Source organism: Paenibacillus sp. FW101-FHT12H11 (assembly GCF_058790355.1).
Genome location: NZ_JBYTCO010000003.1, coordinates 554518 through 612188, shown reverse-complemented (window position 1 = coordinate 612188; position 57671 = coordinate 554518). Strand labels below are relative to the sequence as shown.

Annotated in this window: 46 protein-coding genes and 1 pseudogene (2 of these 47 only partly in view); 2 read left to right on the top strand and 45 right to left on the bottom strand. The window is 45.3% G+C overall.

The features are described from left to right. The 6 genes from AC3WTJ_RS12845 to AC3WTJ_RS12820 all read right to left on the bottom strand — a co-directional run. Positions 1 to 395: the 5' portion of a sensor histidine kinase gene (locus AC3WTJ_RS12845; protein ID WP_492522073.1), read on the bottom strand. It extends 1267 nt beyond the left edge of the window; 395 of the gene's 1662 nt are visible here — the first part of the coding sequence; it begins with the start codon at positions 393 to 395; the stop codon falls past the left edge of the window. Positions 396 to 843: 448 nt separating this feature from the next. Beyond that, positions 844 to 1683 (bottom strand): carbohydrate ABC transporter permease, encoded by an 840-nt coding sequence (locus AC3WTJ_RS12840; RefSeq protein WP_492522072.1) that lies wholly within the window; start codon positions 1681 to 1683, stop codon positions 844 to 846. 14 nt (positions 1684 to 1697) lie between these two features. Next, a complete protein-coding gene (locus AC3WTJ_RS12835; protein WP_492522071.1) occupies positions 1698 to 2600 on the bottom strand; it encodes a carbohydrate ABC transporter permease in 903 nt (300 codons plus the stop codon). A 175-nt stretch (positions 2601 to 2775) separates the two neighbouring features. Further along, positions 2776 to 4095, bottom strand: a complete 1320-nt coding sequence (locus tag AC3WTJ_RS12830) for an ABC transporter substrate-binding protein (RefSeq protein ID WP_492522070.1) — start codon at positions 4093 to 4095, stop codon at positions 2776 to 2778. Positions 4096 to 4198: 103 nt separating this feature from the next. Then, complete coding sequence (locus AC3WTJ_RS12825) at positions 4199 to 5806, bottom strand: response regulator (protein ID WP_492522069.1); 1608 nt, start codon at positions 5804 to 5806, stop codon at positions 4199 to 4201. Further along, the gene (locus AC3WTJ_RS12820; protein WP_492522068.1) at positions 5799 to 7637 is read right to left on the bottom strand and encodes a cache domain-containing sensor histidine kinase; all 1839 of its coding nucleotides are present in this window, start codon (positions 7635 to 7637) and stop codon (positions 5799 to 5801) included. The genes AC3WTJ_RS12825 and AC3WTJ_RS12820 overlap by 8 nt, the downstream gene beginning before the upstream one ends. A 391-nt stretch (positions 7638 to 8028) precedes the next feature. Here AC3WTJ_RS12820 and AC3WTJ_RS12815 point away from each other — a divergent pair. Further along, positions 8029 to 8245, top strand: a pseudogene (locus AC3WTJ_RS12815) (S-Ena type endospore appendage); the annotation flags it as partial. A 177-nt stretch (positions 8246 to 8422) separates the two neighbouring features. Here the strand turns inward: AC3WTJ_RS12815 and AC3WTJ_RS12810 are convergent. The 23 genes from AC3WTJ_RS12810 to AC3WTJ_RS12700 all read right to left on the bottom strand — a co-directional run bounded on the left by AC3WTJ_RS12810 (position 8423) and on the right by AC3WTJ_RS12700 (position 34266). Beyond that, a complete protein-coding gene (locus AC3WTJ_RS12810; RefSeq protein ID WP_492522067.1) occupies positions 8423 to 9853 on the bottom strand; it encodes an aldehyde dehydrogenase family protein in 1431 nt (476 codons plus the stop codon). Between the two features lie 40 nt (positions 9854 to 9893). Continuing rightward, a complete protein-coding gene (locus AC3WTJ_RS12805) occupies positions 9894 to 11060 on the bottom strand; it encodes an MFS transporter (RefSeq protein ID WP_492522066.1) in 1167 nt (388 codons plus the stop codon). A gap of 54 nt (positions 11061 to 11114) precedes the next feature. Next, positions 11115 to 11996 (bottom strand): oxidoreductase, encoded by an 882-nt coding sequence (locus AC3WTJ_RS12800; protein ID WP_492522065.1) that lies wholly within the window; start codon positions 11994 to 11996, stop codon positions 11115 to 11117. Between the two features lie 322 nt (positions 11997 to 12318). After that, positions 12319 to 12882 (bottom strand): TetR/AcrR family transcriptional regulator, encoded by a 564-nt coding sequence (locus tag AC3WTJ_RS12795; RefSeq protein WP_492522064.1) that lies wholly within the window; start codon positions 12880 to 12882, stop codon positions 12319 to 12321. Between the two features lie 63 nt (positions 12883 to 12945). Continuing rightward, on the bottom strand, positions 12946 to 13275 hold the full coding sequence (locus tag AC3WTJ_RS12790; protein ID WP_492522063.1) for an antibiotic biosynthesis monooxygenase family protein: 330 nt from the start codon (positions 13273 to 13275) through the stop codon (positions 12946 to 12948). A 139-nt stretch (positions 13276 to 13414) separates the two neighbouring features. After that, positions 13415 to 13993, bottom strand: coding sequence for a dienelactone hydrolase family protein (locus AC3WTJ_RS12785; RefSeq protein WP_492522062.1), 579 nt, complete (start codon positions 13991 to 13993; stop codon positions 13415 to 13417). Between the two features lie 169 nt (positions 13994 to 14162). Beyond that, the gene (locus AC3WTJ_RS12780) at positions 14163 to 15137 is read right to left on the bottom strand and encodes an SDR family NAD(P)-dependent oxidoreductase (RefSeq protein WP_492522061.1); all 975 of its coding nucleotides are present in this window, start codon (positions 15135 to 15137) and stop codon (positions 14163 to 14165) included. Positions 15138 to 15308: 171 nt separating this feature from the next. Next, on the bottom strand, positions 15309 to 16214 hold the full coding sequence (locus tag AC3WTJ_RS12775) for an alpha/beta fold hydrolase (RefSeq protein WP_492522060.1): 906 nt from the start codon (positions 16212 to 16214) through the stop codon (positions 15309 to 15311). Positions 16215 to 16282: 68 nt separating this feature from the next. Next, a complete protein-coding gene (locus AC3WTJ_RS12770; RefSeq protein WP_492522059.1) occupies positions 16283 to 16903 on the bottom strand; it encodes a PadR family transcriptional regulator in 621 nt (206 codons plus the stop codon). A gap of 157 nt (positions 16904 to 17060) precedes the next feature. Further along, on the bottom strand, positions 17061 to 17399 hold the full coding sequence (locus tag AC3WTJ_RS12765) for a VOC family protein (RefSeq protein ID WP_492522058.1): 339 nt from the start codon (positions 17397 to 17399) through the stop codon (positions 17061 to 17063). A 26-nt stretch (positions 17400 to 17425) separates the two neighbouring features. Then, positions 17426 to 18397, bottom strand: a complete 972-nt coding sequence (locus AC3WTJ_RS12760) for an aldo/keto reductase (protein WP_492522057.1) — start codon at positions 18395 to 18397, stop codon at positions 17426 to 17428. Between the two features lie 36 nt (positions 18398 to 18433). Then, on the bottom strand, positions 18434 to 18595 hold the full coding sequence (locus tag AC3WTJ_RS12755; RefSeq protein ID WP_492522056.1) for a hypothetical protein: 162 nt from the start codon (positions 18593 to 18595) through the stop codon (positions 18434 to 18436). 57 nt (positions 18596 to 18652) lie between these two features. Continuing rightward, on the bottom strand, positions 18653 to 20461 hold the full coding sequence (locus tag AC3WTJ_RS12750; protein ID WP_492522055.1) for a sensor histidine kinase: 1809 nt from the start codon (positions 20459 to 20461) through the stop codon (positions 18653 to 18655). 24 nt (positions 20462 to 20485) lie between these two features. Then, positions 20486 to 21922 carry a response regulator transcription factor gene (locus AC3WTJ_RS12745; RefSeq protein ID WP_492522054.1) on the bottom strand — a complete coding sequence of 479 codons (1437 nt, stop codon included), beginning with the start codon at positions 21920 to 21922 and terminating at the stop codon, positions 20486 to 20488. A gap of 157 nt (positions 21923 to 22079) precedes the next feature. Continuing rightward, positions 22080 to 23654: an extracellular solute-binding protein gene (locus tag AC3WTJ_RS12740; RefSeq protein WP_492522053.1), complete on the bottom strand. Its 1575-nt coding sequence runs from the start codon at positions 23652 to 23654 to the stop codon at positions 22080 to 22082. A 51-nt stretch (positions 23655 to 23705) separates the two neighbouring features. Then, the gene (locus AC3WTJ_RS12735) at positions 23706 to 24536 is read right to left on the bottom strand and encodes a carbohydrate ABC transporter permease (RefSeq protein ID WP_157324439.1); all 831 of its coding nucleotides are present in this window, start codon (positions 24534 to 24536) and stop codon (positions 23706 to 23708) included. Positions 24537 to 24592: 56 nt separating this feature from the next. Then, positions 24593 to 25543 (bottom strand): ABC transporter permease, encoded by a 951-nt coding sequence (locus AC3WTJ_RS12730; RefSeq protein WP_309491778.1) that lies wholly within the window; start codon positions 25541 to 25543, stop codon positions 24593 to 24595. Between the two features lie 172 nt (positions 25544 to 25715). Continuing rightward, the gene (locus AC3WTJ_RS12725) at positions 25716 to 27239 is read right to left on the bottom strand and encodes a sulfatase family protein (RefSeq protein WP_492522052.1); all 1524 of its coding nucleotides are present in this window, start codon (positions 27237 to 27239) and stop codon (positions 25716 to 25718) included. A gap of 27 nt (positions 27240 to 27266) precedes the next feature. Next, a complete protein-coding gene (locus AC3WTJ_RS12720; RefSeq protein WP_492522051.1) occupies positions 27267 to 28166 on the bottom strand; it encodes a carbohydrate ABC transporter permease in 900 nt (299 codons plus the stop codon). Between the two features lie 12 nt (positions 28167 to 28178). Then, positions 28179 to 29126 carry an ABC transporter permease gene (locus tag AC3WTJ_RS12715; protein WP_492522050.1) on the bottom strand — a complete coding sequence of 316 codons (948 nt, stop codon included), beginning with the start codon at positions 29124 to 29126 and terminating at the stop codon, positions 28179 to 28181. An 87-nt stretch (positions 29127 to 29213) separates the two neighbouring features. Next, positions 29214 to 30806: an extracellular solute-binding protein gene (locus AC3WTJ_RS12710; RefSeq protein ID WP_492522049.1), complete on the bottom strand. Its 1593-nt coding sequence runs from the start codon at positions 30804 to 30806 to the stop codon at positions 29214 to 29216. A 114-nt stretch (positions 30807 to 30920) separates the two neighbouring features. Continuing rightward, positions 30921 to 32528 carry a response regulator transcription factor gene (locus AC3WTJ_RS12705; RefSeq protein ID WP_492522048.1) on the bottom strand — a complete coding sequence of 536 codons (1608 nt, stop codon included), beginning with the start codon at positions 32526 to 32528 and terminating at the stop codon, positions 30921 to 30923. Then, positions 32503 to 34266, bottom strand: a complete 1764-nt coding sequence (locus tag AC3WTJ_RS12700) for a sensor histidine kinase (protein ID WP_492522047.1) — start codon at positions 34264 to 34266, stop codon at positions 32503 to 32505. Before AC3WTJ_RS12700 ends, AC3WTJ_RS12705 begins: the two co-directional genes overlap by 26 nt. A gap of 214 nt (positions 34267 to 34480) precedes the next feature. Between AC3WTJ_RS12700 and AC3WTJ_RS12695 the strand changes: the two genes are divergently transcribed. Then, complete coding sequence (locus tag AC3WTJ_RS12695) at positions 34481 to 35824, top strand: S-layer homology domain-containing protein (RefSeq protein ID WP_492522046.1); 1344 nt, start codon at positions 34481 to 34483, stop codon at positions 35822 to 35824. A 35-nt stretch (positions 35825 to 35859) separates the two neighbouring features. Here AC3WTJ_RS12695 and AC3WTJ_RS12690 read toward each other — a convergent pair whose 3' ends face one another. The 16 genes from AC3WTJ_RS12690 to AC3WTJ_RS12615 form a co-directional block, all read right to left on the bottom strand. Next, complete coding sequence (locus AC3WTJ_RS12690; protein ID WP_492522045.1) at positions 35860 to 36717, bottom strand: serine/threonine-protein kinase; 858 nt, start codon at positions 36715 to 36717, stop codon at positions 35860 to 35862. 177 nt (positions 36718 to 36894) lie between these two features. Continuing rightward, complete coding sequence (locus AC3WTJ_RS12685) at positions 36895 to 39105, bottom strand: helix-turn-helix transcriptional regulator (RefSeq protein WP_492522044.1); 2211 nt, start codon at positions 39103 to 39105, stop codon at positions 36895 to 36897. A 171-nt stretch (positions 39106 to 39276) separates the two neighbouring features. Continuing rightward, entirely contained in the window at positions 39277 to 40959 is a 1683-nt protein-coding gene (locus AC3WTJ_RS12680) for an extracellular solute-binding protein (RefSeq protein ID WP_492522043.1), read from the bottom strand. A gap of 118 nt (positions 40960 to 41077) precedes the next feature. Next, on the bottom strand, positions 41078 to 41953 hold the full coding sequence (locus tag AC3WTJ_RS12675; RefSeq protein ID WP_492522042.1) for a carbohydrate ABC transporter permease: 876 nt from the start codon (positions 41951 to 41953) through the stop codon (positions 41078 to 41080). A gap of 12 nt (positions 41954 to 41965) precedes the next feature. After that, complete coding sequence (locus AC3WTJ_RS12670; protein WP_492522041.1) at positions 41966 to 42952, bottom strand: ABC transporter permease; 987 nt, start codon at positions 42950 to 42952, stop codon at positions 41966 to 41968. Positions 42953 to 43112: 160 nt separating this feature from the next. Continuing rightward, entirely contained in the window at positions 43113 to 44240 is a 1128-nt protein-coding gene (locus AC3WTJ_RS12665) for a glycoside hydrolase family 88 protein (protein ID WP_492522040.1), read from the bottom strand. A gap of 920 nt (positions 44241 to 45160) precedes the next feature. Further along, positions 45161 to 46624: a sulfatase gene (locus AC3WTJ_RS12660; RefSeq protein ID WP_492522039.1), complete on the bottom strand. Its 1464-nt coding sequence runs from the start codon at positions 46622 to 46624 to the stop codon at positions 45161 to 45163. Between the two features lie 48 nt (positions 46625 to 46672). Continuing rightward, a complete protein-coding gene (locus tag AC3WTJ_RS12655) occupies positions 46673 to 47539 on the bottom strand; it encodes a carbohydrate ABC transporter permease (protein WP_246239573.1) in 867 nt (288 codons plus the stop codon). Positions 47540 to 47562: 23 nt separating this feature from the next. Continuing rightward, positions 47563 to 48495 (bottom strand): carbohydrate ABC transporter permease, encoded by a 933-nt coding sequence (locus AC3WTJ_RS12650; protein ID WP_492522038.1) that lies wholly within the window; start codon positions 48493 to 48495, stop codon positions 47563 to 47565. Between the two features lie 83 nt (positions 48496 to 48578). Beyond that, positions 48579 to 49883: an ABC transporter substrate-binding protein gene (locus AC3WTJ_RS12645; protein WP_492522037.1), complete on the bottom strand. Its 1305-nt coding sequence runs from the start codon at positions 49881 to 49883 to the stop codon at positions 48579 to 48581. 233 nt (positions 49884 to 50116) lie between these two features. Beyond that, positions 50117 to 51721 carry a response regulator transcription factor gene (locus AC3WTJ_RS12640; protein WP_492522036.1) on the bottom strand — a complete coding sequence of 535 codons (1605 nt, stop codon included), beginning with the start codon at positions 51719 to 51721 and terminating at the stop codon, positions 50117 to 50119. Further along, positions 51721 to 53526: a cache domain-containing sensor histidine kinase gene (locus tag AC3WTJ_RS12635; RefSeq protein ID WP_492522035.1), complete on the bottom strand. Its 1806-nt coding sequence runs from the start codon at positions 53524 to 53526 to the stop codon at positions 51721 to 51723. The genes AC3WTJ_RS12640 and AC3WTJ_RS12635 overlap by 1 nt, the downstream gene beginning before the upstream one ends. 134 nt (positions 53527 to 53660) lie before the next feature. Then, complete coding sequence (locus AC3WTJ_RS12630) at positions 53661 to 54149, bottom strand: RNA polymerase sigma factor (RefSeq protein WP_492522034.1); 489 nt, start codon at positions 54147 to 54149, stop codon at positions 53661 to 53663. 775 nt (positions 54150 to 54924) lie between these two features. Beyond that, a complete protein-coding gene (locus AC3WTJ_RS12625) occupies positions 54925 to 55188 on the bottom strand; it encodes an HPr family phosphocarrier protein (protein ID WP_315948663.1) in 264 nt (87 codons plus the stop codon). Continuing rightward, the gene (ptsP, locus tag AC3WTJ_RS12620) at positions 55185 to 56912 is read right to left on the bottom strand and encodes a phosphoenolpyruvate--protein phosphotransferase (protein WP_492522232.1); all 1728 of its coding nucleotides are present in this window, start codon (positions 56910 to 56912) and stop codon (positions 55185 to 55187) included. Before ptsP ends, AC3WTJ_RS12625 begins: the two co-directional genes overlap by 4 nt. 29 nt (positions 56913 to 56941) lie before the next feature. Then, positions 56942 to 57671, bottom strand: partial view of a mannitol-1-phosphate 5-dehydrogenase gene (locus AC3WTJ_RS12615; RefSeq protein ID WP_492522231.1) — the 3' portion only. The gene runs 428 nt beyond the window's last position; 730 of the gene's 1158 nt are visible here — the last part of the coding sequence; its start codon lies beyond the right edge, outside the window; the stop codon is at positions 56942 to 56944.

The window sequence follows — 57671 nt, the reverse complement described above, 5'->3', positions numbered from 1 at the left end:
TTCGTAAAAAAATAGGAAAAAGCCGTAATAAACAAAAAGTAACTTAGCATCATGAACCAGCAATAGGCAGAGGAAAGATAGCTGGCAGCCATCCAAGCAGGGTTGAAAACACACCACAGAAACGGACTGTCCATACCGCCGCTTAGAAGATGGAGGACCATCATCCCCGTCATTTCCAAGCCTACGGTTATTTTAATTGTGCGAGAGGCTTTACCGCTTTGGGTGTACATGTCTGTAATCCATGTAGCAAAGATGAACAACACGAGGATGATGCCTATTTTGACACCTAACGGGGGACCACGATCCTCAATAGCGTAAACTAACGAAGTCCCAGCCAGCGAAATAAACCGGTACAAGTAAAAGACCCTACTCTCACCTGAGAACATCTTTCTCATCTGCGTAATCATCCTTTAACCGATATTTGTATTTGGCTCCTTCAACAATACCCATGTTTACCATAATCATAACAGCTAAATTCTTACAGTCAAAAGAGCACTACATGACTATATAATTCGCTATTTTTGTAGTTTTCTGTCTCTATTAAGGATAGAATATCCAATTTCAGGAGTTACGATCTATACGTTTGATCATTTAGACCTAACCAATTGTCGGAAAAAAATGTCAACCAGATTGGAATGACCAAATTAAAATTCATCCTTTTGTACCATAAAATTCCTTTAAAAATATTAAAAATACAAAAGAGTTAAGCCGTGTTAGCGCTTAACTCTCTGATATATGACCTAATGTCGATAACACACCTAAGAAATGGCTTGTTCTTCATCCAAAAGCGCCCCATTTTGTAGGAATATGCGGACCTTTTCGATATAATCTACCATTTAGGTGCTATCCTTTTACACCTGAGCTGGCAATCCCCTCAACAAACCATCGTTGGAAGAAAGCGACAAGGATAATAAGCGGAAGTAGTGACGAAACCGATGCCGCCATAATTGCTGTATAGTTCGTCGTGTTCTCATCGACGAAATTGGTTAGAGCAAGCGGCAGCGTATATAGCGAATTAGTCCGCAAGAAAATGAGCGGTCCCTCATATTCGTTCCAATGCCACGTGAAGCTAAGAATAAGAAGCGATACTAAAGCAGGCTTCGTTAAAGGAAGACAGATCTGCCAATAGGCTCGAAAAATACTCGCTCCATCGACTTTCGAAGCTTCCAACAATTCGTTCGGCAGCGTGCTGAAGAATTGTCTCATAATGAAAGTACCCAGCACCGAAAACAACCCCGGCAAAATGATTGCCGCATGGGTATTAACCAAATGCAATTTATCAAACAGAATAAACCGGGGCACAAGCAAAATCTGCGTAGGGATAATCATGGTTGACAAGTAAATAAGAAATAACGCTTCTTTTCCTTTAAAGTTCAGCTTTGCGAACGCGAAACCAGCCATGGAACTTGTCACCAGCGTGCCCAGCACGGTCAAACAAGTGATTTTAATCGAATTCCAATAATACTCATAGAAAGGATGTTTCCCAGCCCAAACTTCTTGATAGCTATCAAAATGAAACACGTGCGGAATCCATTCAATCGGCGCTTTAAAAATGTCGGACTGCAGCTTGAACGAAGCTGAAAGCATCCATAAGAACGGCGCAATCATCACAATTCCAAGCCCTGTGAAAATGACGGTTACTATCGACTTCGTCATGATTTTACGTATGGATAATGTTCCCATGATTTCTCCTCCTTTTAAAATTGATCCTGCCATTTTTTCTGACCCTTCCATTGAATCATCGTAATGATGAAAATAATAATGAACAGAATCCAAGACATCGCCGCTGCATAACCAACCTTATAATATTGGAAGGCTTGAACGTAAATGTAATAAGACAACACCATCGTAGAGTTCAATGGCCCACCTTTTGTCATAACAGAAACGGCAGCAAACACCTGGAACGTAGAAATAACGAGTGTCACGGCAATGAGGAAGCTCGTAGGCTTCAGCATTGGCATCGTAATATTGAAGAACTGCCTGAACTTTGTTGCGCCATCGATATCTGCTGCCTCGTACAAGTCCTTGGATATGCCTTGAATCCCAGCCATGTATAAGACCATCGTATACCCCGTATATGTCCAAATGACCATAATCATGATTGCCGGCAGTGCCCAATGCTGACTTGCAAGCCAGCCTGGAAGCTGCTGGACGCCTAACGATTTTAGAAATTGGTTAATTGGCCCTTGCGTCGGGTTATACAGCACGCTCCATACAATTGAGATTGCTACGATACTGCTCACATACGGTAAGAAAAAGAGTACGCGAAGGAAATTTTTAAGATACACAAATTGATTCAGAATGACCGCTATGATTAAGCCCAACAACATCGCCGCCGGCACCGTTACACCGGTGAAGATAACGTTATTCTCAAGCGACTTCCAGAATAGTTCATCATGAACAAGCTGAATGAAATTGTCTAACCAAACCCACTGAATGCCAGCCATTCCCTGCAAATAGTCCCAATCCATAAATACCATCATCAAACTGATGAGCAGCGGGACAAGAATAAACACAAGTACCCCTATAAAGTTGGGCAAAATAAATAAATATCCAGCCAAATTATCTCTATATCGATGTTTCTGAACTCCTTTTTTCACGGCTTGACCCACTCCTTTCTTAGTTGGTTTCATTGTAGTGAAAAGGGGAATCAAGCGGAATGGTCGAAACTTGGCGTTTTCTGTCTAATTCTGCGATGTCTATAAAGCCGAATGGAACAAAAAAAACCTGCAATCTCTTCAATAAAGAGCTTGCAGGTTTTTTATTAGAATAGCATTACTTCTTTTCGGCTTGTATCGCTTGGTCAGCCCGTTTTTGCATCGTTTCAAGCGTCTTTTCAATCGATTGTTGGTTCATGAAATACTTTTCCGCTTCTTCTTTCGTTATAGAAGTGATTTGCGGGAATGCGACCGCTCTTTCACGAACCGCAAAGGTATAGTTCGCTTTCAAAACGTTTGCCAGTGATTCTTGATCGATGATGTCTTTATTGTCTCCAACGATCATTTGTGTGACTTGCGTCATGTCCGCTTTTTTATTCGTCGGAATACGCCCGCCTGGAACCATATCCATGTTACCCTGAGTCAAGTACCACGAAATAAATTTAAAAGCGGCTTCCTTGTTGGCACTGTTTTTGTTAATGGACATGAAATCGTTCATACCGCCGTTGTTTACGTTCGTTCCTTTTTCATATTGAGGAGCCGGCGCGAACGCAACAGAGAAGTCTCTTGGCCATTTGATTTTATCTTTCAAGCTCCGCATCATCCATGCACCGCCATAAACCATAGAGGCTTTGCCGGTTAACAGCTCGTTAGCCGGATCCAGCTTATTTGCAAGTCCTTCGCCCCAACCCACCATATATCCTTTGTCGTAAAGAGCTTTTTGAATGTCTAGGCCTTTTTTCATGGCAGGATGATTAAAATTGGACAAACCATCCTGTTTATAGAAAGAATCTTTCGGTTGGGAGGAAACAAGCGTGAATTTCCCTATCAACAAGTCAGCCCCCGGCGTAATGAAGCTGCCTTTACGATCCCCTTTGTTCAACTTCCCAGCAAGCGTCAAAAAATCGTCCCAGGTCCAATCTGCCGGTACTTTTTCGCCGGCTTCGTCAAGTGCCTTCTTATTTAATACTACAAAATCCACATTCTTGTAAGCCGGAAGGTAATGATATTGATCTTTGTACTTCAGGACATTGTTGTTCCCAATCACGCCGTCCACGTCGAAGTTTTCCTTCTTGATCATCTCATCAAGCGGTACCGTCATCCCCGCATTTTCACGGCGGTACAAGTTGTTTTCACCGTAGCTGAAGAAGATGTCCGGCGCATCGCTTTGTGTCATCAACGCCGTGTCCAGCTTGGTATTACCTGAATCATCATTAATATAACGAACGTATTCCACTTGAATGTCAGGATGCTCTTTGTTCCACTTCTCAACTACAGTCTTTGGTCCCGTTTCTTCAGGAACCGCTCCCCAAACGACGAGTTTCACCGCTTTTTTATCTGTTTTTACAACGGCAGTATCATTCTTAGCCGCACAACCTGTCAATACCATGGATGCTGTTAGCATGACAGCAATTGACCCTTTATACCATTTATTCATGTCTATCCCCTCCTAAAGTTGTACAAGATCACTTGAACAGCTTCAGCGTAACAAATACCGATATGTGAGAACATGGTGATTTCCTGCTAAAAACCCGACTTTTCTACGAAGCAGATTTGCCTAAGTAAAGCTTCCGATACTCAAGCGGATAAACACCCTCCATTTTCTTAAACAGCTTGCTGAAATATGTGGAGTCCCCATAGCCTACCATCTCGGAAATTTCATAAATTTTATAGGCTTGGTCCTTCAGAAGCTCTCGGGCCCGGGCCATACGGATTCGGATCAGATAATCCATGATGGTTTCACTCGTTTCTTTTTTGAACAGCACACTTAAATAGTTCTCCGTGAAACCTGCCTTTTTTGCAAGCTCCGACACCTTCAACGGCTGATCAAACTGCTCCTTAATCGTGTTGATTACAGCTTGAATCTCAGGGCGATACTGCTGATTGGAATACAGCTTGATTTGGTCAAGATACACAGGCAGCCAACCGTGAAACCAAAGGTATATATCACGCATTCTCTCCAGACTGCGCACCGCGTGATACGGGTACATAGCCCCATGAAGCGGAACTGAATAGAGATCTCCCCCCAATTTCCGGGCAAAAGCTTCTAATATATGTACGAGATGAACCCATGCTTCCCGCATATCCTCTGGATTACTCTTCGGCCCGTTTTGAATAGCCTCGTAGCCCTCATCCAATTTTTGCTGCAAACCGACAGCATCTTTCTTCTCTACGAGCCGCTCCCAGTCCTCATCTGACCAAGGCTCCTGAAAGGTGCCGGGCTCAACCGCCTGAATGTGCTCAAAGTAGATAAAAGCGCCTTCTTGTTCATAAAACCGATAAGCGAGCGCCTCGCCCGCTTGAATAAATCCTTGGTGAACGTCCAGGATTTCTTGCACAGGCCCTGACACTCCTATGCTGATCGTAATCTCGAGGAAAGCAGCTACGGCTTCTTGAACCTCATGCAGCATGGATGCCTGTAGATGATCGACAATGATTGAGTACTTGCCGTTCTCAATTTCGATCAGTTCATCTTCGCCATACTTCTTGAAAATTTCCGTCAAAATATTAGCTACCGTAAAATGCAGCAATCTTTCGCTTTGGAATTTATTCTGCTCCACTACTTCGTTGTAATGATCCAGTTGAAAGTTCACCACATAGATCGGTGTTCGGTAGGGCCGAAGATTAAACTCGCGCATCACTTCCTCCACGTCACTGCGTGTGCTGTTTTGCTTCACAAGCAGTTCCCTGATGCGCTTTTCCCTAGCTTCTTTTCCATATTTGGTCATCTTGTATTTGAGCTGTGAGTCTTCCATGGTTTTAACCGTCTCAAGCTCAATCGATTCCTTAAGTTGATTCAGCTTTTCCAGCAGCTCTTCTGGCTCCATCGTGAGTTTCAGAATATAATCGACTGCGCCAAGACGAAGCGCCTTCTGCACATACTCAAAATCGTTATGATTGGATAGAATCAGGCATTTCGCTTGGGGCGCAACGATTTTCATCTCTTCGAGCAGCTGTAGTCCGTCACAATTTGGCATTCGGATATCGGTTACCACGATATGGCATTCCTGTTCGTTCAGAATATGTAGAGCCTCAACGCCATTAGCTGCTTCACCCACAAGCTCGAAGCCATTCTGTTCCCATGGAATTATCGTCTTCAGCCCTACTCGCACCAAAAATTCATCATCTACGATGAGTACTCTAATCATCACTGTTCGTCTCCTTATCTGCTTGATCCTCTGCCGAAGTGGCTACCGGAACAGACTGCAGTGGCAACTTAACCGTCACCACCGTCCCTTCCCCCAACGTGCTATTCATCACGATCCCGTAAGCACTGCTAAAATGCATTTTGATCCTTTCGTTCACATTGTATATCCCAATTCCACGATATCTCGCATGATCTTGACTAAGTTCCTTCCCAAGTTCTTCGAGGCGCTCCTCCGAAATTCCATTGCCGTTATCTGTAACCCTAATCATTAGGGCGCCATCCTCAATTGACGCACAGATTTCTATGAGCAACGGCATCTTCTGCCCGTGAATAATCGAATTTTCTACAATCGGCTGTAAAATAAACTTTAAAACCGAAAAATGGTTAAGTTCCGCAGGAATATGGAATTGAAAACGTATGTTATCGTTAAACCGGATCTTCTGCAAATCTAGATATGAAGCCAGATGCGTAATCTCGTCTTCCAACGTGACAAACTCCTCGCCAACCTTCATCGTATACTGCAGCAGCTTGCCTAATTTCGTAATCATTTGACTCACATGTCTAGCGCCGGATAACATCGCCATCCATTTGATTGAATTAAGTGTATTAAATAAAAAATGCGGATTGATTTGCGCTTGAAGCGTTTGAAGTTTTGCCTCTTCCTTACGCTTTTGCTCTTCGGACAAGTTCATAATCAACTGCTGCAAGCGGTCAAGCATACGATTAAAATGATTGCCGAGTATCGTAAACTCGTCTTTTCCCTCTATCGACACATAGGAGTGGAAGTCGCCGCTTCCAAGGCGATTCATGGATGATACCAGTTGTTTCAACGGTTTTGTTAACCGAATCATGAAATAAATAAACACCACTGTAAACAAGAGAAACCACCCAAATAACCAAAGCATAGACTGATTGCGGATTCCCCCTAGTTGATTCCATAACTGTGTTTGCGGAGTAAACTGTACAAGTTTCCAACCGAGCCGCGGGAACTTTTCCATGCTGATTGCGTAATCCCGGATTGAAATCTCGCTTTCAGCCTTTCCAACCTGTTCATTTAAAAGCAGCCGCTTGATCAAACCATCCGTCTCTTCAAGCGTTAGCGGCGATTCGCCTCCAACCCGCTGATTTTGTTCATTCAGCAGCATGAAGCTGCTATGTTCCGTGTGCCACGGCTGTTTCTTGACATGAAGAAAGACGGATGAAGGGATGCCGATAAATAGAACGTTAGCCACCTCGTTCGGGTTTCCCTGGACAGCTCTGCTTAAGGTAAAATAAGATTCACCGGCACCGGCCAACTTTTGAATAGCCCCCTCGTACGGATACTTCCATACCGGCCAACCATTCTGGGTTTTCGTTTCCTTCAACCAGTCTTCTGCTTCAACCTGATTAAGCAATTGAGCTTGTTTGCCTAGGTCATTTGGTTCAGACAAGGTTGTGTGGACAAACCCGCGGTTATCGATCACAGCGATCACCGCTCCACTATCGAGCAGAATGTCCCGTACGTTACTAAGTCTTTGCTGCACAATATTATATCGTCTCAGGTCCTGATAATTCGTGTTCCAATCCGTCCCGGCATCAAGAAATTGATTGAAATCAGGATCATTCATAATAAGATTCGATGCTTTTAACATGCGTTCTGCTAAATCATTCATATTGATTGCTACTTGATGCAATGCTTCTTGATTGCTGCGTTGTATTTCTTCTTTTACTACCGCACCGGATGATTGATAAAAGCTATATAAAATAGTTGTAATCGGAATCATAATACAAATAAAAAAAGAGACCAGTATCTTTCCCCGAATTGATCGGAACAGAAAAGTAAATCCTCTCATTTTTGTACCTCCTATGAAAATCGTGCATCAAGAAAACCATAACATACTCTTTTTCGGCATAGGAATGTAGTATTATTGGCATTTTATGTCGTATTCTTTGTAGTTAGCAAGAAAAATGTCGAAAATCTATCATCTAGCCATTATAACAAAAAAGCCTCCTTAACCGGGACTATTTGTAAGCAGTCCCGGTTAAGGAGGTTTTTATCCGGCTCCTATCACTTTTTACTCATCACCAACTTGCGAGTGCGACAGCATTCTATGTACAACCAACTTTGCTGCCGCGACGGTATTCTATGTTGTACTTAACGCAACCATTTTGCTGCAATTGGGATTCTAATCGCCTCTATAATGTACTTTTTACAACGGTTCATGCGCATTCCCTCACTCATCCACAAATAACATTAATCAAAATATTGTCGGAACAGGCTATTTGCAATATGATGTTGGACCTGATGATATTACGTTTGATTCTATTGAATAGTGCTGGAGTTGCCATGATTACGCCAATCACCATTTCCCCTGGATCGAGTCTATCTTTTACTTATCGAAGATTCGGATCTATACGTTTAACTTTACCACGAACGCCTTTTTATTTTTTGGGTAGCTAAATGACATTTCTAGCAGCCCCTCTCTTTACTACAATTGCATTTACATATACGCGCAAACTCTATTACTAGTAAATGCTTTTAACCTATTAAATGCTTGTACGTTAGCCTTAAGCCATATTAAAAAGACCAAGCTCTCGCCACCAGACAAGAACTTGATCCTTATATGAAATCAATATCTTACATCGGAAGATCGAAACCGGTAATCGTTTTGGTTTCCAAGCAATCTTCCAGACCGTAAATACCATATTCACGCCCGATTCCGGAATGCTTGAACCCGCCGAAAGGTGCCTTCATTTCAAAACCTGCCCCGTTGATGAGCACCACACCCGCTTGGATACGGGACGCCAATTCGTTCGCTTTCTCCAAGTTCGCCGTGCTGATATAAGCACCCAAACCGTAGTCCGTGTTATTAGCCATCGCAACGGCTTCTTCCTCGTTTTTGTATGTTAAAATCGAAAGCACAGGTCCGAAAATTTCTTCCTTTGCGATCGTCATCTCTTCCGTAACGTTAGCAAATACCGTCGGTCTAACAAAGTTCCCCTTTTCTAACCCCTGCGGCTGGCCTTCGCCACCAACTACCAACTCAGCACCCTCTTGAATACCGGATAAAATGTAACGCTGAACCTGATTGTACTGTTTCTCCGTAACAAGCGGCCCCAGAATCGTATCTGCTTCAGATGGAAGTCCAACTTTGATTGACTCTACGGTTTCTCTTGCCAGTTTCTTAACCTCTTCCAACCGGTGCTCGGGAACGAACAATCTAGTACCGGCAACACAGGCTTGACCATTGTTCGTATAACACGATCTGACCGCGGCAGGGATTGCTTTGGCAAAGTCCGCATCGTCGAGAACGATATTCGGAGATTTACCGCCAAGCTCTAAAGTAACACGCTTCATGGAGTCTACGGTAGCTCTGCGAATTTCTTTTCCGACCCGTGTCGAACCGGTAAAATTAATCATGGCTACGTCCCGATTACGCGTAAGTTCGGCTCCTACTGTAGTACCAAGACCATTCACAATGTTGATAACGCCAGCCGGGATTTTCGCTGCATGGAAGCATTCCGTTAATAGTTGGGTTTGCAAAGCACTTAATTCGCTCGGCTTAATCACAACCGTACATCCAGCTGCTATCGCTGCACCTAGTTTGGCCGTAATCTGCGAATAACTTGCATTCCAAGGTGTGATAATACCGATAACGCCTACGGATTCGGAAACAACTTTAGCTTTGCCGATCATATGGACAAAATCGAACTGTTCCAGCGCCTCTTTGCTATCCATCAAGTTAGCTGCGGCCAATTTGACCCTCCCGATTGAAGCCATTCGAGGAGCGCCGTATTCGAGGATATTCGCTTCCGCCAATTCATCGATTCGATCCAAGATTGCGTCGTTCAAACGCTGTAACATGGCGGACCTTTCCTCCACAGACGTCCTTGAGAAAGCAGCGAATGCCGCTTTCGCCGCCGCTATAGCTAGTTTAGCATCCTCTTCATTTCCGAGCGTTACACGGCCAAAAACTTCTCTAGTAGAAGGGTTAACCAAATCCAAATGGTCCGCACCCCTTGGTGTTACAAATTTTCCATCTATATAAATTTTATCTATGTTTCTCATAACAGGCACCTGCTTTATTGTAGTTTTAATTGTTGTGATCTTAAGAAATGGATTGCACAGCTCCGTTTTTCCGGCTACGAGCAATCGGCAAGTAAATTATTGCACTTACAGCCAAAGCTGCAGCTATCGCCATAAATACGCCACGAGTTGAATCCGTGTGAAGCAGCAGTTCTATCCCTTTTACAAATAGAGGGCTAAGGAATTGGCAGGCATAGACACAAGCAAGCATTAATGAAATGGCGGATGTTAAGCTAAGTTTAGGCACAACTTCCGCTGTTTTAATGAAAGATAGCGGGAACAGCATGCCCTCTGCCAAACCAATCATGAATACTGCAAGCGCTACGGTCCACACCGAGTGTGCAGAACCTAACAGCAAGAAGCCTCCGGCCATCACAGCTAAATCCAACGGGACGAGCAGTTTTTTTAACATGATGCTTAATCGGGTTACCGCTAGCCCTCCGACGAAAACACCAACTAGAGCGAAAGCAGTCAAGTAGCCTACTGAAGCTACGGTGCCAATGCCATTATTGGACAGATATAGGGAAAGGTTCGTCGGAATCAAAGTGAACATCATCGAATGAAGGCCGGCCGCAGCTGCAACCGCATAGAAAAACTTCGGAAGCTTAGCGGTCCCTTTCGCCACCACTTCCGTTTGAATCGGCGGAAACTTAGGTAGAAAGGCTATGACCAAGATAAATAACAAGGCGGCATACAGATAAGTTAAAAATACTTCGCGCCATCCAAGTGATGCGATAATTCCGCCAAGAGATAAAAAAATAGCTCCACCAATGCCATTAATTGAAGTCTGTATACCATTCATGCGCGATCGTTCTTTGCCTTGGAAATTCTCCGCAATCAAAGCGTTAAACGTTGGAGAAATGAGGCCGATGCTGAGACCCAAGAGCGCCCGAAAGACTAAGATCATTTCAAATGAGTTCATAAAGGCCGGGCCAACGCCACCAATGATATACATCAGCAAACCTACTATTAAAATGTTTTTCCGAGAAAACCGTCTGCCGAGATTTCCTGCCATAAATAAGGTCGGCAAAATAAATAGAGAAGAAATCGTAACGACCCACTGTACCAACAGCGCGTTGGTTCCGGGGAAAGCCACAGCCAGCGGTTTAACCGCCGGCGCAGCCATCATCGTTCCGAAGGTGGTCGTAACCGCCATCGATAATAAAGCAATTCTTGCACTCAGTTTCATAGATGCAACCTCTTTCTGACTTTGTATGGCAAATCAGCAGCGTATGTTGCAAGCTTATTTTTCTTCAAACTCGTCATACATGCGCGTTACTTCCGGGTCCAACGCTTTGGATGCGTAATCCGTTGATTGGCTAAGCGCCTGCCAACGTTTCGTTTCCGCTAACTTGCCTTGGTCCACCGCATTTGCAATGGCTACTGCATCGCTTCCGAGCAATAAGCGAAGAGGCGGATTCTCCTCATTGACGATCTGAATGATCGCTTGCGCAGCTCTATCCGGATCGCCGTTCTCTTTGCCGGTTGTATCGCGAAGATGTTTCAGCAAGCCGCCGACTGTGTCTCGGTATTCTTCTCCAGGCTCGATATGCTGCATGGAAGAGCCAGCCCAATCGGTACGGAAACCGCCCGGTTCGATTAAGGTGACTTTTAATCCCAGTGGCGCTACTTCTTTGGACAGTACTTCGGAGAAACCCTCCACAGCCCATTTTGCTGTCTGGTAAGGTGCAAGACCTGGTGCGCCTGTTCTGCCGCCAATTGAAGAAAATTGGACAATATGACCATGGCCTTGTTTTCTTAACAAGGGCAGCGCGGCTTTTGTAACGTTAATAACGCCCCAGAGATTTGTTTCCACCTGCGCGCGGAAGTCTTCCATCGACGTTTCTTCTATAGAAGAGACATTACCGTAACCTGCATTATTAACAAGGACATCCAATCGTCCGAACGTTTCGAAAGCGGTCTGGATAGCGGCTTCAGCCTGCTCGAATCGATTTACATCTAACTGCACGATTCGAACCTGGCTGCCATAACGTACTCCAAGATCGGCAATCTGCTCTGTATTGCGAGCTGTAGCAACAAGTTGATCTCCTTTAGCCAATACCGCTTCGGCAAGACTGCGACCAAACCCGCGTGAACTCCCTGTAATCAACCAAACTTTAGACATATAATATTGCCTCCTTCATTTTGCTTGGAATATTTGTTCCATAGATAATATACTCCTTCAACAACAATAGGTCAATACATTTCGGAATTTTTATTCCAAACAGATATGGCATTGTGAAATCAAATCATAATATTAGTGCATTAAAAGCAGAATTAGCACAAAAATTTCAATTTCCAAAGAGGGTAAGCCAACAAATTAGTGGAATTTAAATTCCATAATTAGAACTCAATCAATATAAAATTCGAATACTTTGGAATTTATTTTCTAAATCCACACAAAAAAAAACAGCCCACGGAACCTAATAAGTTCCTTAGACTGTTTTTCAAACGAGAATCGCCTTCCATGAAGCTTCCATAATTTGTTGAATTTGGAGCTCGTTCATCGGATATTTCTTTACGTAGTATCCTTTTAGAATTGAAGCTATCATCCCGTGCATGAGCTGGTGACACAAATGCGAGTCCATTTCTTTCAAAATCCCCTGCTTTTGGCCCTCGATAATCAAAGAAATAATCACATCGCGGGAGTTATGGGCATCGTCCATCGCGCGCAGCTCAGGTGAGATATACGGTGAATAGGAGAAGCTGTCAATAAACATGAATTCTTTGGGACAATGAATGCCGAACTGCAGTCTATTTAACTGAAGACACCTAAATCGCTCATACAGGCTTGCTTCAGGATTATAATCCTGCATCAAGTAATCTCCCATTATCATCCGTGCTTCTTTATACACTGCATTAACCAGTTCTTCTTTATTTGCAAAATAGTTATACATCGTGCCAGACCCTACGTTTGCTCGCTTAAATATTTTGGAGAAGGTAACCGACTGAAGTCCCTCTTCGTCAATTAAGTCGAGTGTGGCGGTCATTATGTCCTGTTTCTTGCTCATGGATTCCACCTCTTGGCACTAACATTAGTACGAGCCCGAGGTAGATGTCAAGTAGGCAGAGCCTTATTCCGCGGCGGGTTCAAAAGTTTTGACTACTTCATAGCTGCCCGGTTCAAACTTTGCTATCGTCATTGCTTCCTGAAGATACGGAAGAGGTTTAGGGTCATTTCGCATCGCTTGGTAATCTTCCGCGCTTCTCCACTGCGCATACATCGTTACTTTCGTCCCTTCTGTTCCACGGTGCAAACTGCAAGAAATAAATCCTGACGCGTATCGAACGGAGACATCTGTTGCACTAGTTAGTAAATCGATGAGACGTTCCTGATTTTCCGGTTCCACCGTGAACACATTAATAAAAGTAAGAACGTTATTGTTCGCTGATATCAGTGTCATACATTCAACTCCTTCAATGAATTATTCTCGCGTATCTTGTGCTTCATGCGACCATCTTATGCATGCAAGAATCTGTTATCAAAAAAGGGTTAACTTCCATTCTAGCTAGCGCATGAGGTGGCAGGCTCAACACAAACCATTACCTGATCTGATTGAGGAACCCAAGCACACGCTGCAAAAGCAAAGCCGTCGCCTCAGCGTCATACGAAGGTAAGCTGCTGTCAGCAAATAAGTGCTCGCTACCTGGGTACAAAAAGAGTTCGGCCTGATTGGCCGACACCACGAGCTCACGAGCCGCTTCCAAGTCGCCTTCGTCAACAAAATACGGATCAGCATCCATGCCGTGAATCTGAACCGGCAGCTCCGCAGGCCAGGGAAATCCGAACATTGCAGTTGGCACGCAGGAGTAAAAAAGCAGTGTACCAATCGCACCCTCCCGCGTCTGAGCCAGCTTCTGCGCAGGCAAAACTCCTAGCGAAAACCCCGCATAAACGATTTCTCTTGGAAGTTTATGTGCCGCACGAACACCACGCTCCAGCATCTCATCGAATCCGATCTCCTTGACATAGGCCATGCCATCCTTGATGGTCGTAAAAACATGTCCCTCGTAAAGATCGGGAACATGTACAGTGTGTCCCTCTTTTTTAAGCTCGTCAGCAAAGGTGTGAATTCCCTCAGTCAGCCCCAGCGAATGATGAAATATAAGGACTTCGGCCATTTTATTTCCCCCTCCTACGTTAAGTTCTAAAATTCTACTTCTATTCAATCTATTGGAACTCCTTTTCGCCGGACCCTACACCTGTATAATCCATCCTTATTGTCTCAAATTAATCATTATTGCTTAGAAGAAGGCGCAGAAAGCGGATTGATAACTATTAATTCATCAATTACTTTGGGACATAGGAATCCTTTCGCTCCTGCAAGGCCATAACCGTCGAAGTTATCCCTTCCTTAAACGGAGTTGCTACGATCGGCCCGATCAATCGCTTGTATTTTTCTCCGCTCAACACAAGGGGCTCTTCGGTTAAATAAAGCATCTCGACGACTTCTTTCATCACTGGAACGCTCATGCCAATCAACGATAAACCTAATTTTTTTAGTGGGATGACCGGTTTAGCACATCCACTTGCCGACTGGGCAATTCGCACGATCTCTCGTCCTGAGATAAGACCGGCACCTGGAATATGCCAGTTCTGTCCATAGGCGAAATCTTTGCCTGCCAGTTCAGCAACCATCGCAGCGGCATCCGGTAAATAGACGAATTCGCGAGGGACTTGCATGTTGCCGATGAAAAAAGCCAGTTTACCCGCCGCGATCGCTTCCAAAGTTGAGCCTAAATAGGAGGCTTCATTAGCCGTTGGCCCGTAGTAGTCTGGCAAGCGAACAATCATGACTTGAGCCTTGGTCCATCGCTTGCTAAAAAGCATCTGTTCGTAGATCAGCCGAACGTTTCCTTTTTTCGTATGCGGCTGCTTAGGATGCTCCTCTGTAACCAGCTCCATCTGTTTTCTGCCATACGGATAGATCCCATCAATTGCTACAACTTTTATTGCGAGCCGTTCCGCGGCCTCCATTACAGATTCACCTAAAGGAATCAACTTGTTGACCATCTCTTGATAAGGTACATTCGCGCAATGGAACATGACGTCTGCCCCACTCGCTTCGGCCACTATGTCCTCAGATCGCATTGCGTCTCCTACAGAAAGTGTCAAATGTTTTGGACTTCCAAGCTTTCTGGCAAACTGCTCTAACTTCTGGCGAGATCGTCCAAATGCAATGGTTTCTACACCTCTTTTGACAAGTTCCTCTGTGATTGCTGCTCCCGTGCCACCCGTTGCTCCTATTACAATCGCTTTTTTCATTTCATCAGCTCCAGTTTTTATAATTTGTGATTGATCAATCAATAACTTGAATCCATCTTATCATCCAGTTATTGATTAGTCAATCACTAATCGGTAAAAAAGAGACCCACAGCAGCGGGCTGAGGCTCTCAAGTTTTTTCGCTAATCATGACACGCCATCATCGACTGAATCTAGGCAAAAAAACGCCGCAACTCTTTCGCCACCATTTCCGGCCTACCTCCCCGATTCGTTTGGCTGACATCGCATGCTCCCCCGTGATCAAGTCCAGGCACTTCCATCCTTATAGCCTGAGGCAGCACTTTCTCAAGAGCCTCTAGCGCAGGTTTCAGATATGACAAACCTTTACTGCCGCCAAGCAGCAAAGCATCGGCATTCAAGGTTCTAAATCGATCCACCTCGCCGGTCATCTCGACGAGTAACTGACCGTCATAATGCAGCGTCGGTGCAAGCATTCGCATTGTTACGTCGTCCGTTTTCGCTTTCTTGCTCTCGCTTTCCATCATTTTGTTCGTCATGGACTCGAGCAGCCACCGGGGGATGGCGTTAAGCACCGGTCCGCCCAGCTGCAAACCTCTCAAGCACGTGACGAGAGCGGCGGCTGTCTTGCCTTCAGCGATCTCCCGGTCATAACGAGCTAGCCATTTCGTCCTCGCGGAATTCATCAACAACGCCGGTTCATAGAGGGCAACCTTCCGAATTGCCGGCAGGACACGCGCTGCTTCGAGCGCAATAAGCCCTCCTGAGCTGATCCCAAAAACAAGGCTGGCACCTGATAGGGTTAGGAGTGCCTCCAAATCTTGGACTTCCTTCCGGATACCGTAGTCTTCACCGAAAGGTCCGCTTAGACCACGGCCACGGCGGTCAGGCACGTAAACCGTGAAGGCATCAGCTAGCCGCACCGCAAGCTGCCTGAAGTTTTGTGATGATAAATTGGCGCCATGCACCACCACTACGCCCGGTCCTTGACCATACTGCCGATAACCGATTGCTGTACCGTCTCCGGATATTACAGAACCTACTATATGAGTCGCCTCGATCATCGTTGCGCTGGATTGAATAACGGTTGTGTTCATCATTCCAATCTCCTCCTCAGAAGTTGCTCTTCATTTGAACCGTATAAGTTCGCATGCTTATCCCTTCGATGCTAATTTGGACTACCTAGTCGCGCTGCTATTTGACTTATCCATTCCTCGTTCCAGGAGAGTTCACCCGTGCGTAAGTCTTCGATGACAGCCCGCAGCCATTCAAGTTCTGCCTGCAATATGGCCCGACTATGCTCAACCTCTAGCATGAACAATCGGGGAACCGACTCCTTGTACTTCAGTAACTGCGCATTCGTGCGTTGGATCTCCTCCTGAAGAGCTCCTTCTCTCCTCTCAAATTGCCGCTGAACGTCATCGGGAGTTAAAAGCGTAAGAAAAGAAATCGCTGCGGGAAAATCCGGATATTCCTGAGACCGGGCCGAAAGCATCTCCCTAAGCCAAATCTTCGATGTTTCCCTGCCTTCTTCGGTCAATTCGTAAACGGTTCGATCAGGGCGCCCCCCTTCACTTAAAGTTCCTTGAACGGAAATGAGTCCCTCCCTCAGCAAGCGCTCAATGGTCTGATAAATACTTGTACGCTGGCGGACGTTAATGACCTCATCCTTCCCTCTTTCTTTAATAAGCTGCTGCATTCTGTAAGGATGCATGGGTTCCTCGGCCAGATTGGCGAGAATAGCTAACGCAAGTGGTGATCGTTGGGGTTTATTGGATTTATTCTTCATAGTTATAATATTACTATTCATTTTATAACTACGTCAATGGTTTTACTTGAAAATTCCCAAAATAAGTAATCCGCCCAATTCGTTCTCTAGGCAAAAAGAAATAAAGCAGGCACCGTGATGGCGCCTGCTCCATAATCTATTTCTAACTCTCGACCTATCAACATAATACCTCAACAGTAAACCCGCCAGGTGCTTGCACATAGAACGTCCAGGCGTGCGATCGTTGCGGAGGGTTTACATGAAGACCATCATCCTTCATGCGTTGATAGATCTCGTTCACCCGAGCTTCGCTTTCTTGAATAAAGCCGATATGAAAAGTGCTTGGGTAGGTGACTTGATCTCCTTTCATCAAGGTAAGTACTAAGCCACTACCGTCCGAGAGGACAGCGAATCCATTGCCGCGCGTGTGTTTAACTTCCATTCCGAAATATTTCACAATGAAATCAATAGTAGCTTTCACATCACTGACAGTTAAATTAAGATGATTTAGTCTCACAAGTGCACTTCCTTTCCAACTAATTTTCAGTGGATTCCTCGCAATTCCTGAAAAATCTGATCGTCTAACCGTACATCGCCAGCAGCACAGGAATCTTCCAGCTGATGGATCGTTTTGCAGCCTGATATCGGAAAGACAGGAAACGGATGAGCAAGCAAGTAGCCAAGAGCGACCTGTGTCATCGTGAGATCCAGCTGCCGAGCGAGTGTTTCGACACGCTTCAGCTTAAGCAAATTACTTTCATTACACAGGTTCCATATTTTTTTATTCTCCAGGCTAGGCTGAAGCAGCTTTTCGCTTTGATATCGACCGCTAAAAAAACCTGATGCCTGTGAATTATAGGGGATCGCAGGCAGCCCTGTACGTTCGTGATACGCCAACTCGCGTTCATCTAACGTCACCATCATAGGATCGTTTGTGGGAGGATACGAAGCAAGGCTCCACTTGTTTTGGCTGGCTGCAAAACTTTGCAGCCCTTTGCTTGCTGCATATTGACGCGCGGCTTCTATGCGATCCGATCGCCAATTTGAGCAGCCAAAATATCGGATTTTACCCTGCTGAACCAATGTATGCATTGTATCCATAATTTCCTCTACCGGTCGCTGTGAATCATCGCGATGCAGCCAGTACAGATCGATATAATCCGTTTGCAAGTGGCTGAGGCTCATGTCCACATCAGCATAAATATCTTCCCGGCTTAAACGCGGTATATGCATAGTCTCCAGTTCGGGGTGTGCCCCTTTGGTAGCCAACACGATACGACTACGGTTATTACGCAACTTCAACCATTGGCCGATAAGCTTTTCACTGCGGCTTCGCTCGCCCGGCACCCAATCAGAGTACACTTTGGCCGTATCGAGAAAATTGCCTCCCCTGTCCAAATAACGATCCATCATTTCAAAGGCATTTTCTCGGCTCACCGATTCACCGAAATTCGAAGTGCCTAGGCAAATGACGGATGGTGTTAAGTCTGTGCCGGGTATTTGTTGGTTTCTCATATAAACCTCCCTTAAGCTTATACTCGAACTAATATATCATGCATGATATTTTCCGGCAGGAGCGTTTAATACCCACTCCAGCATTTCAATTTTGGAACGAATTTCTTTGATTTCGTCAACATTATCTGCTGGGTTGAGTCGCTGCACCATCTGTTCCAACTGATGAATCATACGCTTAATCTGATCTTCCGATCTCATGCTACCTACCTCCAAAATAGTACTCCCACAGTGATACCGCCGCGATGCCTGCAACTCCTAATTACTTATAGAAGGAATCTTCACCATCACCGTGGTCCCCCGTCCCAACTGACTTTCTATGTCTACCCCATATCCTTCTCCAAACATCAGCTTAATCCTGTTATTGATATTGGAAAGACCGATGCTTTTGCCATCCGGACTGTTCTTGACTCGCTCCGAGTAGTCCATGTTCAGCTTCGCTTTTATCACTTCTAGTTCATCATGACCAATCCCGATTCCGGAATCCGTTATTTGAAAACAGATATCCCCATTCGCATCAATCTGACCGTTTACATGTAAACTTCCTCCTGCATCCCTACGCTCAAGGCCATGATAAACCGAATTTTCAATGATAGGCTGCAAAATCATTTTAGGTGTTTTCCTCTGCATAATCTTATCATCCACATGTACTTTCATCATAAACTTGTTCTCATACCGAATGGAAATAATATTCATATAGGCCTGTACACACTGAATTTCTTCGCTTATTTGCACGAGCTCATCCTCTTTAATGCTGTAACGGAATATTTTCGACATCGAGGAAGTAATCTGTGCAATTTCCTTGCTGCCATATTCAAGCCCGATACTGCTAATGCAATTTAATGTATTATACAGGAAATGCGGATTGATTTGACTTTGCAAAGCGGAAAATTCAACTTGTTTTTTGCTAATTTCCGACTCGTACAACCTGGCCTGCGTATTCAAGATATTGCTTGCCATCTCTTCCATTTGGTCAATCATGCTGTTGATATCATAGGCGAGAACACCAACTTCATTCGTTGAGCGCACTTTAATCCGAAAACCCATGTCTCTTTTCCCAATTCTTTTCATATCGGCAACAAGCCCCATCACAGGCCGTGTCAAATTATTCAGGAAAAAATACCCCAAAATAATCAAACTTAGAATGATTCCGACGCCTGCTATAATGCTAACATTTTTGATCGCGTTCATGTCGGTTGTCAATTCGTGCACCGGAATAATACTAACGATCCGCCAGCCATCTGCTTGCTCCAAATCTTTTTCCTGAACGATGACATCTTCCCCGTTGATATTGGTTTTGACGCCATTCGTTAAACTATCCCGATCTACAGAGAGTATGTCCTTGAACAAAATGCCGCGGAAATTCGTATTATTCGATGCGATAACTTCATTTCGGCTGTTTAATAGATATAAAGTAGAATTAGGCGTCAGATCCGTATTTTTAACCAATTCTTGCAGCCTGTCCGTATTCACCATCACCGAGCAATAGCCGGTTTGCTGTGAAAAACGAACCCCGCCAATAGCTTCAATGATAGGTGCTATATAAAAGAAATATTCGCTTCCTGTTTTTTCGTCTTTGAGAATATCCGTATACATGCCTTTTTCAACGGATTTACTATCCAGTTTATAGGAATTAATAAATTCAGCATATTGATTGGAAAAAAATATATCACCATTTGAAGTGGCTAAACTGTATATTCGCCTTCCTTCGCTGTCATTAATTACAATACCATTGACATACGAATTAAAGGACCTCATGTATTCCATAAGATCAATAACGTAAGCCCCGATATCAAATGCTCTTTTATAATCATCATCTGCAATGGTAAATTCCTGGATCTTTTTATTGTTAACGACTATGTTTGTGCTTACTTCCAAATCATTAAAGACGGTATCTATCTTTTGGCGTGTTTGTTCAATGATTTTATTGCCGTAATTGGAAGCTCTTTTTTGCGTGAGATCATAGAAGCTGTAATAGAAATACAACTCCATGGATGTAAATATGATGATTGAAAAGGTAAATATGAGCAATATCTGATGTTTTAGCTTAAGTCTACTAATCTGCACAATCCCCACTCCGATCGCTAACCATCAACTTTTTCTAAATTTCGAAGGCGTGATTCCGCATTGTTTCTTGAACACTTTATTGAAATAGTAATAGTCAAAGTATCCTACTTTCGTTGCCACTTCTTCAATGGATAATTCTGTATGTTTCAAAAGCTCGCACGCTTTTTTTATTCTCAATTCCGTGACATATTCTGAAAAGGTTTTGCCCAAATTTTTCTTGAAAAATTGGCAGCAGTAGACTTGGTTGATGTAAAATTTGGCAGACAAATCTTTCAGATATAACCTGGATTGATAATGAGTGTCGATATATTTAACCATCTGGCTAAAATAAGCATTGATATCCCCCTCATTCACCGCATGGCCGTTCAGCTGTTTGATGTAGATCAGAATATCATATAAAAAACTGCATAAGGACTCAAAGTTCTCAAACCGTTCTTTCAGTTCAGCGTAATTCAGGAAATCAAGTTCCATGTCTTTCAGCTCTTCATAATAGGTGCCAACCAACACGCTAACCACTTGATTCCATAGGTATACGACCTCTCCCATACCCAGGTGATTTTGCCTGAAAAAGTCCACGACTCTTTCTATGCTGTACTCCATTTCATCAAACTTATTTTCTTGGATGATGGTAGAAATTTCGTCTATTAACGGCTTCACCACCGTAAACTTTGGCTCGTATTCAAACACGCCTTTTTCTTCATTTAAAAATATTTGCGACGCTGCAAGATCTGCTTCCTTAATCAACTTGGCCATCTGTTCATAATTCGTTGAAATGTTGCTGTTTCCTATCGCTTTTATATCTAATCCCTCGAAAACGGTGTAATCTACATCATGTTCCAACTCTGATTTTTGATCGCTTTTTAGAATATATAACGTCTTTCTTGATCCAAAATCAATTTCCAATGTCTGTTTGCGATCGAAAAAGTTTAAGTTCTTATGCTCCTTGTTCTCGCTATTGGAATACATGATAATAACACGAAAATAATCGTTCGATGAACGATCAAAGAAGGGTGTTAAACGATTTAATTCACTTTTATCCGGTAAAGTTAATGCCTCCAGAATCAGGTTATTCCGAACACTTCTCCTCTTCGAAAAATGCAGGGCCAGCTTTTCAATCAATGGATCGGCCATATCAATATCTATGGGCTTGAGGAAATAATCCAACGCCCCATATCTTAAGGCTTCCTGCGCATATGCAAACTCCGCGAAACCGCTTACAACTACAAACTCAACATCCAATTCCTTTTCTTTGGTCATCCTCATGAGCTCAAGGCCGGAAATTTCGGGCATTCTAATATCTGTAAAAATAAGATCAGGGCACTCCTCGTTGATGAACTCGATTGCTTTATGGACACTTGTGAACGTTCCTGTGATTTCGAATCCATATTTTTCCCAGTTAAATACATTCTTTATCCCTTTTATCGCCCATGGTTCATCATCTATAATAATAACACTATACATAAGTACCCCCTAGATACCGATCTACCCTAATCATTTATTTTATCTGCATACCAGCGAGATAACAAGATTGTTAGACTTTTCATTAGAAAGGCCTATGGACATAGCTTCATCATGTCCATAGGCTTTTACTTCTTATATGTCAAACTCTATTTGATAACTACTTTTTATTCGCTTGCATGTCCTTGTATAATTTTACATTTTCATCCATGACAGCTTGCCCGCCTGCTGCCATATATTCGGCAACTAATTTGTCATACAAAGCATCGAATTCTCCCGGCTTACAAACAATAAGTTTGTCTGTCATCGTTTTGTTCAGATCCCCAAGTGTTTTGCCAAACTTAATATTGGACTCATTCGGCGTCTCATAATAGTAACCTGTATACGTATCTGTCGTATTGATTTTGTACGATTGCTCAGCAACAGCTTCGTATCCCGGAGCGGAAGCAGCTAAAGCCTTAATATTCTTCTGTTGATCGCCAAGCTCCACACCATTCACTACCAGCGTATAATCAAGATTTAGGTAACTCGTTTGCATATTATCACCCGTCTGCGTAATCACTTGCGGCATATCATTCACCATCTTGTGGTTAACTCCCTCCTGGCCGTATTGCAGGAAGAATAAGACTTTAGGGTCGGACATCCAGTTCAAATACTTGACTGCCAGCTCCGCATTTTTACTGCTCTTCGGTATAAAAACATTCACGCCATTTTCATTGTACGCAATTTTCTTATATTTCCCTTCATAGTTTTTGAAGGTATCAATTGGAACAAAGTTTGCAGTAGGCACATTTGTCTTTAGTGGCTCACTAATATTTTGTCTTAGCGGATAATCCCAGTTGGCACTGAAGAATCCAACTTTCCCATTCGTAACATCCGCATCAGCTTGTTTGGCAGTTTTGTCTAGAGCAAAATCAGGGCTGATTAATTTTTCGTTATAAAGCTTATTCAGGAACTTTAATGCATCCTTATTCCCGGGTTTTAGCCATCCTGGCATCGTGACGAATTCTTCCTCCGACTGTTTCCCCCAGAAAGATTCGGTTAAATTACCAAAGCCATAGTTCATACCGGTTGCTGCCAATCCCCATGGAATAACGCCATTCACGCCACCCGGATTTTTATCTCTGAAAGCAATTAACGTGTTATATAATTCATCTCTAGTCGTAGGTACCGGCATGCCCAATTTATCCAGCCAATCTTTTCTAATGAACATACCGCCCCAAGCCAGGGAAGTCCTTTTCGCAGGTATCGCCATCTGTTTCCCATTATATTGTCCATAATGAAGAACCGTTTTGCCCAAGTAATTCGTTAACTCCTTACCACTCTTAGCCAATAGCTCATCCAAGGGTTGAATCCCATTAATTTTGGCGTATCTGGATACAGTTGCACCGTCATACGTAAAGGATATATCAGGCGCCTCGCCTGAAGCCATCAATACATTGAGCTTATCGATTTCCTGCGATCTAGGCACTGGTACAAATTTCACAATCGCATTGTTCGCTTTGCCGAAATTATCATTGATATACCGTGTCCAGGTATTATTGTTCAAATCGGGCTGTCCTTGAATCCCTCTGTCAAAAACTTCAACCGTGAGTGTAACCGGCGCCCCTGAAGCAGTTGGAGCTGCCGTTGAAGCTGATTGGCCCGCTTTCGTTTGATCGCTGCCACATGCAGCCAGCGCGCTGGTGACCAGCGTTAAAACGGGTACTAAAGCTAACATTTTTTTAATTTTCATTGTAACCTCACCCTTTATCCATTTTGTTTTTTGATAATTCCTAGCCCTTTATCAACCCTTAATTGCCCCTGTCATGACACCTTCAACAAAGTACTTTTGAAGTTTAGGATAAACAATTAAGATAGGAACCGTTGCAAACATGACACTCGCAGCTTTCAATGATTCAGGAACAATAAAAGCGCCAACACTGCCTTCGCCTTGCTGAGTATCTAACTGCTGATTGGCAGTTATGATCTGGTACAATTTTAACTGCATCGGGTACAAGTTCTTGTCTGTTATATAAAAGAGTGCATCTTGGAAACCATTCCATCGGTCAACCGCATAAAATAGGCTTAAAGTTGCGATCGAAGGCATCGAGAGAGGAAGAATAATTCGAAACAGGATGCCCAGTTCATTGCATCCATCAATAGATGCCGACTCTTCCAAGCTTTCTGGAAGCGATGCAAAAAACGTTTTGAGGATGATCAGATTGAATACGCTCATAGCGCCAGGTAAAATCAAGCTCCACATCGAATTCATCAAATCCAGATTTTTCACCAAAATATAGCTAGGAATGAGACCTCCACTGAAGTACATCGTAATCACTAAAATGGTTAATACAAAGTCTCTTCCCTTCAATCTTTTCTTTGTAAGCGGATACGCAGCACAGATAGTTAAAAACATACAGATGATTGTATACAAAATGGTCAAGACAATCGTATAACCAAGCGTATAAATCATGTCAACATCACTTAAAATTGTTTTATAAGTTTCAAGCGTGAATTCTACCGGCCACAGGGAAACTTTCTGAGAAATGATGGCATTATTCGAGCTAAGAGAAAGCGCAATCATATATAAAAATGGAACAAGACACGTTATGGCTACACCTATAATGAATAACATAATAACTATATCTACTACATTTATTTTTTGCTTTTTAATCAATTAACTCACACTCCCTACCATATTCCCTGCTCACCGATTTTTTTGGCAATAAAATTTGCTGTTACTAAAAATATCAAACCTACGACGGATTGAAATAACCCAACGGCTGTTGCTTGCGAGAAATCCCCAGACCCGATCCCTATGCGATACACATAAGTACTGATCACATCGGAGTATTCACTAACAAGGGAATTCCCCATTACAAACGGGCGATCGAATCCAATCGAGATCATTCTGCCAATTTGCAAAATAAGCAAGATAATAATGGTCGGCTTAATTCCTGGCAGTGTAATATGCCAAATCTTACGAAGCCTGCTGCACCCATCAATATCGGAAGCCTCGTATAGTTCCTTATTGATTCCGATAATGGCGGCTAGATAGATGATTGTCCCCCATCCAACACTGTGCCATACTCCAACAGCGACATACATGATCAGCCAATTCATTTTCTGAGACAGAAACTCAATGCTGCCCAATCCAAGGCTAGACAAGACGCTATTTGCCATGCCGCCCGTAGAAAACATCAAGTATACCATACCTCCGATAATGACCCAAGATAAGAAATGAGGTAAATACAGAATCGTTTGGGTTATTTTTTTAAATCTGACAAACCGGAGTTCATTCAACAAAATGGCTAATAGGATGGGTGCAGGGAACCCTGCGATTAAATCCAGAAAGTTCAAAACAAGGGTATTGGTAAGCGCACGGTAGAAACTGTTCTGTTCAAAAATGAATTTGAAAACATCCAGCCCAACCCACTCACTCCCGCTAATGCCCTGGAAAATATTATAGTCCTGGAAAGCCATCAATACACCGTAAATGGGAGCATATTTAAAAATGAGGATATACGCCATTGGCAGCAATAAGAGTAAATATAAGAGAGAATCTCTTTTTATGCTGCGTAGGAAACTGTTTTTCTTTTTTACGGTTACGTTCTCTCTGTAGTCTCCTAAAACCGCTTTCACTTTCATCATCCCTCTTTCCTTTCCAAATCGTATTCGGATATCTCTTGTAATCATTATACGTTCATCAGTTTTTATTAAAATGTAATTTATTAAATGAATTTGGTAATAATTTTATTTTTAAAAAAATACAAAAAAACGGAACTCCCATGGAGTCCCGGTGATATAACTCTATTTACGCATACTTTTCCTTCATGAATTGCATAGATAAATGGACGGTTGTATTCAAAGGCAGCGGATCTTCCTTCTCCATCATCCATAGGAGCAGCTTACGTTCAAGTTCAATACGCACTTCTGCGCATGCTGAATCGTGATTCCGATTTACGAGTTCGTTAGGATCATTTCGCAAATCATACAATTCGCTTTCACCGTTTGCATAGAGGCACAATTTCCAGTCAGAGGTTCGAATGGCTTTGCCTTTGCCGAGCCAAGCGTCACGGTAAGCACACCATACAAAATACCGCTCATCAAATGGGTGCTCGGGTCGAAGCACAATATCCGACTCTCTTGGCGGCTCACCATGCTCCCCGCTTTCCATCACAATAAACGATCGTGGCTTGTACGTGGAATCGCCTAGCAGATAAGGAGCCAAGCTTCTTCCCTGGCAGCCGTGCGGAATTGGTGCCCCTGCCAATTCGAGCAAGGTCGGCATGACATCTACAAGTTCTACAGGATGGGAAGTTCTTCTAGAGCCTTCATACCCGGGAACCGACATGACAAAAGGAACGTGCGTAAATGAATCATAGAAAAAGTTATGTTTCTGAATGACGCCATGCGCACCCATCGAATCGCCATGATCGGAAAGGAACAGGATCACGGTGTTGTCAGAGAGATGCAGCTCATCCAGCTTCGCGAATATTTTAGCCAACGTATCGTCAATAAAACGAATCATGCCGTAATGAATAGCGCGAATTTTCCGTATGAGCGCCTCATCCGCCGTATCCATCGCATCCATCAGATGAGCTACTCGTACCCGCTCCGGCTTCCCTTGAAGTGTATCCACCGGAGGCATTGGCACGTCAGCCGGATCAATCATACTGGCATACGGTTCAGGCACTTGATACGGCGTGTGCGGATCGGGGAATGACAGCCAGGTAAAAAACGGCTTATCTGTACTTCGCACCCGCTCCAAATAATCCAGCATCGTCTCTCCAAGCAAATAGGTGCCGCATTTCTCCAGCGGAGCTGGATTAACGCCATGCCCTAGCGGAGAACTCCAGCAATGCTTGACCGCCCATTGGTGTGCGGCTAGCACTTCCGGGTCTTCGCGATAACCGTCGACGAGATGCCCGTGATCTCCGAGTCTGACATAATCGAACACGTTTGCAAGTGTGCTGGTGTGCTCCGGTATCCCGCCAGGATAATACGATTCCTTCTCGTCCTTCATGAAGGCATGGTTTTTGCCAATCAAGGATGTCTGGTAGCCATGCGCTTTTAATACTTGCGGTAATGTCGTTTCTGCTGGGTTGATCAACATATGATTCGCATGCAAATTTAACGTTGAACAATACCTGCCTGTCATCATGGACGAACGAGAAGGCGAGCAGGCTGGATAGTTACAGAACGCTTGTTCAAAGACGACACCCCGCTGCGCAAGGCTCTCCAATGCCGGTGTATGCAAAGCGGTATTGCCATATAGGCTTAGCGTCTCCGCTGTTTGTTGATCCGTTTGAATCAACAGAATATTAGGTTGTGCCATGTGATGTCCCCTTTTCCGCTTATGTTGTCACCCTTTGATAGAACCGATCATGACGCCCTGCACAAAATATTTCTGTACAAAAGGGTACAGCGCCAATACCGGTAAACTTGAAATAATAATGACGGAATATTTAATGCTTTCTGCCATCATGACCCGCTCGGTCATCCCCGCTCCCTCCAGCCCCATGTTTTCGGACTGATTCAGAATTAAAATTTCACGCAGGATGAGCTGCAAAGGGAACAATTCTCGATCTTTCAAGTAGATCATAGCGTTAAAATACGCATTCCAATGGCCTACGCCGTAAAATAACACCATGACGGCCAAGATCGGCGTCGACAACGGAATGACGATCGTCAACAGCAGACGAAAATTAGAGGCGCCGTCAATCCATGCGGATTCCTGCAGCTCGTAGGGAATGCCGTTTTGAAAAAAAGTCCGCATTACGATGAGATTATACGTAGATATCGCGCCGGGCAAAATCATCGCCCATACGGTATTAATCATTCCCATCGATTTGATTAATAGATAAGTTGGGATCAGACCGCCGCTAAAAAACATCGTAATCGTGATGAGCACCATGATGAAGGTACGGCCCGGCAAATCACGCTGTGAAAGCGGATAGGCAGCCAGCACCGTGAGGATGATATTAACGAGTGTGCCCGCTAGTGTGTACAGGAGTGTGTTCCCGTAGCCTTGCCAAATGGCATCGTTCTCAAACACATGTTTGTAAGGTTCCAAGGTGAACCCTTGCGGCAGCAGCCACACTTTGCCTTCAATGACATGAACAGGATCGCTGAACGACGCGCTGACTACGAACAAAAGCGGGTACAGGACAAGGATCAGCACAATCCCGGCGATGATATAAATAAAAGTATCAAAGAGCTTATCGTCTTTCGACCGTATTCCTCTCGACTCATAGGCTGTCATCTTGGTCGCCTCCTACCATAAGCTAGAATCTGTTTTTTTACGCGCCCAGCTGTTTACAAGGATGAGCAGAATAAAATCAATCACGGAATTAAACAATCCTGCCGCTGCCGTATAGCTGAACTGGCCTTGCTGAATACCGTTTTTATACACAAATGTGGCTAGAATTTCGCCTTTGCTGGCATTAACCGGATTCTGCATCAGCAATACTTTCTCAAATCCGATGTCCATCAAATGCCCCACCTGCAGAATAAACATGATGACAATGGTTGGCAGCATGCCTGGCAATGAAATGTGCAAAAGTCTCTGAAACCGGCTGGCACCATCCATTTTCGCAGCTTCATATTGCGTGGGATCTATGGCCGTCAAGGCGGCTAAATAGATAATGGAACTCCAGCCCATGTGCTGCCAGATGTCAGAGGAAACGAACACCGTCTGGAACCATTCGGCTTTACGCATGAAAGGAACCGGGTCAACGCCGAGAAGACCCAGCAATTGATTCACTTTACCTGTGTCAGGATCAAGAAACACGTTTAACATGCCGACGATGACAACCAAAGACAGAAAATGCGGGATGTAGGTTACGTTTTGCAGCCATTTTTTCATCCGTTTGCCGTTAATCTCATAGATGAGCAGAGCTAACAGGATCGGAACCGGGAAGCCAACTAACAGGGAATATAAGCTTAGTGACAGCGTATTCCATAATAGTTCCCAGAAATAGGACGATTCGAAAAACCGCTCGAAGTGGCGGAATCCAGCCCATGGACTCGCCATAATGCCTCGTGTTGCCGAGAAATCCTTGAAGGCAATTTGAATCCCGTACATCGGCACGTATTTGAAAATGATGTACCAAATGAGCGGAATAGCCAACATGATATAGAACTCGTATTTGGTTAAAATGCGTTTCCACAGCCTTCGACGCTGAGTAGGCTGCAGAGCCTGCGGAATAATGGTTGTGTTCATCTAAGTTCCCCCATCGCTGGTGCATCGTCGGACCGTCTGCGTTCGGATAGGGTCCCGATCCGAGAAGCACGATATTTTTCGCGATCCCTATTTGCTCATCGCATCGAAGGCGGCTTGATAAGCTTGCTCCAGCTCATCGACCTTCATCTTTTTCAACGTGGCGGTGTATTCATTCCATTTGTCAAAGCTGGTTTCGCCCAAAATAAATTTGATAGCGGACTCCTGCACATATTTATCGAGGTCGGCTTTAATGGGCACGATTTTTTCGGTGGCTTCTTTGCTGAATATCGGTGCGCCGTACATGACTTTGGACGTAAATGCTTCAGAAGCAGCTGATACTTCTTTCGTTTTCTCACTCAGCACGATATCGTCAACGATGATGGTTGGAAAACCGCCGCCTGGTACGAGATTGACTTGCCCCAGTGCCGCCATCATACCGCGTGGGTCGTTTTTGATGCTGTCAGCCAGCACCGGTTTACCATTTTGCATGGAATAAGATTGGCCTTCCACCCCATAGTTGAAGAAACGGCTGCCTTCCTCACTGAAGAAATAGTCGACCCAGCGAATAGCCGCTTCCGGATTTTTGTTAATCCTTGTGATCGCGAAAGTGCCGATTGGCGATGCCAACGGGCTTCCTGTGCTTAGCAGTTGGTCTCCATGCGGCCCTTTGATCGGGGCCATTCCGCTGAATTGATTTTCAACCTTTGTGAATGGGTCGGAGGCATAGATGAAAAACATCCCGTACAGCGCCTGCGACAAGTTACTCCGCCATTTCGGAAGATCGGCAGCAAAAAAATCAGGATAGAGTAATTTTTCTGTATACAACTTGTTCAGGAACTGCAAAAGCTCCTTGTATCGGTCGTCAGCCATCCATAACTTCACTTTATTGCCATCAATATTGGCGTTGGTACCGAGCTGATGGTCCAAACCAAAGGAACCGGCAAACGTCGTAAAGATCATTCCTGGATCACGTAAGCCAAGTGGAATTTCATCCTTTTTGCCATTGCCATTAGGGTCTTGATCGCGGAATGCACGCAGAACAGTAAACAGTTCATCCACATTGGTCGGCGCTTTCATGTTCAGCTTTTGCAGCCACTCCTGATTAATCCACACTTTATCTCCCCGTCCAGCAGCCTGAAGCCGGATGACAGGAAGTGAGTAGATATGGCCGTCTGTGGCCGTGATCGACTTTTTGGCATCCGGGTATTGTTCGAATAGCTTCTTTAGATTTGGTGCGTACTTATCGATCATTCCCTCCAGAGGAATCAACATTTGCTCCTGCATGCCGTATTTGGAGATGTCGGTATTGCTTAAGTTCGCTCGCAGGAAAACATCCGGCAGTTCGTTGGAAGCGAATAGCAGATTCCTTTTCTCATCGCATCCTTGCGTTGGTGTTTCCTCGTAGTTCATCTTAATCCCGCTTTTTTTCTCGTACTCCTTAAGTACAAGCACATCTTTCCAAGCAGCCTGATTCGGGTCTTTGCAGCCGAAAACTCGCATGGAAACTTCCGATTTGACGATCGGGAAGCCTGTGGGATTTAACACCGAGCCGACAGCTTGTTCATCCTTTCCTTTTGATTGCTCCGTGGCGGTTTTGTCTGCCGATGTGCATCCGCTGAGCAATACAAGAAGTGCTGTCGCCCCGACGCAAAGATTTGTTAACGGTTTCATTTTAGCCATAGTCATTCAACCCCCTATATGTTTATGTGTTGCTTCAACTTTGAATTTATTATAGGTTGTTATGAGAAACTGTGGCGTACGACATATTTATAATAAACGTCAAATGTTTGTCATTTACTTGTTATGCTTATTGGCATAGACATGAGGCGTTTCCCCCATATGTTCTTTGAACAACTTAATAAAATAACTGTAATTGTTAAATCCGACCTGCTGATAAATGTCCTTAATGGAAGAGGTCCCCGTACGAATCAATTGAGCGCTTCGATCAATGCGGTAGGCCGTCATGTATTCGGTAAACGTGTTCCCAGTTTCTTCCTTAAACAGTCTGCTTAGGTAAGATGGCGTGATGCGCAGCTGCTCAGCCGTTTCCTCCAATGTAATCCCTGTGCTGTATAGTTGCTGAATGACCCTAACCGCTTGCCCGACATATCTCGAGTAATGAGCTGTGGTATTGTGCACACGGAGCTCCTCAATTAGCCTCACATACAATGCTATCAGAGTTTGTTCAAACGCTTGTGCACTTTGTGGAACGGGCAATCCGACCTTCATTTCTTGAAAAATCCACTCCGCGTCAATGCCTGCCTTTTGGGCAATTTTCACGGCGAGTTGAAACAGCTCCGCACTGGTGCTGGCCACCCTTTGCGGCAGGGCATGCCCGCTTGCAGCACATGCGGATGCGATGTCACGAATAATTCGCGAGGTTGCCTCTGCATCACAGGCTTCAGCAGCGGCTAAGAGCTCCTTCTCCTGGTTCAAGGTAACGAACGACGCCTGGCCCCCGCCACTCTTTTCCACATGGGGTTTATAACCTTGCAACTTATCCATCTGGTTTCGCAATTCAGCGTAATAATTCGATATCGAAGTGAGCCGTTCAAACATCGGAGAACGAACAATAAGACCTGCCACATTAAAATAAAGCTCAAGCGATTTATCCAAGCGCGATTTTTTGGCTTCAATGCGCTGCTGCATCGCGTATTCGCTTCGTTCGTTCTCAAGTGAAAACAGCACGCCAAACGTGCCTTTTTCCAAATAGACGGCACAACCCGAATCTCCGACAATTTGCATCGCCATATCGGTAATTGAGCGCATATAAAGCGTAAACTCCTGTTCATTCATGCGTAAAGAAAGCGAATCGACGTGCATCAGCTTCATCAGGAACAGGACATGGAGCTGGTCGGCCCGTCCATAAGGCATGTCCTGAAAATGCTCAACATAGTGGCATCTTTCTTCTATGGTGCCAGCGCCAATCAGCAGTTCTTTGAGATAACTCTGACTGACAGCAGGACTGGCCGATTCCCATTTCAGCCTCTCCCTATCGCGGGCTGTTTGTTTCGCCAGTTCCTCGCGAACCTTCTCTTTTACGATACTCAGAACCGGAATAAGCGTCGAAGGCGACAGCGAATGCTTCAGCAAGTAGTCCATGGCCCCGTAATGCAACGAGCCTCGAACGTAATCATACGAATCATAGCTGCTGAGCGCAATAATGCGAACTTGTGGATAAAGCTCTGCGATTTGCCGGACAAGCTCAACCCCTCCCATGCCAGGCATGTTCATATCCACAATTGCCAAATGCGGCTTGATCATGGCAATAAGCTGAAGCCCCTCATTCCCGTCGCATGCCTCACCGCAAAATGTAAACCCGAAATGTTCCCAATGTATAAGTGAACGTAAATGATTACGCACTAGTAACTCGTCGTCAACCGAGATAACTTTGAGCAGCATGTTCCCTTCTCCTTCTTTCTTGAGGTATCGTCAATTCAACGGTTGTGAAGATATCCTTCTGACTGTAGATTTGCAGACCATACGGTTCGCCATAGGCAAGCTTCAGTCGTTCGCTTATGTTGCTTAGACCGATGCCGCCTGATTGTGAGAACCCACTCGTGTCATTCCCTTGGTCGAATAGCTGCTCTAGCTTTCCACTAGGAATACCTACGCCATCGTCGGTCACAATGAGTTTGAGTCTGGCGGATCCATCGCTGTAAATCCGAATGGAAACGGTGCCTTCCCGATCCGTTGTGCCAAGTCCATGATTCATCGCATTTTCCACAATCGGCTGCACGATAAGCTTAGGAATCAGACAGTCGAGCACCTCATCTTCTGCTTTGACAACAACCGCTATGCGATCCAAAAACTTGTACCGTTGAATGCGCACATACCGGTTTACTTGTTCAAGCTCCTCACGAACCGTAATCATTTCCCGCTTCGGATCAATGGCGTAGCGCATAAGCTCAATCAAGGAACCGGAGATATCTTCGATATTTGAAGCGTGCTGAATGCGGGCCAAGTACTTGATTGTATTCAGCGTATTATACAGAAAATGAGGTTTAATTTGCGCTTGAAGCGCTTTGTATTCGGCTTCGCGCTTTTCCTTTTCCTGAATCCTGACTTTCTTAAGCAATTCTTGGAGGTGATCCATCATCGAGACAAACATTTCGCTCAGTTGTCCGATTTCATCATCGTTATGGATGCGCGGTCTCGCCTTCATATGGCCTTCGCGAACAAGCTTCATGGCGCTGTGCAGTCGTTTAATATTTTTCGTCATTTGCTTGGAGAGAAAGATGGATACCATTAGCACAACCGCCAGAACAACGGCCGTCATGGTCAAGATTTGGCTGCCGATCCCCTTCACCTCGCTCAATAGTACAGAAAGAGGCACCATCGTAATCGTGGTCCAGCCCGTATAGGTTGATCGCGTGGACACGGCCAAATAAGAGCGGTTGTCCATCTGAAGTTTGCTGCTTTTCGATGTGCCAGGCTGAACAGCGGATGCCAGAGCTAACATTTGCTGATCTTCCAGTCTGCTGCCGATACGTTCGCTTCTTGAATCGTAAAGAATACTGCCGTTTTCATCGACTACAGCAACAAGGGTTCCGGCTAAAGGTTCGATCTCATAAACCTGCCTAATCAGGTTCAGATCAAAATCGATGATGCATAAACCGATCAAACTGCCGTTAGACAGCACAGGACGCACCAGCATGATCTTGCCATTGCCTGATGGATCAAAAATAAGATGTCTGCGATTCTCGCGAATCAACGGATCTTGCCAAAGCGAAGCAATAAACTCAGAATTACCTGCACGGTAACCTGTATAAAAGACAACATCGCCTTGCCCGACAACGGTGATTTGGCGCACATAATTTTTGAATGCAGCCATTGACGCTAGAAAATCTTCCACCACTTTCTTCTGCTGAAACCACTCCAGCGAGGGCGCCTCAGCATGGCTGAGCAAACTTTGATGGATTAAATCGCGTATGACAATCGATTTTGCAATATTGTCCGTTTCTTCCACCATGGATTGAAGATTGGTGTTAGCTCCCTGAATTCTGTCTGAAATATAGGTCGTTGCATTCCTTTCAATCACTCTCGCGGAGCTATAGTACGAGCTGTATGCGATTACAAGAATAGAGAAAAGGATGGTTAAGCCAAAAGCTGTGAACATTTTGCCTTGTATGGTTTTCATTCTCAAGGGGTTTTCCTTCCTCTCGGTGTTACTCAGGCTTTGGCAGCGTAATAAGCCTAACTTTTTAGTTATATAGTTAACTTCTTCTACTTCTTTCACATTGTACCTCTTTTCATTCTGTAAATCTGCCTTTTTTATTGACACCTATTATCTTAACTGATATAGTGCAATAAAACATAGTATTCCTATAAGAATTAAAACGGAGGTCTTTTACATGCCAATCAAATTATTGAAGTCCCGCAAGCCCTTGCAAACAGCGCTTTTAACAGCTGTCCTCCTAGCCTCAGTAAGCCCATTAAGTAACGCTGCTGCGGCGAGTGATTCTGCCGTCTCTTACAAACAGTTTTTGAATGATAAGTATGCTATCACCTTCTCTGACTCCTTATCCAAAGGTGATTTCGTAATCGCAGTGAACAACATTTTAAAAGGGGAAGCGAAAGATCAAACGAATGTATTTACAGATTTGCAAAAAGACAGCCCCTATTACAATGCAGCACTTGCCTTACATGAAAAAGGTATTCTTTCCGAAGGCAAGCTGCAGGGGGATCAACCGCTTACCCAATTACAGGCCACTTTCATAGCGTTAAAAGCCTCCGGCTTGCAGGAACTCGCCTATACATATCCCAAAGATAAAATCAAAGCCGCACTGGCCAAAGTACATATTGACTACGATCAAAACAATCAACTAACGCTTCAAGCTGCCCAAGAGCTGGCCGCAGCGATTGATACAGGTCTAGTATCTTCTGAATTTGTAGCGGATACGGCTGCCAGCCAAAGCTTCGCCAACGACTTGCTTGGTAAGATCCTTACGTTTAACGGACAATACAAACATTATCTTGGAACAACTACCGATGACGATATCTTCCGCAAAATTAACGATGCCTGGCATACGGAGGATCTTATATCATCCGCAGATTTACGTTCTGTTTTCGATGAAGCTTTGAAAAAAAATCTCATTACCGGATACAACTTGAAGGATTCCCGTTTCGATGCCAATTTTGATCCTAAGCAATCACTCACCTATGGCCATTCGGACATCAAACATGCGATTCAATTGATTGGGTTGCTGCGCAGCGAGAACATTCAGGCGAAAGTACAGTTAGAGCCCAAAACGTCCGCTTTCATCTATTTAAAAGAGTGGGGCGAGCCGACACAAACTGAGGATTATCAAGTTGTCCAAATTGAAAACGGCAATTTCATCGCCTATGCCAAGGAGTACGACATTGAGTTCGAATTCGACAACGCTGAGCAAAAGAACAAATTCCAGCAGGTCATTCTCCAATATGCGAAAAAGAACAGCAATGACCAAACAGGACTTATTTATTCTTCCTGGTGGCAGCCGCTCTACTATTCTTTATCCGAATTGAAAGACTATAAGGTGATTGCCAACAATAAAGTCAGCAAAGGCCATTATTATGCGCAGTCCTTCTCCCTCAGCGATAAATCGGAAGAAGTTGTTGCTGGTCTCAAGAAAATTAACTCCGGCTTGAACGTCGATTCCTATAAGTTCTGGGTGGACGAACCTTTTTATAACTATTTGCTAGGCGACTTTAAATAAAAAAACAGTTGGTCGGGATTCCGACCAACTGTTTTTTATTTAACTGCCGAATCCCATGCCAATTTGAATGCCGACACACTTTCATACCTATCTTCTCTGCTTGCTTCAACAGCCTTCAAAGCGATCTGATAGAGCTCTTCTCCTGCTTCCCAAAGTTCAAACGAGCGATCACGCTCTCCTCCTAGCAAAGCAAACGCCGTTGCTCCCATGTTAAATACATTGGTACAACCGTCAATTTCAGCACCGAGCGTAAACTCTTCAGGTGACATGAATCGAGAAGATCCCCATAATCTCCCCATCGTGTTGAAATAAGGTTTTCTTTGATAAAGATCGATATCACAGATTTTCGTCTCATGCTTGGAGAAATTGTACAGCAAGCTCCCGTCATAAAAATCAATGGCAACAAAGCTATTTTTCTCGATATAGGCATGGAAGCTAAAAATTCGCTCCAACGCATCTAACCTTTGTGCCACGGATAAGTTCTTGAATCTATAAAAAGATGACCGGGGATCGTTATATTTCGCCGGGGGCGGAAAAGACCAATGCGGGTGAAGAGTTTCCCCTTCAAACCACTCGAACACAGCCGCGTATCCCGAACCAACTTCAAAATGATCAACGAGTTTAATAAGAGAAGGGTGACTTAACTCAAGATAAAGCGGTATGGCACTTTTCAATTGATGGATGGCGTCTTGCGGGTCACCGGAAAATGTTATAGCTTTCGCACCGGCATATTTGACGAACAATTTTTCACCATTTTTCTCAACACCAAAGCTTATATTCCCAGAGTCCTGCTGATCGAACACCTGAAATACACGACCTAAACTCGCAAGCCAGCCAAAATCGTGTTCCTCTTGCAATTTGAAGATAACGTCGTCTATTTGTACTTCAATCATTGAATGCCTCCTCGGTATTCCTGATTCTTCTATATCAATATATCCGATATGTCAGCTCACCACTAGATGAACATGGAGCACTCTACCAGGGCCTGCCCCCGCACGCCACCCCTACTGAAAGGGAACTGTGGTCCGCTATTTCAGGGAAGAACGCCTTTCTGGCTGCCCAAGCGATACTTACTGATGCACTTTCCTGTAATCGCCAGGCGTAGTACCAATCATTTTCTTAAAAGCCCGAATGAAGGACATCTGGTGTACATAGCCGACCCGCTCCGATATCTCTTGAATCGGCAGGTTCGTGCCACGCAGCAGCTCCTTCGCATGCTCCATCCGAACTTGGCAGACGTACACGACGAATTTCTCGCCGAAGTCTTCTTTGAACAATGTGCTCAAGCTGGAAGCATTCATATGGAACTGATCGCTTAGGCTGGACAGGGACAAATCGGGATTGCTGAAATTTTCCTCGATATACGCCTTCACTTTCTGAACGACGCCATGATTCCCTTTGCTCTCGCGGATCGCTTCTATTTTTCTGGCGCAGGAAGTCAGTGTCTTCGAATAGAAAAACTCCAGCTCCTCCAACGTTTCGAGCGCATCCATATTTTCATCCCAAGGCGTCCGAAACTCGCGATTCCACAGCTCTTGATAGTCCGGAGGCAGCTCCATCATTTCCCGGTAAAAATAATAGTTCATATAGCTCAGAATACCGCTAATTTCTTCCCTCGGCAGCATGAGTCTGCGCAGCCCTTCAAACAGGAGCCGCAACTGCTCCTCCCAGCCGTCATTGCCTACGCGGAACGCTTGAGCGATCGTGCGTACATATTGCAAATACACGTAAAGATCGTCGTGCGATAAAAGCTCAATCTCCCAATGTCCGATCACGCGATTGCTGCCAAGCGCTGATTTATAGTCAAGAGCCCTTGCAGCCGCCTCATAGGACTGAACGATGGCATTTGCTTCCGGCACGGTGTTCCCTAAACCGAAGGTTACGGTTAAATTCAAGTTATCCTGCATCCACTTGCGCGCCTGCTCGGATACTTCCAGCATAAGCGATTCCGCAGGCTGCTGCTGCTCTTCAAAAAAGATGATGCACAGCCGATGGTTCGTAATCCATTCCTGCCAAATGCAAAGACCTTTCGCTTCCGCTGTCTCTTCCACGACTTTTTTTAAAATATACTTGAAAAGACCCTGATCCCTCCGGGAATGTTGGCTTAGAAAATCGATATACTTATCGATCTCCCCAATGCTGACCGACGCGCTGCCGAAGGAAGCAATGCCCATCTGGCGAAGCTCCGCTTCCCATTCCGCCCGGTCAATCGGGTTGCTTCCCTCCACAAGCTCCTTAAACAACATAAGCTGTCTATATTTTTCATTTACCTTGGACTGTGTCTCGTACTCCTCACTTACCTCGATCATATTGCTCAGCGTGTAATCGATATAACTAAGCTCATCGCCCGACAGGCCTTGAATGGGATTATGCTTGTGCACTTGATTATATTTCTGGATGCGCGACATGATCGTTTCAATGGGTTTGTAGTTTTGGCGCGTTATGTATACAACCCAGCCGATACCAATCAGCAGGCCAAGGAATCCGATGATGAACCAACCGCTTGTCATATAAAAATAAATGTTGCCAAGCCCTTCCGTCTTGAAGCTGTTGGAATACGTCCAACCGGTGTATCCCGACACAAGCGTCGTATCGCCCGCTTTGGCCTCAAGACCGGCTGCTCCGAACAGTTGATGGCCTTCGTTATCGGTAACTGCGATTTTGTTCACTTCCGAATTCCCGTATTTCTCCAAAAATTCTTGAATCGCCGACATCTTAATATTCACGACAAGCAGTGCAATCCCTTTGCTATGGATGGGCACGCCGCTGCTGATGGAGATAACTCTTTCTTCCGGATTGCCATTCTGAATGGTGCGGAAGATGCGTGGAGTGCTCCACTGTACTTTTTGCACATTAGCTAAGTTACTTTCTATGTAAGCGCTATCTCCGAACTGATCCATTTTTAATATCGTTTTATCGCTAACAATCGTTCCATCGCCTGATCTGTAAATATAAACGGAATCAATCCACGCATTCGATGTTGTCATGCTTTGAAGCAGCTGAGAGAGCTCAATAATAAACGAAGAATCGCTTTCCATCCCGGCAAAAGTCGTGAGCTTCACATTCCTCGTGATCGTCTCCAGCATCATAATTTCAATAGATCTCAGCGACATATCGATGCTGTTTTGAATATTTTGAACATAGACTTGGCTTGATTTCATCGCTTCTTTTCTGGAAAGATCATTCAACTGCACAATCCCGATAAAAACAAATAAGCAAACAATCAGGATGAATACCGGCAAATAGGAAAGAAGCAAGCGATGAAACCAATTTCTTCTCATGATGAAATTCTCTCCTTATCACGATTAGTACAACTATCTTATCATACAGCCCCGATGTGTAGGCAATATACATAATTTCGCTCCGTAAACACACATGGCAAAAAGGCCGCCCCGCGCCTGGCTCGCGCTGGAGAAGCCTCTTTATCTGGAAGGAAGCTAGGAGAGTTCGTTCTATTTGTTCAAATACTTGTAGTAATCTTTGGTAAAAATCACATCGTTTTTGTTATCCGTATAGGCTTTCTTCAAAAACTCGTCGACGCCTTTGCCGCCGCCTTTTTCCCAAGTGTCTTGCGCGTCCTTCATCGCTTGGTCAACGGAGTAGCTTGCACCGCTTACAATGGCTTTCGTATACGTGTTCGTTAAAGTCGTTTTGAGCGTATTTTTAATGACCGTCATATCATCCGGCAAGCTGACTGGCAGAATAGCTTCCGTTGTATTTGGACGATCTGGCGTAATATAAGCTGCACGCGCTTGTGTAATCAAATTCAAATATTCCTTGTCCAAAGGTTTATTCGGGTCAAGCTGATTGGAATACTCCACGCATTTGCCCATGGAGCCGGTTTGCGTCATCATTTGGAAATCGCCGTTCCAGCTCAGCTCTTTTTTATTTTTCTCCACATCGATCGGCTTCGGACATCCGTCACTGCCAACCTTGTAGTGTACGCCTTCCATCCCGAACATGAGCGTCTTCTGCACGTCCGGTGACATCAGCCAGTCTACGTATTTGACGACGGCTTCCACATTCTTGGCTGTTGCGTTAATAGCCGCCACAAACTGCATGTTAGGGTTGGCCGCCGGTGAGAATTGGCCGAATTCCGACTTCGGAAGCGGTAGGATCGCTACTTCAGCGCTTGGATTGTTTTTCTTGAACGACTCATAAGTGTTGTAGATTGCCGCTCCTTCCAACCCCCCGGATCCCCAAATGCCAAGCTTCCCGTTAACCCAATCCTGCTGTGCTTTCGCACCGGTTTTGTCGGCAAAAATATCCTTATCTACCGCACTTGCGTCATATAAACTTTTCTTGAACGCCAGATCGGCCTTCGGGCGGTCCCAAGTCCGCGTATATTGGTCGTTCAGCAAATGATAAGAAGTAATGGACGACATCGGCATCAACTCATCGCTCGCTTGACCTAGCTGGAAGAAATAATCGACATCCCAGAAGGTGGTTCCGAGCGTGTCTTTTTTACCGTTCCCATCCGGATCTTGCTCGGTAAATGCTTTCGCAACCTTGAGATATTCCTCTGTCGTCGTAGGCATCGGAAGCTTAAGCTTATTCAGCCAGTCTTTGCGGATCATCAGGAAGTGGTTCGACGTAAACGGCGTCGTTCTCCCGAAGAAGTACGTTTTGCCGTTAAACTTAGTGAGTTTTTGAATGTTCTGATTTTCCTGGAACAGCTTTTTATAGCTTGTCGAATATTTGGAAATAACGTCTTCAAGCGGGATGATTTGCCCTTTGGAAGCCAGATCCTTCATATACGGATTCGAAAATTCCATAATTAAGTCAGGCGCCCCGCCCGAAGCAAACATGACGTTGAATTTCTCGATCGAATTGGAACGAGGAACCGGGATAAACTCAACTTGGACCGGTGCATTTTCGTTAATCCACTTCGTCCAGCGATTATTCGTAATCGTGCCTTCTCCTTCAGGAACCGCGTTCCGGTCGTAGATGGAAACGGTAATTTTCGGTTTTGGCCCCGCCGGTTTCGCGCTTGCTGCTGCGGTTGCCCCGCTGCCAGGTGTTGAAGCCGTATTCGCCGCTTCTTTCCCTGTAGAGCAAGCTGTAAGTAAAGCCGAGCTCGATACAACCATAGCTAATGTCACGGATGCTGTTTTCATCAACTTGTTTTTTTTCATGTTCCGTTGTCACCCCTTAGTGAATTAACCGCCGCTATGCTTTTCGTTATTGTCTAAATCTACCACGTTTTGAAGGGCTGGATCACCTCCTTAATTTGGTAAACCAATGTAACCAACGTCACCCTTTCACCGCTCCAATCATGACACCCTTCACGAAATATTTTTGCAGAAAAGGGTACACGATTAGCATCGGTAGTGTCATGACAATGACCCCTGCCGCTTTCATTCCTTCAGGCGTCAGCTTCATAGCCATTTCAGGCTGTGTATTCGCCATCTCCTGCATAAGCGTCTGGTTCTGAATCAACTGCTGCACGAGAACCGTCAAGTTTAATTTGCTTGCATCATTGATGTAAATTAACACGTTCATGAAGGCGTTCCAGTGACTAACTCCATAAAAGAGCGATAATGCGGCCACTACCGGTATCGATAACGGCAATACAATTTGCATGATCAGCCTCCACTCAGAGCAGCCGTCGATTCGCGAAGCTTCTTCCAGTTCCTCAGGGAGCGCTTCAAAAAAGCTTCTTAACACCATCAGGTTCCAAACGCTCACTAAGCCAGGCAGCCATAAAGCGCCATAGTTATTTAGAAGGCCCAAGCTTTTGAGGAGCAAATAAGTAGGAATTAATCCCGCCGAAAAAAGCATCGTAAAAATGATGGCGAACGAATAAAATTTGCGTCCGATAAAATAGCGCTTCGACAAGGGATACGCAGCAAGCACTGTAAAACTTATATTAAGAACAGTGCCTACGACTGTAATAATGATGCTGTTTGCAAGCGATCTCAAAATCGGCGTTTCCTTAAATAAGGCCTCATAACCGCTGAAGTCCAAATTCACGGGCCAGAAGCTAACGACTCCGGACATCAAGGCATGTTTATCGCTTAAGGACATCGCCAAAATGTGAACGAGCGGTAACAGGCAGCTCATACCGATGACAAATAAAACGGCATAATTGATACTGTAAAACAATTTCTCTCCTCTAGTGCTGCTCATGAGTGCCTCCTCCTACCATAAGCCTTGGCCAAAATAACGCGCGATCCGATTCGCCAGAACGACCAGTACCAAGCCGACAAGGGATTCGAACAATCCCATTGCGGTAGCTAAACTGAAATTCGCCTGCTGAACGCCAATTTTGTACATAAACGTGCTAATGACTTCCGAAACTTGGGAAACCGCATCGTTCTGCAAGACGTACACTTGATCGAAGCCTACTTCCATCAGGTGGCCTATTTTCAAAATCAGCATAATAATGATCGTTGGCAAAATGCCCGGTAGCGTAATTCGGAGCATCTGCTGCCACTTATTAGCCCCGTCGATGCTGGCCGCTTCATACAAACTTTGATCGATGGACGTCAGCGCCGCCAAATAAATGATGGCTCCCCAGCCGGCATCCTTCCATATCCCCGATCCGATATAGATCCCAATCCATGTTGATTCTTTATATAAAAACGGGATGGTTGTTCCAAAAAGCCGCTCGATCACATGATTAATTGTGCCTGTATTTTGCGAGAACAAGGTAATGACAATGCCCCCGACGATAACCCAATTGAGAAAATGCGGAAGATAGACGAACGTTTGAACCATTCGTTTGAACGCCATTTTCCTTACTTCATTCAGTAATAACGCCAGAATGATCGGGACCGGAAAGCCGATTACAATCGAAAGTCCACTGAGCAGCAGTGTATTCCAAATAATATCGATCATTTGATCGTTGCTGAATATCAGCTTAAACGAACTGAACCCTGACCATGGGCTGCCCCATATCCCTTTAATAAAGCTGTACTTTTTAAAGGCGATTACAAGGCCTGTCATCGGATAATACTTGAAGACCAGAAAGAAAATCATGATAGGCAGAAACATCAGATACAAGGGGATGTTCTGTTTCAAAACCCGCTTTCCATACTTCCTTACCAACCAGTTGGGTTTGGTCTTGGCAGATACTTTCGGCTGACCTGTAATGGCCGGCGAGGTTGGCGGGAGTGGTTTATTCATTGCTGTCACTTCCTCGTCTTGTGATTGATTGAGCCCATCGTACCTGTCTTTGGTTCGTTCGCACAATATACATGATTTCGATGAGTAAACAAGCGCTTGTTGTGCGGGTATTTAGACTGCAATATACACTTTTTCCGTTCATACACCTGTAAAAAAATGGCTAGAAAAACTGAGGCTCAGGTTCCCAGAAGGAGGATTGGCCTCTCAGCTTGGACAGGGCTTCCATATAAAAGTAATCGCCATAGATTAACGGCTTATTGATGTTCTGATTGCCAGGCAAATTGCCGGTGCCCGCAACGAGAATGGCCTCTTCCGAATCGTCTGCCACGTAATTGCAGGATAAAGATTGCAGGATGGCACATGCCTGCTCTCTATAAAAAGATGCCCGCTCCCCTTGGCACGCTGCTGCCAGATTTAACAGCCCGCTTGCCGCAATGGCGGCTGCACTTGAATCCCTCGGCGCCCCTTCGAAAGAAGGTAAGCGGAAATCCCAATACGGCACCTTGTCCGCCGGAAGATGTGTCAGGAAATAGTGGGCCGCACGTTCGGCCGCTGCCAAGAAGGCCGGATCCCCCGTATGCTGGTAGCTCAAAATCGACCCATGGATCGCCCACGCTGCGCCCCGCGACCAAGCGGAATCCTCGGCATAACCTTGGCCGCCGAGTGCTCCCGTCCGTTCTCCGGTTTCCGGATCGAAGCAGACGACATGATAAGCTGAACCGTCTTCGCGTATAAAATGTTTCACAGCCATCTTCGCATGCGCGATTGCGATATGCTTGAACCGGGGATCGCCGGTTTGCTTCGATGCCCAGTGCAGCAGTGGGAGATTCATCATGCAGTCAATGATCGCCCATCCGACACGCTCTGGGTGATTCCAAGCCCTGATAAAGTTGCCCTGCAAGTTAAAACGGCCTGCCAGATGACTGGCGACCATCAATGCTCTACGCTTGGATTGCTCATTTCCAGTCAACTGCCAATTGGCAATCGAGGTCAGCGTCCACATAAAACCCATATCGTGATCCAACCGCTCGTACCCATTTAGCACCTCATCCAGCTGCTCTTCACAGCTCTCCGCCAGTTGGCGTAATTCATCTACCTGCCGGTCTCTGTAAGCGAGCCATAACAACCCAGGCCAGAAGCCGGCCGTCCAATAGTGCGGCGACATGAGTTGAAACTTACCCTCCTGCGAGCCGTGCGGGAATGCGGCTCCGATTCGCCGGCTTGTGCTCATCACCTTGCGGATTCCCGCGTTCCATGCTTCATGTATCCATTGCTCTGTTGTCTTCATGTTTTCACTCCCATCTATTGTGCTTTTAGCATAAACAGATGGGTTGATGCGGCTCAATATACATGTTTTTGCTGGGTTAACAGGTTTTCGGCTTTTGCGGCTTTGCCGTTTGGCATCACTCTTCCGTGGATGTTAACGGGAAAAAATGCTATTAATTTGTTCATTTCTGCTGCTCTAAATACAATAAATGGATATTATGCTGCTAATTCCTCAAGTTTCGTCCGAAATGTGGCATATCGACTGAATTACCTGCACAATTTCCAGTTGTTTCATGAAGATTCCTATTCCGCGCCATTTTTAACGCTAGAAATTCCAGCTACTCCACCAACGAACACACAAAAGCCCTATTTCGATGAAATAGGACGTAGTAGTTCGATGGGGAGAAAGGATCCGTTAGAGGAGTTACCTTCTCCTCCGTCGTTTAGCTTGTTAAAAGCCTGGTAGAAGCGAATTTGGGGGTGGAGATCACCCATTGCCGCTAAAAATTCAGCGTTACTGAGACACTTGGGGTAGCGTCATACCGCCTTTAGGGAACTGCAGACCACTATTCTAGCAAATTCTGCCCCTTTCCGCGTTCAGCGGAACTAGAGGGCCTTATTTTACCGTCTGATCCTGTTTTCTTTATGAAAACGGACAAATAGTGGCCCACTGTTCCCCTCCACGAAAAAAAGGGTCTATTTCGATGAAATAGCGCCTTGTCGTTCCCTTCGCCGGGGATGGAACGATCGTGCGCTAGGAGTGCGCTCATGGGGCAAGTTTCGACTACCCAAAATAAAAAAAAGCGAAAGCCTTGGGGTACAAGGCTTTCGCTCGGGATCCAACGATTTCGCTTGAGATCCAAGGCTTTCGCTCGGGATCCAACGATTTCGCTTGAGATCCAAGGCTTTCGCTCGGAATCCAAAGCATTCGCTTCTACTACATTACAACCCAAGCCGCTCGAATTGCTCTAACGGAGCGTTCGCTTCGTGCATACTCTCTCTAAGAAGTCTAATCATACGCGCCTCCAGCTCGGCGTCCTGAATTGCATGCTGCTGCTGATAATCCTGCGATATGTCATACAGCTTCGTCTCCATGACTTGGCTATTGGACGCATAAGGCTCACCCTGCCGGCTCACAGGCACTTTAAACACAGGAAAACGTGTATAAGGCAAGAAACGGCCGGTTTCAATCGACTCTTGAACCTGATTGCCCAAATAAGAACGGAAGGTTGTCGGCATGGCCGTATACGTAAAAAATGGATGATTGTCGGCTGCACGCGGAGCCCTCATATACGTATAGCTGCCATCGGTTACATTTACCGCCATGCCGTGATACCCATAGATCGCCGCATTGCGTACCTTGTCCGCTCGCCCCTCGAGAAGTCCCCTTAACGAATGGCCTTTCACTTGATCAGGAATCGCCACATTCATGTAATCCAGGATCGTTGGCATCACATCGATATTTTGTGTGAGTGCGCTGATTCGTGAACCATTATGCTCGCTCCCAGGTACATGAATCATCATGGGAATATGTGCGAGTTCATTGAACACATGCATCTGGTTTTTGCCCATTTTCTGATGTTCGCCCAGTAAAAAGCCATGATCGGTTGTGAAAATTAGCAGGGTATCCTCCCATAACGCCAAACGGTCCATCGTATCCAGCAGCTTGCCTAGCCAATGATCAATCATCGTGAGATTAGCGGCATATCGTTTACGAATATGCGTAATTGCTTCCTCCGGCACATCTACATCCCCATAATTAGGCCAGAAATAAAGCGGTCCTTTATAATCGTCTTGGTATAGATCCAGATAATGCTTGGGACAATCGAAAGGTTCATGCGGATCGAAGGCTTCTACCATCAGGAAATAATGATCGGCCTCGCGATTGCTCTCCAGCCAGTCGCAAGCAGCTTGCATCGTTCGCGGACCCGCATAATCTTCCTCCTGCACAAACCTCTTCCGGTTTCGTTCATACTGCAATCGGACCCTCCCGTAATGCTCATCCGGCACTTCCGGATCGCTAACGGTTGAATGCCAAGGATCATCCTCCTGCCCGCGATGAAAATCCCAGGTCGTAAAGGATTGGCAATAATTTTCACCGCCGGTAGCAAAATAATGGTAGTGATCGGTTACGATATGGCTGAAAATTCCGCCTTTCCGCAGCGCATTCGGCAATGTTTCATCAAACGGTTCAATGCCGCCCCATCCTTTTTCCAGAAAAGCCGTTCTACCCGTCAAAAGATCTCTTCGCGCCGGCATGCAGGGGAGTGACCCTGACCAATGCTGATCGAAGACAACGGATTTCTCTGCCAATCGTTCGATATTAGGCGTCTTGACCCAATCCCCTCCATACGTTGGCAGCAGATGCCGATTGAGCGTATCCAAAAGCACGACAATTGTATTCATAGCAGCCTCCCATCCAAGATAGCAAGATTTCCAAGATCAACAACTAATTTATGCTTTGAGACCTGTGGTTACAATGCCTTGTACGAAATATTTTTGCGCAAAAAGGAATAGCAGCATTAGCGGGAGGACTACAAGCGTCGTTGCCGCCATTAATAAATTCCACTCCACACTCGTTTCCCCGCGAAACATCGTCAAACCCAGCTGAACCGTTCGCATCTGCTCCGAGTTCGTCATAATGAGCGGCCACATATAATCGTTCCAGGTTGCTGTTGTTTTGAAAATGCCAAGTGTTGCCAATACAGGTTTACTTAAAGGCAGATAGATTTGATAAAACACCCGCAAGGTCGATGCGCCGTCAATTTGAGCTGCCTCATCCAAAGCCCGTGGAAAGGTAAGGAAAAACTGGCGGCACAGAAAGATGCCGAACGAGCCTGCAACAAACGGGAAAATTAATCCGGCATAGCTGTTTATTAATCCGACGCCTCCCGCTCCGAATAGATCGTTGCCTCCGGTTAACGGAAACTTTTTCATCATCAAAAAGGTTGGAATCATCGTTACTTGCGAAGGTACCATAATACCGATCAGTACGGAGAAGAACAGGATGTCTCTCCCAGGAAACCGCAGTCTGGCAAAAGCGTAGCCGGCCATCGAGTTAAGCACAAGACTAGCAACCACCGTAATCACTGTGATAACAAAGGAATTATAGAAATAACGGAGCCAATCTCCCTTGGACATGGCAAGCACATAATTTTGAAACATCCATTTATGCGGAATAAATGAAAATGTGGGTGACTGTATTTCTCCCATCGTCTTAAAGGACGTAACCACCATCAGCATGAATGGAAAAAGCATCAGCAGAGCGACTGCTAGCATAATGGCGGATACCAGAATCGTGATGCTCATTTTACTTTTCAAACGAAATCCCTCCTTTCCTCTTTTTAGTCCACATCCAGATCGTCACCTTGATTACCGTACTTGAAATTGACGATTGTAATCACAAGCGTAATGGCAAACAAGACCATAGCCATAGCCGATGCATATCCCATCTGGAAATCCTGGAAACCGCGCAAATAGATCTGGTGCACAACGGTCGTCGTCGAACCCATCGGCCCGCCGTTCGTCAGAATATTCACTTGCTCGAACACCATGAAAGAGTTAATGCACGTCATAATAAGGATAAAAAACGTCGTAGGCTTCAGCATCGGAAACGTAACCGACCAGAACTGCCTTAGTTTGGAGGCTCCATCCATATGTGCCGCTTCATATAAACTGGAAGGGATCGATTGCAATCCCGCCAAATAAATAATCATCGTATACCCAAGTGATTTCCAGATGCTCATAATGACAATGGCGAGCATAGCTGTTTTAGGATCGTACAGCCACTGGACCGGATCGAGACCTACTGTTTTGAAAACGCGATTCATAATGCCCAGCGAAGGGTCATAAATCCAAAGCCAAATCATGGACACGGCCACCATGGATGTTACGTTAGGCACATAGATGCTGGCTCTGGCAAATACCTTGCCGAAGATCCTGCCGTTCAGCAGTACAGCCAGAATGAGTCCAAGCGCAATTTGAGGAATGATCGTCCAGATCGCATAGACCAAGGTGTTCGTCATCGCTTTGGCAAACGTTCCGTCATGCAGCAATCGCGCATAATTTTGCAGCCCGATAAAGGATGGACTGCTGTAGAAGTTATAATTTGTAAAGCTATAATAGAGACTAATCAACAGAGGAATAAAAATAAATGCAAAATAAATGACATACCCGGGAGCAATCATCGCATATCCGGCATAATCGACACGCCATCTGCGGAGCGATTTCGTTCGGCCCAAGCCATCTTGGGGGCCTGTCGTTGCAGTCGGCTTCATAAGAAACCACCTCGTTTCATCAGGTTGAACGTAAATCGCCTGCCTGTAGACTGCAAGCAATCTTCAAGCAGGCGACTCAGATCCTATTTGGAAATCAGATTCGGAAGCTCCTTGGTCAGCTGAGCAGCAGCATCCTTCATCGCTTGCTCCCCTGTTTTCTTCCCGTAATAGGCTTCTTCCAGATTAAGGCTAATAAACTCATACATTTTGCCGGAATACGTCACTTTCGCAGCACCTTGTCCATATGTCACGGCATCGAAAATGGCACCGTTCATAACTGGATTTTCTTTAATATAATCATCTTTCAAAGACTTCCTGACGACGGGAGTACCCAATTCTTTATATCTAGCCCAAGTCTCTTCCTTGGCCATGACCGTCTGCATAAATTCAAAAGCTAAATCTTTTTGTTTGCTTTGTGAGCTCATGAACAATAAACGCATGCCCGCGAAAGTAGATTTCATTTTCCGGGAAATCGGACCTGAAACGCCAATTTGCCCATTGAGTTCAGGGTGATCCTTCTGCAAATTGGTGAATGCAGCCGGACTGTCGTAAGCAATCGCCGCTTTTCCGTTCGGGAATAGATTCTCATTGGATTTCGTAGAATCGTTCGGAATTGTAATTCCCTTTTTCACCATATCAATGAGGTATTGCGTAGCTTCAATGGACTCCGGGGAATCAAATAACGGTGTATTCGTCTCCGGGTCAATAATTTTGCCGCCATTTTGCAGAACAAAGGATTGCCATAACGTCCAACCGGTCGCCGTCGGAATGCCGAAACCCGCCATCGTCGTTGTCGCACCATCCTTCTTGGTCAGCTTCTCCGCATACTGTGTCAGTTCATCCCAATTGGCCGGCGGCTTCTCAGGATCCAGTCCCGCTGCTTTGAAAAGATCCTTACGCCACAGCAGAACCCTCGGATCAGGGATGAAGCCTAAGCCGTACAGCTTCCCTTTGTACGTACCGGTGTCAACGACACTTTCCATCATATCGCTCTTATCCGCCCATTTGCTCGTGTAAGCGTCCAACGGCTCATATTGACCCAAATTTGCCCGCTGCGCCAAGGATGCCAGTGTGTAGGACAGCACATCCGGCGAAGTTCCGCTCGCATAAGCGGCATTCAGCTTGGTTTCCATATCGGAACCGAATGGAACCTCGCTATACGCCACTTTCACCCCTTGATGCTTCGCCTCAAAATCGCTGATCACGCGTTTCCAATACGCGTTTTCCGCAGGATCCGTGCCGGCCCTCCAGAAAGTGAGCGTTTTGGTTCCGCCGCCTGCTCCGTCGCTCTTCTTATTTAGCTGCTCCGTGCTGCTGCTGCAACCGCTGAGCAGGATGCTGGCCGTCAGGATTATGCCGAGCCCTCCGGCCATCCATTGCTTTTTCATATTCGTAAGCCTCCCCTTATGGTTCATCTATCTGACAACTTCATTATAAAAAATCGGGAAGGGGTCACAGTGAAACTGATTTCCGTTTTTTTTGAACAAATGCACGCTTCTGAAAGGGCTCATCCTGGTCTCCACAAACCCTATACAAAATTATTCCTTTCCTATGCAAAAATAATCCGATAGCTTCTTATGCGAACAAAAAAACACCGCAATTGAAGCGATGTCTGGCGTTCCTAAGCTCTATTGTGCAGCTCCATGTATTCAGAGGGCGAAAATCCTGTATATTTTTTAAACATTTTAATAAAATAACTGGCGTTTGCGTAGCCCACTTGCACGGCTGCCTCCGAAACTTTCAACGCTTTGGTACTCAGCAGGTTCATCGCCTGCTCTAATCTTACTTGCATCAGGTACTCGTTGAAATTCAGCCCCGTTTCCTTTTTAAAAAGCTCGCTAAAATAGTTCCGGCTCAAGTGAACATGGTCGGCCACTTGCTGAAGCGAAAGCTCCTCTGAGAAGTGCCTTTGAATAAAATCACAGGCATTCTGGACGGCTTCTCCATATTTGCGCCGATGCAGCTCAATCCACTGCACAATGGTGTCAACCATGTTCTCCGTCCAACCTCTGAGCTCTCGAAAAGTTTTCAGCCGCATCACTTCCATGTGCGCTTCGCTATACAACAGATCAAGCTTAGCGGCAGGCACTTGATACGCTCTTGCTTTATTCACCATGGCATAGGTTAGCTCAAGGGATAGCGCCCTAGCTTGTTTAGCGTTCAGTGCTTTATGTTCCGTCATTTCGTTCATGAACTGCCTGCAAGCTTCTAATACCTCTCGAATTTGGCCCATGTCCAAGAATCGATGAAAGGAATCCGGCACAGGGATCGTGTCCGGTTGACCGCCAGAACTTGGAGACTGGCAAAAAACGATGCTGCGATCTTCGTAAAACAAGGGCAGGTGGAGCGATTCCAACGCCTCTCTAGCTTGTTCCGGCAGGAAGGAAAGGCGGCTGTACGTCGTACTGATGCTAATCGCAGAATGTAGACCGATAAACTTCCGCAAATTTTCCGTTACCCGGTTGGCCAGCAGCAGCAAGGACTCCCTTTGCGATTTCATGCTCGTGCTCTTGATATTGACCAGCAGCATCACCACATTTTCCTCATAGAGAAAAGAACAGCCATTGCCGGCTTCATTCATCAAAGTCTCGTTGACGATATTGGTGACCGCAAGGATGCGCAAATCTTCCTCTTGAATTTTCAGCTCCGAGCCCGGAAGCAAACCTAACGCAAGCACCGTCAAGTTTCTCTCTGTTACTCCCGTGCCGAACAGCACCATTTTATCGTGAAAATCATTCAGTTCCTGTTGATTTCCTTGCAGCAGCTCCTTGAAATACGCCGTGCGAAGCGCCAGTTGGTTCTGATTCAGCAGACTGCGAAGCGAGTTCATTTCGACCAGCTTACTATGGTCCAGTTCAATATCCTTTCCGATCTTAAGCAGGACCTCGTCCAAACTCTGAAGCGTAATTTCCGCTTTAAGGATGTATTCACTTGCTCCGAATTTAAGCGCCTCGGCTGCGAACTGAAACTCATTATAGGAGCTGAAAATGACCACACGGATTCTCGGCATTTCCTCCTTCAAACGCTTAATCAGTTCAATGCCGTTCATCCCCGGCATTTTGATATCCGTCACGACCAAATCAACATGCTGCGACTGGCAAAAATCTAACGCCTCTAGACCATTGGCGGCCTCTCCAGCAATATGGTAACGCTCACCGAGCCTAGCCACAGTCATTTGAAACCATTCCCGAAAGATTGGTTCATCATCCACGATGAGAATATTCATTATTCATTCATCTCCTTCCACTTATACCATGCTGGAATAAGAACCAATACCTTTGTTCCCACTCCCGGCTCTGATTCCACCGTTAGTCCATATTTCGCGCCGTAATACAATTGAATTCGCTCATATACATTCCGCAATCCGCCTCGATGGGCGGCTTGTCCCTCTCCGGAATGCTCGTCTAAATATACGCCGGCTTTACCAGTTGATTCCATCCCAACACCGTCATCTCTGATTTCAAACTGGATGTCTCCCTCATGCAGCTTCCCTGTGATCCACAGCGTTCTCTTCCCGAGCTTCGGCTCCAGCCCATGGAAAATCGCATTCTCGACCAACGGCTGCAGGATGAGTTTGATCGTTTTGAACGGCATAATATCGTCATCAAGGTCGTAATGCACCTCCAGTTTATCTCCCTGCCTGATTTGCTGGATGTACATATAATTGCGCAGCATGGAGATTTCCTCTTCGATCGGTATTAACTCGTCATGCTTGGAGATTGATTGTTTCAGCAGCTTCACCAGCGCCACAATAACCGAATCGACTTTGTCGCTGCTGTGCTTGTGCAGCATGAATCGTATCGAAGTTAGCGTATTATACAGAAAATGCGGATTAATTTGCGATTGCAGCGCCTGAAGCTCGGCATGCCTTTTTTGCTGCTGCTCAACGGTAATCCCTTGCATCAGCTCATTCAATCTGGCCACCATTTGATTAAATTTCCGCGTCAGCAAACCAATTTCATCATCCTGATGAATCGGAGTCCGCACCGATAAATCTCCCGTTTCTACGCGAGTGAAATCGCGATACAACCGTTTGATCGGAATAGCAAGTCGTTTGGCTATCATATAGGATGCACCGATGGAGAGAAGAACAACAATCATAAAAACAATAGAGACAATGAATTGAATTTGATTCAAACTGTTAAGAACAACTTTGGTCGGTGTATACGAAACCAGCTTCCAGCCTGTTTTGCCGATTGTCTGAAAAGAAATCAATTGCTCCGTATCATTCTCACGATCAATGAAATAACCCGATTCATACTGCTGAATTTTCCAGTAATACGAACGGTCCTTCACATTGCTTTGTATCTTTCCATTGGCCTGGGAAGAGATCACACGGCCATCGTCACCAATGATCACAATTTCCCGCTGCTCGTCCAGCGCACTTTCATATAAGCTTCTTATGGTGGTTGCGTTTACACTAATCATGACAAGCCCGGTAGGAGCGCCGGTTTCAAAACGGTTACTGATCCTTACCGCGTGAAAGGTGCTGCGCCCCCCGTCCTCTGTCGGCATAAGACCAGGAATCGGCTCCGTAATCCAGAGAATGCGGCCCTTAGCCTCAGCAGCCATCTTGAACCAAGGTTCGTTTACAATATCTCGCATTCGGATGTTTTTATATAGCGGATTCGTGGACTGCTCCAGTCCATTCAGGCCAAGAAGCGTAACATGATATTGGAGCTTTCCGAAGGAATAAATCGAATTCGTCAGCAGCCTGTCAAAAGCCGCCCGAAGATGTGCTTCTTCATAGCTGTTTTCCATAATTTCCGTCGTAAAAGCATGGTTGATCTCGTCATTGAGATAAAACGTATTGGAAACCGCGATGACATCATCCAGCAGCATATCCGTCTTCTCTGCAATCTGGCCCAATGTTTTGAGATTGGATTGGCTCACTTGCGATTCAATCGAGCTTTTGGAAATTTGCAGCGTAATGAAGCCAAAGATGCCTAACGGAACAAGGATGAGACATATTGTCGATATGAGAAACTTATTTTGAATGCTGCTTCGATGGATGAACCATTTGCTTAGCATCGTCGACCTCCTCGTTCATGACCTGCGTATCATTACCTGATGATACACGATAACACGTGCGTATCAAATACTTTTATAGGATGGGCACGAAAAAATCCTCTGCTCTTCAGAAGAGCAAAGGATCTGTTAGCCGTTTATTGAGCCAAAGAACGCAGCTTTTTTTTCGCTCGATGCAGCTTGGACTTAACCGCGCTGACCGTCGTATTCTGATACGCAGCAAGCTGTTCATAGGTCAGCCCTTGTTCATAGACTAACAAAAGCGACTGCTGAAACTGAGGTTCTAATGCTGAGATTTGCTCACGAATGGACTTCTTTTCCATGGGGTCTGGTGCCCCAGCTTCTGCCGCTATGGCAATCGACTCCATTTTTTCATGTGATGTCTCCAACGATTTAAGCCGCTTCCGATAGAAATCAATCGCCGTGTTTCTAGTAATTGTGAAAAGCCAAGATGCTTTCTTTTCTTCCACCTTGATCGAGTTGAAATACCGGAATACCTTCAAGAACGTTTCCTGCACCGCATCCTGGGCCAGAAAATGGTCTTTCAATACCGAAAAAGTGAAATAATAAACATCTGTATAATATTGCTCATATAGAGCATTAAAAGCAGCGTCATCTCGCATCATACGGTTCCTCTCCCTGTTCATTTCTCTCTTCTATTTATAAAACAAGGATGTCATGAGCACTTTTCTAACTTGTAAACAAGTTGTTTCTAAAACAGAAAACCCGTAAGACTGAACAACTTTCTAAAATTTAAAGGGAATTCTGTGAACGGTTCACCAAAGGGAACATGAGTCCGCTATTTTGCGAAAAACGAGCTGATTTCACTTGAAACGGAACTACAGGGCTTTATTTGGCTTCCGCGGGCCATTCTCATGTGAAATCCACTGAAATAAGTGACCGTAGTTCCCCTCGCTTGTGGAAAAGTGCCCATTCCGCAGAAATAGAGCCCTGTAGTTCCCCTTGGTCACTCCCATCTGCCGCCACTCAGCCCAAAAAGGCCAACCGCAAAGTTAGCCTTTACTCACAACGTATATCACTCATAGTTAACGCCGATTCCTCCTGCTATTTGCTGCAATTGTTCATCTTTTTTCTAAGTAGCTGGATTGCCTGGCGTTAATTTTGCCGATTTTACCCAAATTCGTATCCTATCGATGATTTAGATTGAGTTTCTACAGTTATTTCTTTGCCCTGCTGCTAAGCAGCACAGATTAACAGGAGATCTTCTATCTACATTAACCTTGGTGGATCATCCACACAAAGGAACGATACCATTTTTCGATTGAATTGATGCGGATGTTTACCTTACGTGCTGCTTAAAGCATATTCCGTTCTCACAAAGATGTGAAAAAACGGAAGTATGAGCATACGCTCACACTTCCGTTTTTCACCAGAACCCTTTTACTCCTCAAATATATGCGTCAACAAAGCTCCCAGCTCTTGCATCGCTTGTTCCTCTTGTTCGCCATCCACTTCCAGTGTCACTTCGTCATTCTGTTGAATGCCGAGCGTCAGCATACTAAGCGAGCTTTTGCCGTTAACCTTCTTCTCTCCCTTAATGACACTTACTTTGCAGGGGAACGTCCCCACCTTTTGAACGAATACCTTGGTCGGGCGAGCGTGGAAGCCAGATGGGTTCAGCACCGTGAATGTTTGAGATATCATGCTAGATCACTCCTTGTCTTCTGTTCTACAAACTGTTTGATTTGGGCTTGGCTGCCCATCGCCAGAATGTGCGGGATATAGCCGGCCCATTCTTGTTGTGAGGTCTTTTTGATCAAGGCTCTCGCAGGTAAAATCGAGCTGGCACTCATGCTGAATTCATGAAGTCCCATGCCGAGTAAAATCGGAATTGCGTGCTCATCTCCTGCCATTTCGCCACACATGCCCACCCACTTGCCTTCCTTGCTCGCAGCTTGGATGACCATTTGGATTAAGCGAAGGATGGACGGATGGCAAGGTTGATATAAGTAAGAAACCGTTTCATTCATCCGATCCGCAGCCATCGTATATTGAATGAGGTCATTGGTGCCAATGCTGAAGAAATCGGCCTCTTTCGCCAATGAATCAGCTGCTATTGCTGCTGCGGGCACTTCAATCATAATCCCCACTTCAATGTTGCCGGACACAGGGATTCCTTCTTGTAAAAGCTTTTCTTTCTCTTCCTGCAGCAATTGTTTGGCAGCTAACAGCTCATCCATGACAGCAATCATAGGGAACATGATTTTCAATTGTCCATAACGGCTTGCTCTCAGAAGCGCTCGAAGCTGCGTACGAAACAGGTCCTCTTGGCTCAAACATAAACGCACCGCACGTAAACCAAGAAATGGATTACTTTCAATCGGAAGCTTCATGTATGGCAGTTCTTTGTCTCCGCCAATATCAAGGGTGCGAATGACGACAGGTTTGTTGTCCATCCGCTCCAAAACATGTTTATAAATCTGAAACTGCTCTTCTTCACTCGGCAGCGCGCTGCGCCCCATATAGAGGAATTCGGTTCGGAATAATCCGATTCCTTCCGCTCCATTAGCGAGTACTTTTTGCAAATCTTCCACACTGCCAATATTGGCAGCCAACTCTACACGATGATCATCCGCAGAAAGCGTCGGCTCATGGATGAGCTTGCGCAGTTCGGCTCTTCTCTCGTCATACGAAGCTTTCCGCGTTTGATACGCTTCAACCTCTTGATCACTTGGTGCGACGAGCACCACACCTTCAACCGCATCCAGGATAAGCATCGTACCTGTCGCAATATCCTTGGACTCTTCACCTGCACCAACAACGGCAGGCACCTCCAGGGAACGAGCCATGATAGCGGAATGAGAGGTGCGGCTGCCAACCTCGGTCACAAATCCAAGCACATAATCGAGATTTAATTGTGCAGTATCGGAAGGCGTCAGATCATCAGCGATCAGAATACACGGCTCACTAATAGCCGTAATTGCTGCATAAGAAACGCCGCGAAGCTTGCTCATGATTCGCCCTGTGACGTCACGAACATCGGCCGCGCGCTCACGAAGCAGCTCATTATCCATCGAGCTGAGCACTTCAATAAAGCTGCTGGCAACTTCATGAAGCTTGAATTCCGCATTCATGCTTTCATCTTTAATACTATCTACAATGGCATCTATATAATCAGGATCTTCAAGAAGCATCAAGTGTGCTTCGAAAATTTCCGCTTTTGCCGCACCCATTCGCTGCTCAGTCAAATTTTTAATCTCTTCTATTTCTTGTCTGGTTTCTTCCACAGCTTGACTAAAACGAAGGACCTCCTGATCCTTGTCGGCCACTTCCACAGCCACGGGCTCGTACTGCTCTTTATTCAATCGAAAAGCTTTGGCCAGCGCAATGCCGGGGGAAGCCGCTATGCCGGTTAGACGTTTGGTCATCATGTTCGCCATGAGGTAACTCCCCTTTCTTAAGAAACAACGGTTTGTTTGAATTGTTCGTAATGCGTTTGAATCAGGAGATGAATAGGGTGCTCTTCCCCAATCGTCGTGTACTTCGTAATCGTCCCAGCAAGACCCAGCTCTCGCAAATCCGCTTGAATTTGGGTAGCTTCAGGATCCGCTGGATCCTTAAACAGCAGGGCAGCAGCCATGACCATAGTTAGATAAGATGGGGTCATCCCTAGCTCATACCCTTGCATAGCGGGTCTGACCAGCCGGTCATTGGCCGATAGTTTACGAATCGGTGATCTTCCTACGCGCGCTACATCATCAATCAAGTAGGGGTTCGTAAATCTTTGCAAGATTTTATCGATATAGATCTCATGCTGCGCAAGCTCAAAGTCATGCTTTTTGATCAGGATCGAACCTGTCTCGTGCATAACGTGCCTAACTAATGAAGCAATTTGTGAATTAGCCATCGCCTCTTGAATCGTAGCATAACCTTGCAGATAGCCAAGATAGGCAGCGCTGCAATGGCCCGTATTAACGGTAAATAGTTTGCGTTCAATGTATGGCTCTAGTGCGCTCACATAATGTATGCCGGCTATGCGAGAGAAGCCTTCCAGCATTTGCGACTCATCAACAACCCACTCATAGAAAGGCTCTACAGTGACTTCCAGCGGATCCTCGTTATGCTGAATAGGAACGATTCGATCCACAGCCGCATCGGGAAAAGCAACGGCCGTCTCTGCTTTCGCA

Bases quoted from the DNA above. Each gene is read 5' to 3' on its own strand.
- AC3WTJ_RS12840 (WP_492522072.1), bottom strand. From the start codon at position 1,683: ATGGGAACATTATCCATACGTAAAATCATGACGAAGTCGATAGTAACC.
- AC3WTJ_RS12830 (WP_492522070.1), bottom strand. From the start codon at position 4,095: ATGAATAAATGGTATAAAGGGTCAATTGCTGTCATGCTAACAGCATCC.
- AC3WTJ_RS12825 (WP_492522069.1), bottom strand. From the start codon at position 5,806: ATGATTAGAGTACTCATCGTAGATGATGAATTTTTGGTGCGAGTAGGG.
- AC3WTJ_RS12820 (WP_492522068.1), bottom strand. From the start codon at position 7,637: ATGAGAGGATTTACTTTTCTGTTCCGATCAATTCGGGGAAAGATACTG.
- AC3WTJ_RS12810 (WP_492522067.1), bottom strand. From the start codon at position 9,853: ATGAGAAACATAGATAAAATTTATATAGATGGAAAATTTGTAACACCA.
- AC3WTJ_RS12805 (WP_492522066.1), bottom strand. From the start codon at position 11,060: ATGAAACTGAGTGCAAGAATTGCTTTATTATCGATGGCGGTTACGACC.
- AC3WTJ_RS12800 (WP_492522065.1), bottom strand. From the start codon at position 11,996: ATGTCTAAAGTTTGGTTGATTACAGGGAGTTCACGCGGGTTTGGTCGC.
- AC3WTJ_RS12795 (WP_492522064.1), bottom strand. From the start codon at position 12,882: ATGAGCAAGAAACAGGACATAATGACCGCCACACTCGACTTAATTGAC.
- AC3WTJ_RS12790 (WP_492522063.1), bottom strand. From the start codon at position 13,275: ATGACACTGATATCAGCGAACAATAACGTTCTTACTTTTATTAATGTG.
- AC3WTJ_RS12785 (WP_492522062.1), bottom strand. From the start codon at position 13,993: ATGGCCGAAGTCCTTATATTTCATCATTCGCTGGGGCTGACTGAGGGA.
- AC3WTJ_RS12780 (WP_492522061.1), bottom strand. From the start codon at position 15,137: ATGAAAAAAGCGATTGTAATAGGAGCAACGGGTGGCACGGGAGCAGCA.
- AC3WTJ_RS12775 (WP_492522060.1), bottom strand. From the start codon at position 16,214: ATGATGAACACAACCGTTATTCAATCCAGCGCAACGATGATCGAGGCG.
- AC3WTJ_RS12770 (WP_492522059.1), bottom strand. From the start codon at position 16,903: ATGAAGAATAAATCCAATAAACCCCAACGATCACCACTTGCGTTAGCT.
- AC3WTJ_RS12760 (WP_492522057.1), bottom strand. From the start codon at position 18,397: ATGAGAAACCAACAAATACCCGGCACAGACTTAACACCATCCGTCATT.
- AC3WTJ_RS12755 (WP_492522056.1), bottom strand. From the start codon at position 18,595: ATGAGATCGGAAGATCAGATTAAGCGTATGATTCATCAGTTGGAACAG.
- AC3WTJ_RS12745 (WP_492522054.1), bottom strand. From the start codon at position 21,922: ATGTATAGTGTTATTATTATAGATGATGAACCATGGGCGATAAAAGGG.
- AC3WTJ_RS12740 (WP_492522053.1), bottom strand. From the start codon at position 23,654: ATGAAAATTAAAAAAATGTTAGCTTTAGTACCCGTTTTAACGCTGGTC.
- AC3WTJ_RS12735 (WP_157324439.1), bottom strand. From the start codon at position 24,536: ATGTTATTCATTATAGGTGTAGCCATAACGTGTCTTGTTCCATTTTTA.
- AC3WTJ_RS12725 (WP_492522052.1), bottom strand. From the start codon at position 27,239: ATGGCACAACCTAATATTCTGTTGATTCAAACGGATCAACAAACAGCG.
- AC3WTJ_RS12720 (WP_492522051.1), bottom strand. From the start codon at position 28,166: ATGACAGCCTATGAGTCGAGAGGAATACGGTCGAAAGACGATAAGCTC.
- AC3WTJ_RS12715 (WP_492522050.1), bottom strand. From the start codon at position 29,126: ATGAACACAACCATTATTCCGCAGGCTCTGCAGCCTACTCAGCGTCGA.
- AC3WTJ_RS12710 (WP_492522049.1), bottom strand. From the start codon at position 30,806: ATGGCTAAAATGAAACCGTTAACAAATCTTTGCGTCGGGGCGACAGCA.
- AC3WTJ_RS12705 (WP_492522048.1), bottom strand. From the start codon at position 32,528: ATGCTGCTCAAAGTTATCTCGGTTGACGACGAGTTACTAGTGCGTAAT.
- AC3WTJ_RS12700 (WP_492522047.1), bottom strand. From the start codon at position 34,266: ATGAAAACCATACAAGGCAAAATGTTCACAGCTTTTGGCTTAACCATC.
- AC3WTJ_RS12695 (WP_492522046.1), top strand. From the start codon at position 34,481: ATGCCAATCAAATTATTGAAGTCCCGCAAGCCCTTGCAAACAGCGCTT.
- AC3WTJ_RS12690 (WP_492522045.1), bottom strand. From the start codon at position 36,717: ATGATTGAAGTACAAATAGACGACGTTATCTTCAAATTGCAAGAGGAA.
- AC3WTJ_RS12685 (WP_492522044.1), bottom strand. From the start codon at position 39,105: ATGAGAAGAAATTGGTTTCATCGCTTGCTTCTTTCCTATTTGCCGGTA.
- AC3WTJ_RS12680 (WP_492522043.1), bottom strand. From the start codon at position 40,959: ATGAAAAAAAACAAGTTGATGAAAACAGCATCCGTGACATTAGCTATG.
- AC3WTJ_RS12675 (WP_492522042.1), bottom strand. From the start codon at position 41,953: ATGAGCAGCACTAGAGGAGAGAAATTGTTTTACAGTATCAATTATGCC.
- AC3WTJ_RS12670 (WP_492522041.1), bottom strand. From the start codon at position 42,952: ATGAATAAACCACTCCCGCCAACCTCGCCGGCCATTACAGGTCAGCCG.
- AC3WTJ_RS12665 (WP_492522040.1), bottom strand. From the start codon at position 44,240: ATGAAGACAACAGAGCAATGGATACATGAAGCATGGAACGCGGGAATC.
- AC3WTJ_RS12660 (WP_492522039.1), bottom strand. From the start codon at position 46,624: ATGAATACAATTGTCGTGCTTTTGGATACGCTCAATCGGCATCTGCTG.
- AC3WTJ_RS12650 (WP_492522038.1), bottom strand. From the start codon at position 48,495: ATGAAGCCGACTGCAACGACAGGCCCCCAAGATGGCTTGGGCCGAACG.
- AC3WTJ_RS12645 (WP_492522037.1), bottom strand. From the start codon at position 49,883: ATGAAAAAGCAATGGATGGCCGGAGGGCTCGGCATAATCCTGACGGCC.
- AC3WTJ_RS12640 (WP_492522036.1), bottom strand. From the start codon at position 51,721: ATGAATATTCTCATCGTGGATGATGAACCAATCTTTCGGGAATGGTTT.
- AC3WTJ_RS12635 (WP_492522035.1), bottom strand. From the start codon at position 53,526: ATGCTAAGCAAATGGTTCATCCATCGAAGCAGCATTCAAAATAAGTTT.
- AC3WTJ_RS12630 (WP_492522034.1), bottom strand. From the start codon at position 54,149: ATGATGCGAGATGACGCTGCTTTTAATGCTCTATATGAGCAATATTAT.
- AC3WTJ_RS12625 (WP_315948663.1), bottom strand. From the start codon at position 55,188: ATGATATCTCAAACATTCACGGTGCTGAACCCATCTGGCTTCCACGCT.
- ptsP (WP_492522232.1), bottom strand. From the start codon at position 56,912: ATGACCAAACGTCTAACCGGCATAGCGGCTTCCCCCGGCATTGCGCTG.